This window comes from Sediminitomix flava (assembly GCF_003149185.1).
Taxonomy (GTDB): Bacteria; Bacteroidota; Bacteroidia; order Cytophagales; family Flammeovirgaceae; genus Sediminitomix; species Sediminitomix flava.
This window is the reverse complement of the sequence record NZ_QGDO01000003.1, coordinates 1-57,671: the sequence shown is the minus strand read 5'-3', so window position 1 is coordinate 57,671 and position 57,671 is coordinate 1. Positions and strand designations below refer to the sequence as shown.

The window sequence follows — 57,671 nt, the reverse complement described above, 5'->3', positions numbered from 1 at the left end:
CGCATTCGAAAAGCCTACATTAAGAAAAGCTGATAATACTCCCGAAGTAATCGCAATCATTACGCCTACTTTTATAGATTTAGAAGCCGAATCTTCTTTTGAATCAGTTTGTAAACGATCTCTTTTTACACCTGCCACTGCCGTAATCACCACTCCTACAAGGAGTAAAACGATACCTAATGCAATGTATTTGAAAGAAGGATCACTGAAAGCACCTTCAATTTGGAATAATGGAATAATAGAACCCATTGATGCGGCCAAGCCCATTACAATTCCATAAGTAATCGAGATTCCTGTGTATTCTACACTGACCCCAAAAAGAATTCCTCCGATACCCCACAAAAACCCGAAGAGCATTGCAAGCATAAGTGCTGAAAGGTCAGTTGCAAAAATAATGGTAAGAAAATCAGGTACCGCAAACATAGCCCAACCAACAGGAAAAACAACCATGGCAATAAAAGCATGAATAAGCCACCAAGCCTCCCATTTTACTGGAGATATATGCTTCATTCCAAGTCCAAATGAACCTTGGAAAAAACTGGCAAATAAGATAAGTGTTAATGCTAAAAACATAACGCTAAAAATTTAGAATGTGAAAGAATACGAGCCGAAAAAGACTGACTCAAAAAGAAGCATAACCACCCGATAAAAGAAGTCAAATTCTATCCACTATTCTCTCTTTTACGGGTGGTAGTTGCCAACAACCTATCGTTAGATAATTTCAACTAACGATGTACACACAACACTAATTTTCTTTCTTATAATTTCTTCTCTCCTAACTGTCCCCAAACAATTGGCATAAAAACAGTCATTTCACTATCTCCTCTATTACTCCATGAGAAGTAAGGAACAAAAGTTGTCGTATAACTTTCAAAATCTGGCTTAGAAACTGTACTATACATTTTAGTGTCTTTAGAATCCTTACGCAAAAGGATATCACCAGAAATCGTAGTTACTCCACCCAAGAAGTCTGCTTTATATTCAGCATTCAACTCAGACTCTCCTGACAAATAAAGATTTACAATACTTGTATTTTCAGGTAGGTCTGGAGATTCAACACAATAAACTACAGGACCTCTTTTGATGGCTACTTGATTACGAACCTCTTCAATTCTTGAATGCCCTTCTACCAATGTGATATCCATTGGGAAATCAATGGTCACAACATCACCCTTTTTCCATTTACGCTCAATACGTGCAAAAGAACCACTTTCAATTGCTACTTCTGCATCTACACCATTCACTTTGATACTTGCCGTTTCTGCCCACTCTGGAATACGAAGAAGCAATTCGAATGGTGCTTTTTTACAGGCTTCCATCGTAATATTGATTGCACCATCCCAAGGATAAGCTGTTTCTTGTTTTAGTTTAATCTTTGAGCCATCCAATAATTTTGTTTCCAATTGGTTACCTCCGTACAAGTTTACAGATAGCCCATTTTCTGACAAGCTATACGCCCAAGCAGATACTTTTGCAATTGTTCTTACAAGGTTCGGAGGACAACAGAAACACTCTAAATATGGTGCTCTGTGCGGCAATTCTGTATTATGTTTTGAGTAATCTCTAGAACCATCAATCATTCTTAAAGGATTGGAATAGAAATAATCTTTCCCCTCCAAACTAATTCCTGAAAGTGCTGAATTATAAAGTACCAACTCCATCACATCTGCATATTTCGATTTTCCATGTAGCCCTAACATTCGGTAGTTGAACATAGAATTACAGATATTCGCACAAGTTTCATTATATGCCGTCATATTCGGCATCATATAAGCATCTATAAATCCTTCTTGTATCGCATCTTTATTGGTAGATGCCCCATAATGTGCTTGCCCTACCGCTCCTGTCACGTACATTTTCTTTTCTGCTACATCAGACCATAGTCTATCTAGCGCATCAATCAATGCTTTCTCTCCTGTTTCGGCATAAACATCGGCAGCACCTGCATAATAGTATAATGCTAAAACGGCATGACCTACTGCTTCTTCAGATTCTCTAAATGGCGTACGCTCTTGAACCATATCCCCAATAGGATAACCTTCAGTTGTAGAATTATGCTCTACTTTTGATTTTCCTCTATTATTGATAAAAATTTCCGCCAATTCTAGGTATCGCTTATCGCCTACTGTTCTGTAAAGTTCTACCAATCCCATAATTTGAGTTTGGTTAAAACCAAAACGAGAATAATACTTGGTTTGAGGGCTAAAAACAGAATAAAGGTAATCTGCGTGTTTTACTGCAACATCTAAGAAATTACGTTTTCCTGTTACTCGATAATGGATACAAGCCGAAGTCAGTAAATGCCCCGAATTGTACATCTCATGGAATTTACGATTCTCATAGCGATCTACATTCGATCTTAGTTGCGTTTGCGTCTGTAAATACCCATCTTTTTCTTGTGCTTGAGCGATAATAGAAATATACTCATCTACCTGCTCAACCAACTTCTCATCTCCGTTTTGTGCATAGACATACATACAAGCTTCCAACCATTTATAAAAATCGCCATCATGCCAGTGCATTCCTTTATGCGTCCCTTCTTTTAGGCCTGCTGCAATTTTGAAGTTATTTAAAGCATGACCTACATCTCCACAAAGCAATTCGCCCATATATGGAACCATCGACTTCTCAGCGACTTTAAATTTGTCTGCCCAAAAACCTTCTGTCCATTTACAATCTCCTATATTGATACTTTTCAGTTTTACATATTCACTATTGCTGTGATTGAGAATCCCCTTTTCTTGTCCCCAGGATAAGTGGGCAAGAAAAGATGCTAAAATTACCAGTATTACTTTTTTCATTGCCATCGATTTATCTATTAACTCTCTATCTGAACCAGCGCATAAGCTCACTTTTTCAGATCTATTGAACTCTAGAATTACATTGGCAAATTCAGAAAATAAGTATGAAAGGAATTCTTCATTATATTCTAATACATGCACTAGATTATCTTATGCATTATTTACGTACCAAAATTACCTTGATGAATCTCTTTACTTACAGATAAAAAAAGTCTTCAGCCTCGAAAACCTATTTGAATTCTCGAAGCTGAAGACTCTTGTATCTTATAATGAACCTTTAGCTATTCCATTTATTAACTATATCTAAAGACTTTTATCCGTAAATTTTAAATACCACTGAAAGCTCTCTTGAATGATATCGTACTTTTTGTTGTGGATAAAATTAAGGAAAGCCTCTGCCACAGGAGACAGTTTCTTATTTTTAAGCCAAATCAATCGCCAATTTGTAACCATCGGTAAGCCTTCTGTTGGGATAATCTCTAACTCTTTATTTGATAGTTCATTCTTAATCCCTATCAGAGGTAGAATAGACTGTCCTAAACCTGCAATAATTGCTTGTTTCACCGCTTCATTGGAGGTCAACATCATTTTTCTGCGTTTAGACTCTCCCTTAAAGTACTCGTCCATCGCTTTACGAGTCGCAGAACCATCTTCACGATAAATTAAACGTTGCCCTTGTTCATGATGTAAAGGACTTCCGACCAGATATAATTTATTTTCTAGTAAAATCTCTTCATTGATATCCATTTTGTTTGGCACAACAGATACAAGCGCAAAATCGATCTCATTTTTTTGAAGGCTCTGCACTACGGTTGACTTATTAGAAACATCCAAGACCAAATCTACGCCAGGGTAATCTTCTAAGAAACCACTCATGAAATAAGGAATCACATATTTTCCTGTTGACGCACAAGAAATACGTAACTTCCCCGCCAGAAGATCACTATATTCCTTACTTTTATATCTGATATCATCTGCCTGTTCAATAATTTTTTCGGCAATTTCAGCTATCGAGTTTCCAAAGTCTGTCACATAGAGCTTTTTCCCCATTACTTCAGTAAGAGGAATGTCAAACTGCATCTGAAAATTCTTCAGTTGGATAGATAAAGCAGGCTGAGTCATGTGCATTTTCTCTGCTGCTTTTGTAATACTTCGCTCTTTTACGACTTCTAAAAAGATTTGAAGCTGATGAAAGGTAAAATTCATAAAAACATTTTATGTACCATATTTAAATCATAAATGTAAATAAATAGTCCAATCATCGGAAATTTTTTCACTTGTTAAAACAAACGTGAATTTTACACACTTCTAGCATTGTACATTCCACAAATCACCTATTAAGAATATCCAATCTTAAAATAATTATTGTTACTCCTTGATTAAAGGTAATTTACAAACATTTACAATCGAGGATACTCTCACAAAATCCTCTAATTTTTATACACTTCTATCTCCTTTTTATTCCTTTAATAATTTGTATTTCGGTATACTATTTAGTTAAGATTTTGTTTAAACTTTTTTCTGTAAGCGTAATCAAGCGCCAAAATTCATTTAAATATTATTATACAATACATCAAAAACATAAATATTTATAAATGAAATAATTCAACCATATTTGCAGTGTCATCAACAGAATGATAATTAACTAAAATCAAACTATGTTGATCTCATTTACTCAGACTCAATTAAAAAGAATGAAAGGCATTATTCACATCCTTTCAAAACTAAAACAGCTCATCTTCGGATGGTTTTTATTGGGGATTTTCTGCTTCATAAGTCTGTATTATGATTCGCCATATTACAGAGAGGTTTTAACTGCAAATGGGATTTTTTTGATGCTTCTTTTTATGAAAAGTATCAAAGACATTGATCATAAATCATCTCATAAAATATGAGGTATCAGAATTATTCAACTTTTAATCTTTAATCAAACTATGAAAATGCAAATTGAAATTGCTGACAAACAACTTATTCAAGATAACCTACAAGCAGAAGATGCAAAAGAAGTCATACTTTCAATGATTGATGGTCCTATTAAGTATTACAACAGTCAATTTTTAAAACATTGGGAAAAAGACCACTCTATTAGCCGTGAAACTTATGACCAAAAGGTTGCTGTACTTAAAGAAAAGAAAAAAGAAATCTATGAAATGCTAGAACAAGCTTCAAAAGAGGGTTTTGAAGTTAGTGTTTCAGTTAATCTGGTTCAAAAAGAAGAGGTATATTAATAAACTATCGGACAATTTAAAGAAGGTGAAAATCAACAATCGTCGTTATCTGGGATACTTAAACATAATCTAACTCACGATACGTATTGTTGATTTTAGGTAGTCTAGTTATTGGATACTTAGAAGTGGTCATAAGAATGCCACTTTACTTCGCTATCATAAAACTTTTTTAATTGAATAATGATATTAAATGTCAGGCGACTGCAATATATTTGCTATAATTCCAAAATCTAACTATTCATGCATTAAACTTTAGGTGCTCAATATACTATGGATACCAGTCAATTTACACCAATTTGTGGTCGCTTGGCCTCATCAATATCCTTTGATTTTAATCGAAATAAACTCAAAGGATATTATATAAACGAAAGATTATATCATAATGAGGTAGGTACTTTCGTTGCCAACCTCACCGAACATGCCCAAAAAATCGGTTTAACACTCATCCGTCAGCATATCCCAAAACCTGCTTTCAATGAGTTTGTAAGAAATGCAAAATACCCTGTACTGAGTTTTTGTCAGTACAATGAAGATACTACACCCGTCATTTTCCATAAAGATAAGGGTGGACAGCTACAGGCATATATCTACAAAAACAATGAAGAAATTGAAGTAGATTATCCTGAAGAATTACTTTCGATGGTACAAACTAACGAGCAGAATGAAGTACAATATATCGTACCAGTTCCGCTTAATTCTTTGGTAAGTGATGAAGAAGGAGCTTCAGAGAAAAAGAATGGCCCAGTTCAAAGACTAATCAGTCTTCTAGTTTCTGAGAAGAAAACGATCGTTTACATTTACTTCTATGCCATTATTATTTCAATTATCAGTCTGATCCTTCCCGTAGGTGTTCAAGCCGTAATTGAGATGGTAGCTGGTGGAGTTGTTTTTGACTCTATTGCCCTACTTATTGCTATTATCATTATAGCCACACTGGTCACAGGTGGGCTTCAGATCATGCAGATTTCATTGGTGGAGATTATCCAACGGAGGTTATTTGTAAAAGCAGCTTTGGAATACACCTATCGTCTTCCAAAAATGCGATTGGAAGCCATTCTTGGAGAACACGCACCAGAACTCATGAACCGTTTCTTCGATATTCTCAATATTCAAAAGAGTTTACCGAAGATTTTAATTGATCTCTCTGCGGCTATCCTTCAAATATTATTCGGATTGGTACTCCTTTCTTTCTACCATCCGTTCTTTATCGTATTTGGTACAGTGCTTATTTCAGTTTTGGTTATGTTATTCTATTTGACAGGACCAAAAGGACTGAAAGCCAGTTTGATTGAATCGAAATACAAATACAAGGTAGTTCACTGGTTGGAAGAAATCGCAAGAACGCTTTATTCATTCAAAATGGCAGGTAGCTCAAATTTATCGATTGATAAAACGGACTACTACACCAACAACTACCTCAAATACAGAAAGAAACTTTTCAATGTATTGATTAACCAATACTCATACATTGTCATCTTTAAAACAGTGGTCACAGGTGGTTTGCTCACTATGGGTACTTGGTTGGTGATCAACAGAGAAATCAACTTAGGACAGTTTGTAGCCTCTGAAATTGTAATCGTATTGGTAATTGGAGCAGTAGAAAAATTGATTTTGAATATCGATGTAGTATTCCAATCACTTACTGCTGTTGAAAAAATTGGTTACGTAACTGACATTCCGCTAGAAAGAAAAGATGGAATTCAAATTCATAACAACCAAAAAGGACTTAACATTAAGCTTAAAGCACTTTCTTATGTATACCCAAATACAGGAAAGAAAGTCTTACATGATATCAACCTCGAATTGAAAGAAAAAGAAAGCATCTGTATTACAGGTTTTAATAATTCGGGTAAATCAACGCTTATCAATATCATCTCTGGTTTACTGGATGATTTTGAGGGAATGGTAGCTTTCAATGACATTTCTATCCGAGATATTAACCTCAATAGTCTAAGAGATAATATTGCTAGAAATGTATCTGAAAATGAGCTTTTCGATGGAAGTATTCTTGAAAATGTTACGATGGGACGTCCGCAAGTAAAATTGGAAGATGTACTCTGGGCATTGAAAAGTGTAGGTTTGATGGACTTCGTAAACATGCAAAAAGATGGACTTCAAACACAAATCACTTCGGGAGGAAAAAGCTATTCTAAAAGTACAGCTACAAAGCTAATTTTAGCTAGGTGTATCGCTGAAAGACCAGGTCTTTTGATTCTGAATAAATCGCTTACGCAAATCAATCGATCTGAGCGACTTAAACTCATTAGTTTCTTAACGGATAAAAATAATCCTTGGACACTGCTTTGTATGTCCAACGATCCGCTCATGCTCTCTGTCTGTGATCGTATCCTTTTGATGGATGACGGTCAAGTAATTAAAGATGATACTTACGAGAACTTGATTAATGATGTACAGTTCAAAGAGAGTATTCTATCATCTGAAATCAATAATGATAACTAAGAGCTGAAACACTAAGAAAATGCTAAAAATATCTTCACCCAAACATAAAACTGATTACTCTATCTATGAAGAACGTCTCAACACCGTTGAGGCGCTTCATAGTCCTGATAAAGCAAGAGCCCTTGCAAGATGGCTCTTAGGAATTTTCATTTGTTTCTTTGCATTATTGTTTTTCCCATGGCAACAAAACATCCGTGCTAAGGGAGAACTTACGGCTTTAAACCCTTCTGACCGCCCTCAAAAGATTCCATCGCCTATTGATGGTCAAATCAAAGAATGGTTAGTCGCTGAAGGACAATTGGTAGATTCTGGAGAAGTTTTGATTCGTATTTCTGAAATCAAAGAAAAGTATGTTGACCCTGACTTATTGGTCAGACTTCAAGAGCAAATAGATGCGAAAGAAGAAGTAATCAAAGCAAAACGTCTAAAGGTAAAAGCATACGAGAAACAACTCAAAGCATTGAGAAACGGCCTTGAGTTTAAAACTTCTCAAAACAATAATAAGATAGCCCAATATCAACTAAAAGTTAGCAGTGACAGTATCGAATGGCGTGCAGCACAAGTAGACCTTAAAAACTACGAACGCCAATACTTAGCGAATCAGGCGCTATATGATAGTGGTCTAATTCCTTTGGTCAAACTAGAGTCGGCACGTAGTAAATTCCAAGGTGGAAAAGCCAAAGAATTATCAAAGCTGAATAAGTACGAAATGACAAAGGCTGAACTTCAGAATACCTTGATTAGTACAAACAGTATTCAAGCCGATGCTTTTAGTAAATTGGCAAAGACCGAATCTGAACTAAATGCTACTTTAGGAGAAATTGCGGAATCAGTAGGAGAATTGGCAAGCTACCGCAACAAGTATTCGAATATTGAGATTCGTACAGGTATGCGTACCATCAGAGCACCACAAGAAGGCTATGTGGTCAAAGCACTTTCGAGTGGTATTGGTGAAAACGTCAAAACAGGACAAGGCCTACTCACCCTAATGCCTAAGAATCCTCAACTTGCCGTAGCGATCGATGTAAAAGCAATGGATGTTCCTTTACTTTCAAAAGGGAGACATGCCAGACTTCAATTTGACGGTTGGCCTGCTATTCAATTTTCGGGTTGGCCTAGCGTAGCAGTAGGTACTTTTGGCGGTAAAGTTGAAGTCATTGATTATGTCAGTAACAAGAAAGGAAAATACCGAGTATTGATTACTCCTGACTTTCAAATGCCTAAAGACGATCCATGGCCAGAACAACTTCGTATGGGCTCTGGAGTTTATGGCTGGGTACTTCTAGATCAAGTACCAATTTGGTACGAGCTTTGGCGTCAGATCAATGGTTTCCCTCCAAGTCTGAAAGACAAAGACGGAGGAGAAGAAGTAAAGGCTAAAATGAAGTCCTAAAAACTGAATTACTAAAAGTAAATGAGACGATATCCACTACTTTTTCTCGTGATTTGGCTCCTTATCGGGAGTCCTCATCCATCGGAGGCACAGGCTACTCAGGAGACAGTTTTCACATTGGAAAATATGTACCAGCTCGTTTTGCAAAATCATCCTATTGCAAAACAGGCTAATTTACTATCGGAAAATGCACAGATGAATATACGTATGGCTAGGGGTTATTTTGACCCCAAAGCCATTTCTAATTTCAATGGTAAAGAATTCAAAGACAAAAATTACTACCAACTTTGGGATAGTCATTTGAAAGTCCCTCTTTGGATTGGGCAATTGAAGGTAGGTTATGAAAGAAATACAGGAATTAACCTCAACCCACAGTCTGATACCAATTCAGGTAAAGGACTTGCCTATGTTGGCGTTGAAATCCCGATTTTGAAAGGCCTGCTGTTCGATGAAAGAAGAGCGGCTCTTCGTAAGGCACAAGCCATGCAATCTGAGGCTGAAGCTAAACAGGTAAGTTTGATCAACAAACTTATTCTTCAGATTGCGAAAGACTACTGGAATTGGTTCTTTACGTATCACCAATTTCAATTGGCTGATGAAGGTTATAAACTTGCTAACTTTAGGTATAAAGCTGTTGTAGACCAAATGCGATTGGGTGCTTTGGCTGCATTAGATACTGTAGAAGCAAAAATCACGATTCAGCAAAGAGAGATTAATCTCAAAAATGCAAAACTAGCTTTTGAGAATGCGGGACTTATACTATCTAACCATCTTTGGGATGAAAGTGGAAACGCAGTTGTATTGGGAGAAACTCTAATTCCAATTTCAGACATTAATCAAAACCTCCAAATCGAGCCATTTGAAGATATCATAAAGCTCGCCAATCAGCATCCTGATTTGAGGGTATTGAATGCCAAATACCAACAGCTAGATATTGAGCGAAAACTGAATGCTGAAATGCTCAAACCAGAGCTAACCTTCAATTATAACTTTCTCGACCAATCTGCCTTTTCAGATAATAGTTTGAGCGATCTGATGATTGACAACAGCTTTACACAGAACTACAAAGCAGGAGTTTCCTTCTCTGTACCTTTATTCTTGAGAAAAGAAAGAGGAAAACTAGGGATGACGAAAGTCAAACTAGAAAAGGTACGTTTGGAACAACAAAACCTCCAACAGCAAATTGTAACCAAAGTAGGTGCGATGTACAATACCATGAACAACTTCAAAGAAGTCTTAGTCATGCAAGAGTCTATGGTAAACAACTATGAGCAACTACTATCTGGAGAACTCCAAAAGTTTAATGCAGGGGAATCTTCGGTATTCTATGTCAATGTGCGTGAAGGTAAACTTCTTGAAGCCCAAAGCAAACTGTTTAAAATAAGAGCTGAACTCGCTAAGTCAGTAGCAGAACTTAAATGGGCAGCAGGACTTGGCATCACTTTATAATGAAAAGGAACTTCTAAGTTATTTGTTTATATAGTCAACGTACCAAACGGCAATTGTTTGAGTCCACCTAACTAACGCCTTCAATGAGATTTTTCTCTTGAAGGCTTTTTTTATTTCTAAAGCAAAAACCTAAATCAATCAGCGCTTCAGCAAAAGCTTTCTTTTTTATACCGAAATGACTCCTTTTTATACAAATCAGCCTCCTCCAAAGCCCGTACTTTTGTAAGCGAATCATAACGAAATAAACTTACAATTATGAACTTCAAAAAAGTATACATCACTTTACTTCTTACATTATTTTCAATCTCACTGATTCATGCACAACAAAACGAACAGGATGAATTAGCTCAAAAATTACAAAATCCGCTTGCTAGCATTATTGCTTTGCCAATCCAACAAAACATTGGACTTAATAAACCCGGACATGAAGGTGCTTCATATACAATGTCCTTTCAGCCTATCATTGGTACCGAATTCGAGAAGTTTAATCTCGTACACAGAGCAGTTTGGGGAATGTCACATTTACCTTCTTCTACAGAAGGAAGAGGGTCACAATTCGGTGTCACAGACTTAAACTATTCCTTTTTCTTCTCGCCAAAGAAAAAACTAGGAAATTTAGCATGGGGTATAGGTCCATCTATTGATATTCCTACGGCTTCTCATTCAGCAATGGGGACAGAAAAATGGAGTGCAGGTGCTTCAGCTGTTTTCGTTTATCAGACAAAACGATGGACATTTGATATGATTTTTCGTCAGACAGCCTCTTTTGCTGGAAATAGCGATAGACATGACGTAAATGCTTTTGTGGGGCAAACACTTATTGCTTATGGTCTTGGAAAAGGATGGGTTGTGAACACATTCCCGACAATTACGGCAAACTGGAATGCTGAAAGTGGAGAAAAATGGACTGTACCAGTTGGTGGAGGAATCAATAAACTCGTGTTTTTAGGAGGAAAGTTACCCCTAAATTTAGGACTACAATACTACCATAATGTTGTAAAACCTAATCATGCTGCAAATGGAGAATTGAGATTCCAGACTACTTTTGTTTTTGCTAAATAAGCAGATTTTACACATTGTTACGTCCATTAATTAATCCAAACTTTTAGAATGTTCTCCTGATTTAGTAAGAATTCCCCAATTCTAAGATTACTAAATCTTGGAGAACTTTTTTCAACTGTCCTTTAAAATAGCTTCTTGCGTTTTCTCTCTTTCAGTGGAGCAATTCCATATTCTTTTCTGTACTGTTTTGCAAAATGAGAAGAGTCCGTAAACCCCAACATATCTGATATTTCAGTCATATTTAGATTAGTCAGGTTCACCATTCTTCTGGCTTCCTGTAAACGCTCTTTCATCACAAATTGATGAGGAGAACTCCCAAAGATACTGATAAATGAAGCTCGTAATTTCACATCATTGATACCGTATTTTCTACTTAAATCCTTGATTGTTGGAGGTACAGTAAGGTCGCGTAACAAATCATTTTTAATGGAAAACATAATCTCCTTATCTTCTTCAGAAATATTTGATACACTTAAACCTGTCTTCCGATTGTAGAATTTTACAAAAAAATGGCTTATCAATTCTATAATTTTAGCGAGTGTAAAACCATTTTTACCAGAAGCTGAAAGGTTTTGTAAAGCAAAAATATCTTTTAAGCATTGTTCCATTTCCAGATTCAATGATTCAAAAACAACCCAATGCCCTGAATCTGAAATGACAGACTGAAATAAATCCCAATTGCCTTTTGCTGTTTTTTTCATAAAATCACCTGAAATATAACAGGTCACTCCTTTTAAATTTTCTCCAGCATTAGCCCTTGTTTTTATAATCTGTCCCGAGTTAAATAAAGCAGCACCCATTGTATGCCCTGCGCCAACTATATTATCTCCATAATCGATTTCAGAATCTATAAAAAACTCAAGTATATAAAGGTTTTGCTCTTTCTGATGATCTTCAAATATATATTCTTGTTCTAATTTTATATCAAAAATCAATGTTTGTAGTAACTCCCCTAACTCTGAGTACAACCATAAATTGAATTCACCCAAATCCCCTTTTGCACAATAGTGATTCCAATCAACCTTTACATCTCCTATCTGATTGAGTAACCTCATTATCTGAAAATCAGAAATACGATCATCAAAACCATACCTTTTCATTCTATACTTTTTTACCGAAATCTTTCTTTTTTATACCGATACTTGTCGCCAAAACAGGCGTACTTTGTAGTCATATAATAAGAACAAAAAATACACAGAAGACCTTAATCACAGTACCTTAAAAGTAACTTAAGAACCTATTATTCCTTGCTATCAATCTTCAACATAGAGAAAATATATGTTTAACCTAAATGATATATATGATCAGAAAATAAAGATTTACTTGAAAACAAAATAGGGCTAGATTATAGTGAAGTGTGTAAAATATATCCTTAGCCCACTTTGTTTTCTTTTGTGATATTGTCTTGAATCAAGTATTCAAGCTTTAGTAAAAAGAGCTCAAATTACCTTTGAGCTCTTTTTAGTTTTATTCTTTGACAACTATTTTTTGTAAAAATTTCTTGATCGGAATTTTCACACAACTTTTACTGACTCATTCTTCGAATCTAAAACACTGCATCCATTACTTAATTTTATTTCTTAGCCCTTAAATCACTTCGCAAGTTCTAGGGTAGCTTAGTAAAAAAGGCAGTAAGCCTTAGATTGTCTTACTACCTTTTTACATGCTTTAATGGTTTAAATCTGTTTCGACTTCTTCACCACTTTATCAATGCTAAAAGCTTTGACATTTCCGGGAGGGATAATTTTAATGGATTGATGTTCTACATTTCCTTTTAAAGTTTTGATTCTAAAACGAACAGCTTTATCATATTCTGGTGGAATCGGAATCTTGATTGGAATGGTTAAGTTTTGAGGCACTTCATAAGAATTGATTTTTGCCCCTGCCATTGAAGTTTCAATAACAGAACCTTTCGCTGCGGATTTAAAACTCAATTCGGCATCCCAAGTATTTACATAGAAACCTGGATCAGAAAATACGATTTCATACTCAACCCATTCAGAATTATCTTCTTCTTTGATTGAGCTTACAATTATGCCATTATTATCATCGTATAAATGATCCCACTTTTTAATTCGATTCTCATCTTTGGCATCAAAGTAAGCACTCTTCTTCTCCCCTAATCTACTTACAGGAATATCCCCACCTGTTACAAATACTTTTTTAGATGCAGTAATATTTGTACTTGAATTACCTACTAAGATCTCAAATTTTCCTTCTTCTACTCTGTACTTGTTTTGTAGGGTATCGTAGAAAGCAAACGCTTCATAAGGCACCCTTATTTGTACCGACTTACTTTCTCCTGCCGGTATATGAACACGCTCAAAACCTTTAAGTACTTTTAGAGGTACTCTTTCAGTTGCCTTTGTGTCTCTGATGTAGACTTGTACTACTTCATCTCCATCTTTACTTCCAATATTACTTACTTTAGTTGTTACTTGGAGGTCATCCATAACATCTAGCTTCTTTTTAGTCAGTTCTAATTCATCAAACTGAAAGTCAGTATAGCTTAAGCCATAACCAAAAGGATATAATGGTTCTCCTTCAAAATACATATACGTGCGTCCACTTTGAATGGAATAATTATGAAAATCTGGAAGATCATCATCCGACTGATACCAAGTTGCATTGAGTTTTCCACCTGGATTCACATCTCCAAATAATACATTTGCCAATGCTGTTCCTTGCTCTTGTCCGTTTGGCCAAGCACATACAATTCCAGAAACATGTTCTTGTTCCCAAGAAATAGCCGTAGGGCCGCTTGGTACCAAAACCAAAATCACATTGTCATTTACAGCTTGTACTTCTTTGATCAATTGATGCTGATTACCCGGCAATTTCAATGATTTCCTATCGACATTTTCTGTAGATGTAGTTTCATCATTTCCGACTAAAAGCACTACATAATCCGATTTTTTAGCTAAAGCTACCGCTTCTGCAATTTTTGTTTTATCGTTCTCATCGGCATTTACAGCACAGCCTTCGGCATAACTCACCTTTGCATTTACATGATTCTTGATTCCGTCTAAAGGCGTGATTTTACTTTTAGGAAAGCCCGAATAAATTCCCATCCAACAACGGTCAGCAAAAGGACCAATTACGGCCAAGTTTTCGACATCCTTCGATAAAGGTAAAATATCATCATTTTTCAGTAATACAATACTCTGCTCTGCGGCCTTAAGAGCCAGTTTTTTATGCGCATCACATTCGAGTACTGAATTAGGAATTTGTGAATAAGGATTTAGGGAAGGATCATCAAAATCACCTGTCATAAAACGTAGTCTTAGCAATCTTTTTACAGATACATCTAATTCCTCTTCAGTCAGATGATTTTCTTCAATAGCCGTTTTCAAAGCAACGACCATAGGTGCAAACCTTTTTTTATTTCTAAAACATTCTTGATCGACACCTGCCTGAATAGCTAAAGCAGCAGCTTTGGCCTGTGTATCGGTATATTTCATATTTTTCTCTATACCTCCCACAGCAGCCCAGTCGGCTATCACATAACCCTCAAAGCCCCACTCCTCTCTCAACACACCATTCACCAACCAATCATGTGCCGAACAAGGTATACCATTCAAACCATTTAAGGCTGTCATAATTCCTGTCGCTTCCTCATCTACGATACATGTCTTGTAAGCTGGAAAATAATATTCGTACAGGTCTTTCTTATTGATATTAGAATGAATGAATTCACGTCCTTTATCGACATTATTAGCAATGTAATGTTTTACCGTCGTAACTGTCTTCATATACTTCGGGTCATTCCCTTGCATTCCTCTGATATACATTCTAGCCATTTCAGACATCAAGAATGGGTCTTCACTGTAGCATTCGCCATTTCGTCCCCAACGAGGGTCACGTGCCATATTTACCGTAGGTGAAAACATCATCACTTCTTTTTTCCCTTGATTTTTTAATGCTCTCGCTTCATTTGAAATTGCAGTAGCTACATCAAACATCAGATCAGGATTCCAAGTGCTACCCATGGCTATATTCTGAGGAAACTGTGTACAATTCCATCCTATGATACCGTGCAAGGCCTCTCCATACCACTCAAACCTAGGGATGCCTAAACGTTCGATAGCAGGAATAACCGACCCACAATAACTAATTTTCTCTTCTAAAGTCATCTCTGACAAGAGGTCATCTACTCTTTTCTCAAGAGGCATTTCCGGATTTCTCCAATCTTGAGCATATACCGTTGAACTACTCAAGAGTAGTATTAAAAAGTATATCAAATTTTTCTGTACCATGTTTCAAAAAATTATGTGTTGATTAAAACTTTTTGGAATGTACAGTTCAAGAAAAAGAATCAGAAAAATAAGCCATGGACAAAATAAGGACAACCCCACAACCCACTGAAAACAAATATGATAAACCACAAGTATGTAACTTCACTTGACCAGTGTCTTTAAATTGACAGAAAAAACGCCCCTCCTATTCCTTCAAAAAATTTCTTATCAAGAATCTAACATACTGACTTTCGAACAGCATTTTTTTACCGAAATCGCACTCTTTTTTCCCAAAGTCTTAGAGCAAAACCCACTTACTTTGTAATCAAATAAGGAGTACAATGTATGAGTCGTTTCAGCTACACTGTACCGAAGTCGTTTTATTAATTTAGTTTGTTAAGCCTAACCATAATACAACACTATTAAACACTAAACTTGATAGGTGGTAAGAAAGGGTACTTCTTTGGTCTTTCATTAGACTAAAGAAGCCCTTTATGCTCTTCAAGTACTAAGACTCGATAAGATTGAATTTAAAATATTTGTTTGTTGAAAATCCAGAGTAGATGTTGAGACTTTAGTTGATTTCCTTCTCAGGATGCTTATGACAGCTGAATGTGAAGCGCGATTAGAATTAAACTTGCTTTGATTTGATGTTTTGAGTTGGGTAAATGAGACCTGATCAGTTTCATTTTACCCTCTCAATATTTTAAACCAACAGATGTGAAAAAACTTTGGATTTATATTCTATTCTTAAAAATGACTATTGGCACTGCTACTTTAAATGCACAAGACAAACTCAAACTAGAACTAGGTGTAGAGTTTGTGAGTCGGTATGTATGGAGAGGCATTGATTATGGAAACAGCCCTGCAATACAACCTGACCTCTTAATTTCATATCATGGATTCTTTATCGGAGGATGGGGAAGTTATGCTTTATTTAAAAAGAATAACACAACTGAATTTGAATATAGACTAGGTTATACTTTTGAGCGATTAGGAATGACTATTCTACTAACAGACTATTATTATTCGACTGCTCTTATTGATACGGTAAAAAAAGGTTTTTCAAGAGAAGAAAATATATCCTTTTATGGGCACTCTATTGAGTTAGGCCTTATTCAAAACTTTAAAAATTTCTACTTCGGATGCTTTATGAACCTCAATGAAGACCATCATCTATATTTGGAAAGTGGATATAATTACAAAGGTTTTGAATTCGTTATTGGAGCTGGAAATAGAGATTATACTTCTGAAGGTGAGTTTTATATTGTCAACCTAAGTTTAGTGAAAAACATAGAGATAAAATACACTGAGTCCAGATCATTGTCACTGTTTTGGGGCGGACTTTACAATCCTGATACAAATGTGTTTCACTTCGTATTCGGAGCTACATTTTAAAGTTTACAAAGACTAAAACAATAGTCTATCTACCTTCATCAAGGTACTATGAACTGTTCTTCAAATTCGACCTTTACAGAAAATTATATCATAGTATGAATACAAGGAAAGAGAAATCAAAAGCAACAGAGATCATTATAATCAGCTGTTTTATTTCTATAGCATACGCCATTATTAGATATCATATACTAGGAGAAATATTATGGAAAGATCTACCTATCTATATACTGAATAAAGGAATTGCACTCAGTGCATTTATACTTCTTTGTATCAATTTTTCAATTGGGCCAATACAAAACTTAGGTATAAATGTTCCTCAGAAATTCATGAATGCAAGAAAAGGCATTGGTACTATAGTCTTTCTACTTACACTAGTCCATGTATGCATGAGCGTTCTATTATTCACCCCCACAGTGTATAAACAGTTCTTCTTAGAAAATGGTACTTTAACTCTTAGTGGCGGAATTAGTCTACTTGGAGGTATTATTGGTTTTATCCTGCTATGGGTATATGATTCTGTTTTCAAGACATCATTAAAAGAAGAACGCCAATTCATAGCATTCTTCCGTTCCCGAAAGTTTATCCTTACAGCCACGATCACAGGAGGAATACACCTTTTCTTTATGGGCCTAAACGGATGGATGACACCAGAAAAATGGTATGGAGGTCTACCACCTATTAGCCTTATCGGCATTATTTGTTTCAGCTTCAGCTACTTCATAAATATTGTAGGAAGAAAAACTTGAGTATTCACCTCTATAAACAGATGAAATAATAGCAACTATATCCTATTTCTTAAACTTTAAAATAAATGAACTTACGAACTCTAATTTTATCATTGTTCTGCTTCACGATGTGGACAACATCTATGGCACAAGAAAAACAATCACCTTTTACATTTGGCCTTAAAGGAGGTATGAATACATCTGCTATTTTAGTCGCTAACCCTGACGATGGAGGCTTTCTATTTGGCGGATTCGGAGGTCTTTATAGCAATTATAAGATCAATGATAGATGGGCAATTCAAGCCGAAATACAATATGGGCAACACGGCGTATTTGGTTTATTAGATATGTACGAATCGATGTATGCTTCTGACCTAGATCCAGACCTAGACGATGATAAGTTTTCTGTTGAATTGGATGGTCGTTTAAATATTAGAACTGAATACTTATCTATTCCATTAGTCGTACAGTATGCTATGGGTAAAAATAAAAACTGGGCACTAGAAGGTGGTGTGATCGTTGGCTTTCTAAGCCGTACAAAAATAAATTATAACGGCTCTGCTATTTATCGAGAATATTTAGATAATGGATCTATAGATACAGAAATAGATATCACAGATGACATCAACGCTTTAGTAAATCAGACAAAATTCAAAACCATAGACATGAGTTTTGCATTGGGTTTACAATACGCTATTCCTAATTCTAATTTCCATATTGGTGGACGCACTATTTTTGGGCTAAACAACATAAATACTTCTACAGTTGAGAATAGCTGGATGAGAAACCTAAATCTTCAACTGGGGGTAGGTTATTCTTTCTAAAAACCTATATATCCAAATGTCTATTCCACTCCGAAGAAAAGCAGAATCTATCTTTTCTTCGGTTTTTTTCATGTCTTTTTGGGATATCGCTTAGACTGATAGGGAGAGCATTCAAATAGGTTACATGCTACTTTTATAGTGTAATAAAAACTATCAATCTTATGCTTCTTGAGTATTTACTAACCATATGTTTAACCATTCTAGTATCCGTTTTACCCAAAACAATACTTCAATTAGAGGTGTGATCAAAAATACAGAAGGGAATCCACTTCCTTTTAGTCACATCGTAATTAAGGGGACGAACAATGGCGTCTATACAAAAGATGATGGAAGTTTCACAATACAAAATGTTCAATCTGGAGTAATTGAGTTGATTGTAAATCATGTAGGTCATAAAACAGTGCATAAAACTTTAAAGCTATCTCCCAATAGCGTTTCAAACCTTCTGATCAAACTTGAAGAGGAAGATCAAAAACTAGATGTTGTAACCATTTATGGCGAAGCTGAATCTACAAAGATGGAAAAAGAAGGCTTCTCATCTACCTCAATTAATACCGAAAAATTGAAGATACAGTCTGTAGAATTAAATGATATCCTAGACCAAACTTCAGGTATAAATGTGAGAAACGAGGGTGGTTTAGGCTCAAGAAGTAGGTATAGTATAAATGGTTTAGGAGGAAATTCTGTGCGCTTTTTCATTGATGGAATCCCAATGGAATATTATGGAGCTTCTTATTCATTAAACTCTATACCAGTATCGTTGATAGAAGAAATGCAAGTATACAAAGGTGTCGTACCCGTAAATTTAGGCGCGGACGCTTTAGGTGGAGCGGTAAATATTAAGACGAAAAAAGTGGGATTTAATTCATTAGACGTCTCTTATTCTATCGGTTCCTTTAATACACATCAAATCGCATTGAATGGGAATTACAGAAATCAAAAAAATGGATTAACATTCAGGGGGGCTGTATTTTACAATTACTCAGACAATAATTATACAGTTTGGGGAGATGATGTTTATGTAGTAGATCCTAATACGGGAAGAATTGATAGATCAATAAAAGCTAAACGTTTTAATGACGCCTTTGAGTCCTTGGGAACAAAATTAGATTTTGGGTTCACAGATGTAAAATGGGCTGATCAATTGATGATCAGTTTTCTATACTCCGATATGTACAAAGAGGTTCAACATGGGGCTACAATGAGTGTCCCTTTCGGAGAAAGATACTATACACAAGGTAATATTGTTCCTAGTGTACATTATAAGAAAAGTGATTTCTTAACAGAAGGCTTTGAGCTTGATTTATTTACTTCTTATGCCATCAATTCAAGAACCTTAGTTGACTCAACAACGAATAAATACAATTGGCATGGGGATATTTGGGCTCAAAACCCGAATGGTGGTGAAGCAGGAACTCCTTTACATTCTACAACGGATGAAGGAAGCCTGATTAATCGTTTCAATGCTTCTTATAACATCAACGAACAGAATAAAATCAACTTCAACCTTATCCACACTGATTATAAGAGAACAGCATTCAATCGAAAGGCTCCTATCGGACAAGACACAAGTAATAATTACACCAAGATGTCGAAAAACTTAATGGGGCTCTCCTATTCTAATTCATCTTTTGACGATCGATTAAGAACCAATGTCTTTGGTAAATTTTACAAATATAGCGTCAATATGTTGGATCATGAGTTTATAAACGGAGAATATTATCCAGTATATCACTCCACTACGGATAACAATTATGGTTATGGTTTAGCTATTGGTTATGACATATCTAAAAACATAACTGTACAGCTATCATCAGAACAAGCAGTAAGATTACCAGAACCCGATGAGTTATTTGGTAACTTCTCTGAAAATATCCATTCTGCCATAGACTTAAAACCAGAACTAAGTAAAAATATCAACTTAGGACTTCGTTTCGGGAATTATCTTTGGAATGAACATTCGATGATGTTTTCAACGACTTTATTCTACCGATCTGTGTCAAATATGATTCAACAAAGTACGCAGGTAGTGGATGGAATCGATGTTTTTGTCAATGAGAACTTTGGAGAAATCATTTCAAAAGGTATTGATTTCCAAATTGAATATGACTATAAACGGCAACTTGAAGCCACATTAGCTGGTGCTTACAATGATACGAGATATATGTCTCTTTATGATATCTATGGAAGGAAAAATATGTACTACGGTTCAAGATTGAAAAACGAGCCTTTTTTACAGTTTAACTCCAGCATCCGATACAAATTTAGTAGAAAATGGATCAAAAAAGGAGAACTGTCCATGTCCTGGAATATGCGTTACGTCTATGATTACTTCAGACATTGGGAAAATATAGGTAGTGATAACAAAGATATTATTCCAAGTCAATGGGTAAATGATTTAGGCGTTTCTTACCGATTACCTAATAACAAATTTGCATTGAGTCTTGATCTAAAAAACATATTTAATGTACAGGTCTTTGACAACTTTGCGATTCAACAGCCAGGTATAGGCCTCTATTTTAAAGTGAATTACGCCATCTTTTAATAGACTAAACAAATAAATACAATCAAAAAAAACTTTCATGTTAGTTACAAATACAACAAAAAAGATTGCCTTAGGCATTCTAGCAATCGCAACATGCTTAACTTCTTGCTCAGAAGATAATAAAGGTTTTGAAGGAGATCGACCTATGGTAAAAGATGTCTTTCATGTGGCTACAGATGTAACAGATCCAGATGAAAATGTTTCTGTGTTTATGCAACCCACTACTAATGTTACAGACACTACCCTAACGTTTATCAATAATGGTTATGAGATGGATGGTGAGCGTTCTGCAAGAGTCTTAACAGCAGGAGGAAGAATTTATAATTTGAATTATGGAACAGGTCAAATTTATGAATTAGAACATAATGGAACCTCAAGTTATAATAAAGTAAGTGAGATCGATATCAGTCATTTAGTGGGTACTCACCCAAGGTATGCTGAAATAAGTGATAATATGCTTTTAGCACATAATGTGGTCGAAACTTTTAATGAAGAAAACACGGAAGTTACTGTTACACTACAAATTGTAAAAATCAGTATTCCAGGTTTGTATTTTAATGCCACTACGGATTTTGTAGAACATGATTTGGGGACTTATAAAATTGGTGAAGCTTATGTCAATAGAGTTGATGCTCCAGTGATTATGGGCAATAAACTTTTCTATGGCACACAATACCGATTATTAGGTCAGCCTAACAATGGTGAACCAAATACCGAACGTCCAGATGAAATGGCAACGCTAGTAGTAGATTACCCAAGTTTAGAGAATTATAAAATCGTAACATCCGATGCTTCAATCGGTGATACCTATGGCTACAGAGGTAAATCGATGTATGTGTATAACAATCATATTTATCAAGTTAACATGACGACTGAAGGCTCTGATGCAGTGATTTTAAGATTAAATAGAGAAGGTGAATATGATCAAAACTATGTCTTCAATATTGCAAATCAGTTAGGCCAATCAGTAGGAACGATCAACTGGCACCACGTAGGCAATGGTAGAGGATATATCGCTATAGATGATATCAGTATTGATCATAATAATTCCTATGATATGGCATATATCGATGTAGAAAAACAGGAGATAGAAATACTTCATGATGTACCCAAATCAGATATGTGGTTCTACCAATCGGGTGCAGTTCATGAAGGTAAATTTCACATAGCAATAAGCCCTATCGGAGCTGAAGCTTACATTTGGGAATTTGATGGATACAAAACTAGGAAAGGCGCAAAACTAGACGGCGGAAATATTTACGTCCAAGGAATTTATAAATAAAATATCAGTTTCAAATTAACTTTTCAAAATCAATCAGAATGAAAAAAATACTTCTTACAATCGCTACTATCACTGTTTTATTTTCTTGTACGGAACAAAAAAAGAAATCAAGAATGGATTTCGATTTATTAAAACAGCAATTAAATCTAACAGAAGATCAGAAAATACCATATGATGAAATTATCCTCGCTTTTGAAGGTGATAGAGATCTCATGTTAGCTGATTTAGAATTATATGGAAATAATTCTAAAGAAGAAATAAACAAGATGTTACAAGACTCCTACAAATACCAAGAACATGTTTTAGAAGGTATTTTAGATGATCAACAAAAAGTGATTGCTCATGAATTTATCAAAAGATATATGCCAGGTGTTGTAGATTATTCTGATGAATTAAAAGCAGAAGTAATTGAAAAACTAGCCCTAGATACGGATCAGACAGAGCAATATACTGCCATTAATTATGCCTTTCTGAATGCATTCCATGATGCTCATGATAGATTTCATGGCAACAGAGAAACTGCATCTATGTATTGGAATCAATTCAACGAATCAAGAAATTCTGCTCTTAAGAAGTTATTTTCTGAGGAACAATATAAGCAATACATTGAACTAACGAAGAAAGAGGGATATAGAGGTCAATTTAGTTCCAAGTAATGAAAGTCTCAAAATCTCTATTTCGCAAGAAGAGAAACAACGAAACAAGGTTAAAGTACATAATGTCCATGTCACATTTGTGGCTTGGACTACTTTCCAGTATTGTTTTGATCGTTGTCTGTTTTTCAGGTGCAATGTTTGCGTTCAAAAAACAAATCACTGAACTATTAAATTATAGTGTAGTCTTTAATAAAGACAGGGAGCTAAAAGAATGGGTAAAACCAGATGCTATTATTAATGATTTCACAAGGAACGGACTTGAAGTTATTTCAATTGACTACCCTGCTGATTTTAATCGAAATATATTCGTTTCCTATCAAAATAAGGGGTCAAACAAAAAAGAAAGCATTTACATTCATCCATCAAACGGAGAGGTAATTGGGAAAAAATATGTCTCTACCACTCACTTTTTTCAAACGGTAAAAACTTTACATAAAAACCTGTTCTTAGGTGAAGTAGGGAAACAGATTGTTGGTATTTCGGTATTCATTTTTGTATTTCTTTTGTTTTCTGGAATTGTACTTTGGTTTCCCAAGAATAAGAGGCAACTAAAAACAAATTTGAAAGTGAAATGGTCTGCAAAACTACCTAGAGTTATTTATGACCTCCACAAAGTCATTGGGTTTTATTTCTTATTTCCTTTAGTTTTTATTTCCATCACGGGCTTATACATTGCTTACCCTTGGGTAAAAAGTACTATTTTAGTTTCACTGGGTGGTCAGCCTGTTTTAAATATATCCAATAAGGAAGATGTACAACATAAACTTTCAGACACCTTTGCTTCTTTTTTAGAGGAATCAATGAATATTCAGCATAAAGAAAAAGGCTCACAATCTATTTCTATTGATCCTCTTCTGAAAGATGTCAATCAACGTTTAGCATACAATGGGAGTACATCTATAGCATTAGCTGTAAATGATAAAACAGAAATTGAGATTACAAAAATCAAGCAAGAGGGGTTGATGAATCTTATAGTTCCTGATCAAATCATCTACAATCAAAAAGGAGAATTTAAAAAGGCTATATTGTTCTCTGACCTTACAATTGCTGATCAATTTAAGACTGTTTCACTACCCTTACATACAGGTGAAATATTTGGGCTTTCAGGAGTCATTTTCTATTTCATTGTTACTATGGTTGGATGTTCATTGCCTATCACAGGGCTACTAATATGGCTAAGGAAACTATAAGTCAATGCGCATGAATGACAACTGATCGAGATTAAAAAGAGGTCCTAGAGAATTCAATACAGTCATTTAGTTTGATTGCTTTACCATAAAATTCAGATCATAATTAGTTATAACTTAATTCTACGACTAATAATGATCAATTATTTCTTAGGCAAAATCTCTTTCGGGTTCACCCCTTTGATTTTCTTAAACATCTGTGAAAATTTAGAAGGGGTTTCATATCCCAAATCCAAGCTGATCTCTAAAATTGAATACGCACCACTTTTTAATCTCCGCATTGCTTCATCCATTTTCACTTGGAGGTGATATTGATAGACAGAAGTATTGAATAGTGTTTTAAAATCTCTTTTAAGTTTTGATACGCTTACACCAAACTCTTTAGCCAAATCGCTCAGTACAATTTTCTGATCTAAACTCGAAACTAGTTTTTTTCTAATCTCTAAAAGCCTCTGATAATCATGAATATGTAAACCATTAAAATCGTCTTCTTTTCTTAGGTTAATTACTGAATCAAAAAGTTTGGCTAAAATTTCAATCCCCTTTGCTAAAATAAGTGGAGTAGGTTTTAAAGATTCATTTTTTAGATAAAACATTTCATCCAATAAATTTATCAGTTCTGCTGGTAAAGCTGTGTGATAGGCTATTCCCTCATTCTCAGGAAAAAGATCATTTAATTCCTTGATATATTCAGGCATTATTTCTTTAAACACCTTCTTTGAGAAACGAAACCCGACGGTTTGTACGTTTGTATTTGCGGGAACAAAATTATTGATTTCAAACAATCCATTATGAAGCAATACTCTCTTCCGGCTATCAGCTTTTAAGAACTCTTTTTTATCCTCAAAAAAATGATTGATCTCTCCATTTTTAATCAAGTTGACATGAATTAATTCAGGATCATCATCAGAAGTTCTGGACGTTGTGAAATTAATGTCAGAAATAAATTCAATCAATAATATCTCAAACTGCCCCAAGAAGGTATAAATATCAAATTCAATTTTCGATTTCCCTTTCTTATATCTGTATTGATAATTATCTATAAATTCCCCACCAAACTCTCGAAGTAGACCCTCTACTAAATTTATAGTCATACCTTCCTTAAAGTTAAGATTAAATGTATCCATGTACCTGTTTAGTTGAGCTCTGATTTTTAATAATACATCAAGCTAATTTTGTTGAAGAACAGATTTTTTATTGAAAGACAATCAAACTAGTATTTCTTCCTATACAACTGTCAAATAACATGAGCTTTTGGGGATTAGTTGTGGTCTTTTTGGAAGCGAATATGGTTTATCAGACCGCGACATTTGTACTATCAATAATAACTAAAGGAGATAATTATTCAAATATCTACCTAATGAACTATTGATCATCAATTCATAAAATCTCTAAATACAAATGAAAAACTTATTAACTCTAATACTAGCAGCAGGAACTTTCTTGTCTTGTACGGCACAAGACGCAAAGCAAGAGGAAGTAAGAGAATACTCTCCATATATCGGAGATTTTGATCCGGGGCCACTTCCAGAAAATTATGACAAGCCGCTATTTGGTGATACTCACTTCCATACTTCTTGGTCAACTGACGCAGGAATGTTAGGAATTAATGTAGGGCCTGATGTTGCTTACAGAGCAGCTAGAGGAGAAGAAGTTACTTCTCAATCAGGTTATAAATTTAAATTAATTCGTCCACTTGATTTCGTTTTACTTTCAGATCATTCAGAGAACCTAGGTCTTGCAGATTTTATCCGTAACGAAGATCCACTTCTTAAAAAGAGTGAGACTGGTAGACGTTGGATTGAAATGGTGAAAAACGGCCAAGGTTACGATGTTTATTTAGAGTGGGCACGTAATATCAATACAGACCAAATTAACGTTCCAGAAATGGTAGAAAATATTTGGGGTAAAGTAATTGATAATGCTGAAAAATACTATGAGCCAGGTAAATTTACTACATTCATTGGTTATGAATTTACGTCAGCACCAAACTCAAATAACTTACACAGAAACTTAATTTTTAGAGACGGTGCAGAGGAAGCTCTTCAATATTTCCCTTATTCTGCCTTTGATTCTGGAAATCCTGAAGATATGTGGAAATTCTTAGAGGAGTATGAGGAAACAACTGGAGGTCGTGTATTGGCTATTCCTCACAACCCGAACTTCTCAAACGGATTAATGTTTGATGACAAAACTTACGAAGGTCATGAGTTAACAAGAGAGTGGGTAGAAACAAGAAGCCGTTTTGAAACAATTGTTGAAGTTTCTCAAATGAAAGGTGACTCAGAAGCTCACCCAATGATTTCGCCAGACGATCAGTTTGCTGATTTCGTGACAATGTCGCGTGGTAACATGATGGGTTCTGTAGAAAAAACAGAAGAAATGCTATACAAGGAATACGCACGTTATGCTTACTTGGAAGGTCTTAAGATTGAGCATAAGTTAGGCATTAACCCTTACAAATTTGGTATGATAGGCTCGACTGATGCACACGGTGGTATCTCATCTCAAAGAAATGAAAACTATTTCGGTAAGGGAGCTTTCATGGAGCCAAGTCCAGGACGTGCTGACGGTATCATGGTAAAAGGAATCAAAGAAGAACTTTCTATTTTCCGTGGTGAAAACGGTGCAGGTGGTCTTTGTGCTGTTTGGGCTAAGGAGAACACTCGTGAGTCAATCTTTGACGCAATGGAGCGTAAAGAAGTGTATGCTACTTCAGGTACTCGTATGTCAGTTCGTGTATTTGGTGGATATGATTTCTCAGAAAGCGATCTCGATAATTTGGTAGATAACGGTTACGCTAAAGGTGTACCAATGGGTGGTGATTTGGAAGCTAATAATGGCCAAAAGCCAGGTTTCATGATCAGAGCTCAAAAAGACCCTGACGGTGCAAACTTAGACCGTGTTCAAGTGATTAAAGGTTGGATTGATGCTGATGGTAACACTTTTGAAAAAGTATTTGACGCAGCAGTTTCAGACAACCGTGTGATCAACAATACAGGTGTTTGTGAGACGAATGTTGGATCGACTATCGATTATGATAATGCAACTTACACAAACGATATTGGTGCTGAAGAATTGACAACTTACTGGGAAGATCCAGAGTTTGATGCATCACAAAATGCATTCTACTATGTAAGAGTTTTAGAAATTCCAACTCCACGTTGGACACTTTATGACAAAGTTCAATTTGGTGCTGAAGTAGGTGAAGGTATTAAGTTGGAAACACAAGAAAGAGCATATGCATCACCAATTTGGTACAACGCAAAGTAATTAACTTACACCTTTACACTCCAATATACAGTATTGAGAGACTGCTCCTGCTCAGAGTAGTCTCTTTATCTTAGGACTTCAAAAGCCCACGATTCTTTTAAAATTATAATACAAGTACATGTAAGACCTTACTTTATCTATTAAAATACTTTTTTCTCCTACTCAACCACTTCTTCCTATGAGGTGTGGAATTTCTTAAATTTCATTTCCTTTTCCGATGTACTAATGGTGCTACTCCAAACTCTCGTCTATATAATTTTCCCAAATGAGAGGTATCTGTAAACCCTGTAATATCAGCAATCTCAGTAATTGATTTATTTGTCATAATGATTTGACGCTTAGCTTCAAATAATCTTTCTTTCATCACAAACTGGAGCGGTGTACTTCCAAATACTTGAAAAAATAAATTTCTAAGTTTAGCGATATTAATTCCATAATCTCTGCTTAACTCCTGTAGCGAAAGTGACTTTGTTAGGTCGAACAATAATCGATCTTTTATCTCAAAAAGAATTTCTTTGTCCCTAGGAGAGATATAGGCGAAAGCTTTCAAGGATCTATTCGAGAAAAACTGTAAGAAAAAAAGAGTAACTAATTCAAATATTTTTCCAGTTGTAAATCCGTATCTCCCATTGACGTTTTGTTGAAGTTGAAGCATATCTAGTATACATTGCTCCATCTCTGGAGTAATTGATTCATAATAAATCCAAGGTTTATTCAAGCTAAGGAATCCTTCAATGTTCTTCCAATTTTCTTTAGACATACGTTTTAAAAATGCCTTTTCTACTCGGCATGTTACCCCTCTCAATCTCTGATTGGGTTGAATGTAATTCTTAATAGTCTGCCCCGAATTGTAAATTACAGCTCCAACAGGTGAGCCATGGCCAACCTGAGTATCGCTATAATCTACTTTTGCACCCAAGGCAAAACGAATTGTATAAATATCTTCATTGGTCTGAATATCTTCAAATTCAAATAGCTCATTCAAACTGATGTCAAAGACGAAGACCTGTAATAGCGTTTCTAATTCATCATAAAGCCAGATATCAAAAGACCCTATTTCCCCCTCTGCCCTATAGTGATTATTTGTTATTGTATGTTTCCCGACCTTCTTAAGGTTTTCGACTAACTCTTCTGCTTGTGCTCCATTTATAAATCTTAAAGACTTTTCCATTGTCTTTTCTTTTTATACCTAAATCCATCCTTTTTATAACGTATTCACACTATTAGAGTGCCTTACTTTGCAAAGAATTCATCATACGGTATAAAGTAATTTGATCCAAAAATAGAAAAATACAACAATGAGTAAATTTTTAACCACACTATTTATAGCCCTCTGTTTTGGAAGTATCGCTCAAACTTCAGATCACAGACTCAGTAATAATGAAATAAAGGAGCTAGCTAAAGATGCTTACTTATTCGGACTTCCTGCAGTATGGATAGAGCATCAATATTATGTAAACAGCTATGCTACAGAAGCGCAAAATGCCAAAGCACCTGTCAATCAATTTGCGCATGGTAGAGCATTTGCCAATGCTGAAAGTAGGGAGTTTGTCGGAGCGAACACAGACGTATTGATTTCATCTGCAAGTATCAATACAACAGACGAGCCTCTAGTAATTACGCTACCTGAAATGGGCGACCGCTTTTGGCTGATGCAGTTTATCAACACTTGGAACGGTGTTCCTGCAGTACCGACTTCAAGAACACATGGAGGACAAGCACGTACTTTCTTTGTCGTAAGCCCTGAGTGGTCTGGTGAGGTGCCATTTGGAATGGATCTAGTTCGTACAGATACTGAAATTACGCTGATCGTATTGAGAACCTATTGTAGTGGTGTTGAGGAATATGCAGAGGTTAATGCACTTCAGGATGAAGTTAAAATTATCCCTTATTCTCAATGGAATAAAGATTATCAAGTGCCAGCTCATGTTGCATTGAATGAAACGGTTGACGGTACAAAAGATGTGAATGCGCTTGTTTTTGGAAAGAGTAATGAAACATTCTTCAAAGACCTTTCTCGCCTATTGATCAAAAACCCTGCTTATACGGTAGATACACCCATGATGGAGCGCATTGCAAAATTGGGCATTACTCCCAGAGAAGACTTTTCATTTGAAGGTTTTAGCAAAGCACAAATCAAGGCGATTGATGAAGGTGTAGCAGAAGCTAAGCAAGCCATCTTTGCCAGAGCACGTGATTTGGGAGAGTTGAAAAACAACTGGATTTTAACTTATGACATGGGACGTTTTGGGACAGACTATACCTACCGTTCCGCATGGACAATGATTGGTGTAGGTGGAAACTTGCTCGAAGATGCCTTCTATCCAACAACCATCCTTGATGCGGATGGAGAAATCCTTGATGGAAGTAAACACAATTATACATTGACTTTCACGAAAGAAAATATGCCACCTGCACATACTTTCTGGTCATTGACCATGTATGACGACGAAAGTTATCTAGTGGCGAATGAAATTGATAGATATAGAAGGGGTGATCGTAGTGATATGACTTATAATGCAGACGGATCTGTAACCATTTATATGCAGGCAGAGCGTCCAAGCGAGGATAAAGTTTCAAACTGGTTGCCGGCCCCAAAAAGAGGCTTCCGTGTAGCGCTTAGAATTTATACGCCAATGGAATCTGTATTTAACAAATCATGGTTGCCTCCAGCAATTCAAAAAAACAACTAAACTAATAAAACACATATAGATATGAAAAAGAGAAATTCTATTCCATTTTTAATGGCAATGATGCTTTTGCTTTCTCAATTGAGTTTTGCATCTAAGCCGATTGCACAGATCAGTAAAGAAGAAGCAACAACGATTGCAGAAGACGCTTATATTTTTAGTTTACCACTATTGTTGTGGGAGAAGCAATTCCAACGCATCACTTATACTACGGAACCAAAAGGGCTGATGGCTCCTATGGGACAGTTCGGGCATGCTCGCCGATTTGTAGATGCTTCTAATAAAATGGTGGTAGGTTTCAATGTAGATGTCCTTTACTCTTTTGCGGGATTGGACTTGAGGGAAGAGCCTTTCGTGCTTTCCGTGCCTGCTATTGAAGACCGCTATTGGATCATGCAAATTATTAATGCATGGAATGATGTTCCGGAAGCTCCAGGCTCAAGAACACATGGAGAAAAAGCTTGTAACTTCTTGATCGCAGGTCCAAACTGGGAAGGTCAAGTTCCTGAAGGGATGGAGCTAATTCGTTCCAATACCAATATCACTTGTATTGGAGGGCGTATCTACTGTTCGGGTGAAGAAGCTGATTACGCAATTGTAAATGCACTACAAGATCAAGTGACACTGACACCGCTTTCAGCTTGGGGTACGGACTTCACACCTCCTGCAAATGTGCCCTTAGCCGATATTGAGTTTCCAGTGGATGTAAATCAAGCGGTACTTTCAATGGACGTTGAAACTTATTTCAACAATACCAACCGTATTTTGGCAGGAAGCGAAACTTACAAAGCAGATGCTCCGATTTTAGCTCAAATGAAAAAGATTGGTCTTGAAGCTGGAAAAGAATTCTCTCTTGACAATTTCGATGCTGAAGTAGCCGTAGGCATTAAAGCAGGTTTTGCACAAGGTCATAAACGACTAATGGAAATTGCAGAAAATCTTGGTGTGATTAAAAATGGCTGGACGGTGACTTACGAAATGGGTCGCTACGGTGCGGACTACGACTTGAGAGCAGGATGGAGTTATCTCGGTCTTGGCGGAAACTTGATTGAAGATGCCTTCTATCCATTAACACGTGTTGATCAAAATGATGATGAGCTTCATGGTGATCACAAATACGTATTAACTTTTGAGAACGGAAACATGCCTCCTGAAAATGCATTCTGGTCATTAACGATGTATGATGCGGATGCCTACTTGGTAGAGAACCCATTGGACAGATATGCATTGAGCAACAAAACGGATTTGAAGTATGAGGCTGATGGTTCATTGAAGATCTACTTCCAGCACGAGCGTCCGTCTGAAGATAAAGTGGCTAACTGGTTGCCAGCACCAGAAGGCACTTTCATGATGACACTAAGAGTGTATGCTCCTAAAGAAAATGCACAAAATGGGGAGTGGATTCCTCCGGTGGTAGAAAAGCAATAATTAAGTCCTCTCAGGATATATCCATTTGATTAAATCAATTAGTTTTAATCAAATGGATATAACTATTAACTACATAAAATAAGTCGTTTTGAAAAAATATCTTTTAGGCTGAAATCTTATAAATTCAAAAACTTAAGTACCCACAAACTAATGTAACCTAAAGAGACTGTAATTATTCTATACCCATTTCACATTAGTAAACTAATTAATTCCAATGCAAATCAAACCGAACTAAATACTTCGCCTCTAGGATAATTTTCTGAAATGATTTTTCTGGAGTATGATCTATACCATTTGGATATTGAGCCGAAATGAAAACATTTTTGGAAGACTCTGAGGATGAAGCTGATTCGATTTCTCTGATTTGAACAACTCTAAGTTTATGTGATCAATACCCTCCAATTCAAATACGATATCTTTATTTTTCTTCAAAGAATTGATCAATTTACCTACTCCAATGATCATTAGGACTTTAAAAGTTCACTATTCTTACAAAGAAGAAAAAAGAATATAATACCTCTATAGTCTTTATTTCATAAATCATTTCTCAATGAATTGGGACTATAGCCAAATTGTCCCTTAAATTTTCGACTTAGATGGGATGCACTATGAAAACCCAACTCATCACTTATTTCAATGATTGATTTGTTGGAGTATTTCAGCAACCGATTAGCCTCTTCAAGACGGTGCCTATTATAAAATTTGATAATAGGCAATTCAAATACGGCTTTAAAAGAACGTTGAAGCTTTGAACTACTCATATTGAATTGTGTACTTAATACATCAATATTCGGCAATTGAGATAAGTCACTCAACAATTGTTCTTTTATCTGATACATGAGGTCAAAGTCATCAGGATGTATTTTTTTACTTATTACTACTTTACTCGAATCTTCTTCTACTAATAACATAATTCGAGCGATAATTTCAAAAGCTCTCGCATAGAGCAAAGGACGTACTAACTTTGAATTATTTAAATACATAGACGCATCTCTCACCAAAGCTTCAATTTCGGGTGTCAAACGATAATAGAAAAACCAATTATCTTCTTCATGAAGACTATTTAAAAACTTAACATCTTGATTTTCTTTAGGCATCCAACTTTCTATAACAGATAACGGAAATTGGATAGACATCCATCGAATTAATTTATTGGCTGGAAACAGCACTTTAAAAGGTCTATTGGCATCGTAGACTAAAATACCTTCTGAATAGCCCATCTTTTGTGATTGCCCTATCATACTGCCATGAAAACCTATTCGAATAGAAACCATTCTTTCACCTTCTTGTGGTTGATTGACGACTTCTACAACTTGCTGAAGAGTATAATCAGCTAATGAAACCAGCATTTGATTTGGATATTCTAATAACACAGCATTCACTTCTCCAAAGTTTGTTTTACCTGAAAAGCGTGTACCATCCCATTTCCCTCCATATTTTTCACTTAAACCCTCATAAAACCGTTTTGGAGCATGTTCTATTGTTTCTATTCTTAAGCGATCACTTTCGTCCATAAAAATTGAAGCTTTTTAAAGTTGCCTTTTTTGTGAATGTAGATGGTATAAACATGAAACAAAGAATTGTCGACTCTTACCGAAATTTGCAATAAATATTTTCACATACAACTGATCAAACACTATAAATCAATAACCTAAAAAGCAGAGTACACTCCAAAGCATTCACATTTACCACTAATTTATCAATCATGAAATTTATAGAGCATATCACATTCAAGACGATTTTGGCTGTCCTACTTTTAATTTATGGTGCAAATAGTAGTGCATTGAGTCAAAATATGAGCTCAGAGGAATCTTCAGAAATCAATATAGAAAAGAAGCGTTTTGAGCGAAGAGCGTTCGAATCTGCCATTTGGGGCCAACCATTGGTAGCAGGTAATCAAATGATTGAAGGAGCGATTGAAGCAAGACAAAAACTCAATCAAGTAGCTTACTTCTCTCAGCCTCCTAACTGGAAATTCCAACAACCGACACCTAATAACTCCACGCTCTATCTACAGCTTATTTATGATGTAAAAGATTCGCCTGTAGTAATTGAAATCCCTGCCGAAACAGAGCAATTCAAAGTATTTGGTTCCTTACTTGATGTTTGGCAAAGACCTGTTGTCGATGTTGGTGGAGCCGGAGATGATAAAGGAAAAGGTGGAAAATATTTCTTATACCAAGCCGATGACGAGAGCATTACAGTACCTGAGGGATACTATCCGGTGCCATTGAGAACCTACCGAGGTTATGGAACAATTCGTATTATTCTCCCGAACAATGCCCCTGAGACATTAGCTGATGCAGAAGAATATATCAAGACCAAGTCAGCACAGTATTATTACAACGATAGTGAGAGATTGCCTCATATGGACATCTACGATATGGAATATGCATCCGTATTTCCTTTCGACCATACATTCTTCGAGAAGCTTCAAAAGGTTGTCAACTATGAAGAAATCAGAGTAGAAGATAAATACGCGATGGGCATGCTGAGCTCTATCGGAATTGAGAAAGGAGGGAATTTTTCTCCTTCTGAAGAACAAAAAGTAATTCTTGATAACATAATGAGCGAAGTGCATCTTGAACTTCAAGATCATATTTTAAATCTTCCGCCGATGCGTTGGGGAGATCATTCTCATTGGGCACTTCCTGTAGCACCTTCTATGATTGCGACTCAAATGACCTATGAGGATGAAAACAAGATCTATGTAGATGATAAGGCATTTACTTTCTATATGTACATCTCACCTCCAGTGAAATTAGGAAAAGCAACAGCTTACCTAAAATTGACACATGACAAAGAAGGTAATGTATTAGACGGAAAGAAAAACTATAAGCTGACAGTACCTCCCAATGTACCTGTATCTCAGTTCTGGTCTGTGCTTGCTTATGACCTTGCTACGGCTTCATATATCCGAAACTCAGATCGAATCGGACTTGCTTCCACAGAAGAACCACAAATGAATGCGGATGGTACTTGTGATATTTACTTCGGTCCAAATGAACTTAACAATGGTGTAAACTACATTCCTACAGAAGCCATTGAGCATTTCTTTTTGCTGTTCAGATTCTATGGTCCAGAGAAGGCTTACCAAGATAACTCATGGATGTTGAATGATATTGTTGAAATCAAGTAAAATGATTAGCATGAAAATAAAATATATTTCCCTGATGATAGCTTTAGCATTTGCTAGCTGTCAGGTACAATCCGATTCAAATAGTGAAGCCTCAACAGCGATCGAATATGAAAAATCGGGCTATCTAACCGATGCTTCTGTCTCGAAAATGTATGATGAGATGGCCTTTCATGGTGCTACCCAATCTTATCTTTGGGGAACATCAGTAATGGTAAATCAAATGTGGCGTCTTGCCAATCTAAAAGTTGGTGGCCCCCTTGATTTTGTTACTTACAACACCCCTGAGCAGAAGTATAATATTATTACCTCAAACTTGAATACACCCTACATGGTAGCTTTTCCAAACTTGGAGGAGTCCGGTCCATTAATCCTGGAGATTCCCGAAGGGAAAACAGGGGGTATAATCAATGATATTGAGAGTCGTTGGGTAGCTGATCTTGGTTTGGCTGGCAAAGATCTAGGAAAAGGAGCAAAATACTTAATCTTACATGAGAAGATGGAAGAGCCAGCTAATCATGACGCTGACTTTGTGATCAGAGTAAGAACCAATCTGTTCTGGATCGGGACGAGAATTCTTGTTGCTGGCGAGGAAGAAACAAAACGTCTTCAAGAAGGACATAAGCTTTACCCATTGGGTGCAGAACCAGATACCAAAGTATTGAATATTGGGAATACCTACTACGAAGGGTGGTGGCCAGAAGGTTATGCATTCTGGGAAGGACTGCATGAAGTTGTACAGATCGAAGATTTCCCTGAGGAAACAAGATATATTCTACAGTTCTTGAAGCGTGTAGGTATTGAAAAAGGAAAACCATTTAACCCTACTGCAAAGCAGAAAGAAATTTTAATCAAAGCGGCTGAATATGGCAAGGCGATGGCTGAAGCACTTTCTAACGGTCGTGATCATTTGATTGAGCCATTCTATGGTGAGGGCTCTAAATATACAGTCCACCTAGGCGGACTCACTAACCCAATCCATTACAATGAAGAGGGTAACTATAAGGAGTTGGATGGTCTAGCATCATACACCTATGAGGCTTTCTCAATGTCGGAAGGAATGATGAAAAACCTAATTGGCGTAGGATCTAAATACCTAGCTTCATACAAAGATGCTGATGGTGCATGGCTTGATGGTTCGAACACTTATCAGATCACGATTCCTGCCGATGTGCCCATGAAGCAATTCTGGTCATTTATTGTCTATTCGCAAGCTACACGTTGTTTTGTGCAGAATAAGGATCGTAGACCTGGAGTTACTTCTCGTGAAGAACTTGAAGTGAATAGCGATGGTTCGGTGACCATTACTATTGGTCCATCAAAACCAGAAGGTGTGTTGGATAATAACTTTATCTACTCCAACCCAGATGAAGGATGGTTTACCTATTTCAGAATCTATGCTCCAACAGAAAAGTATTTTGATAAGACTTGGGTACTACCTGCCATTGAGAGGGTAAAGTAGTTTTAAAAACTAATACAACTATACCGCCATCTTCATAGAAAAGGAGGTGGCGGTAATTAACTTCACTTTCATACAACTAACGATACGTCTTAAGACCATAAAAAGGAACATAAGTCTAATTCCAGTGCAAATCAAACCGAACTAAGTACTTCGCCTCTAGGATAATTTTCTGAAATGATTTTTCTGGAGTATGGTCTATACCATTTGGATATTGAGCCGAAATGAAAACATTTTTGGAAGGCTCTGAAGATGTAGCTGATTCGATTTCTCTGATTAGACTTGCCTTTCGAATACTTTGACCAATCGCCGATGTAAGTTCTTCTGCTTTCGCCTTAGCCTCCTTAATCGCCTCTTGCTGCACTTTCGATTTGAACGACTCCAAGTTTGTGTGGTCGATACGTTCCAATTCAAATACGATATCTTTATTTTTCTTCAAAGAATTGATCAATTGTTCTGCTTCTACGGCACTCCCCAACTGAACGATATAATTCTTTCTTAATTGCGTAAGCTCAACTTTAGCTGTGTTTTCACTACTCATCAACTTTGAATTTGCATTCAAATGATTTGGGTCATAACGTATTTCCAATTGTTTAGTGAGGTCTATCTTCAATTCATTCAATTGCTCAAAAAGTGCTTTTTCCAAAGACACATCTTTATTGACTTTTGCCATATAATTTTTGAATCGGATATTAATAAATATCTGATTAGGCTCTAACTCAATTTTAGACTCCCCCATCACTTCGATATAGTTTTGACTAGCCAACTGTAGCGTTGTTTCCTGAGCACTTAACTGTAATGAAATTAGAAAAAAAGAAATACAAGAGATTAAAAAGGAGAACTTCATACTTCAATGTTAATAATTGGTTTACGAATAACTTATTATCCAATAACATAAACAGTTGATAATCAAAATACTTTATTTTATTAGTAATATATGTTAAACACAAATCTATTTCTTTTCCTAATTTGCTATTCTACCTCCATTTACTTGGATATTAATACTTCATTCGGGTTCATGCCTTTTATCTTTTTAAACATGGCTGAGAACTTGGATGGGTTTTCATAGCCCATATCCATACTTACTTCAGTGATCGATTGGGTTCCACTTTTCAATCTTCTATAGGCTTCCTCCATTTTTTCATTAAGATGATATTGATAAATAGTTGAATTGAAGAGTATTTTAAAGTCTCTCTGCAACTTTGAAACACTTACACCAAATTCTTTTGCAAGGTCATCTATCACTATTTTCTGATCAAAATTACCACTCAATACAGTTCTTATTTTTAAGAGCCTTTGATAATCATCATAATGCAATCCATTCAGGTCATCCTTATCCAACATCCCAATAATAGATTGAAATAATAAAGCAAAGATCTCTAATGCTCGAGCTAGAATAAGAGGATTGGAACCTATCACTTTTTCCCTTAAATGAAATACATCGTCCAGTAAGGGGTTTAATTCGATAGGGAGGAAAGTATAGTAAGCCAAACCTTCAGTACCAGGGAATAACTTACGGAAAACCGATTGATGATCAGGCATCAATTCAAAGAAAGCTTCTTTAGAAACATAATAACCTAATGATTGGAAATGTGTATTCGCTTTAAAATACGTTTCTATTGGGTACATGCCGTTGTAAATCAATATTCTTTTCTGACTATCGGCGTCTAAATGTTTTTGACCTTCTTCATTTACTAATTCATGAGAAACATCTCCGATTCTAACAATATTAATAAAAATAAGATCGGGGTCATTATCAGGTAACCTCTGTGTGTGAATGTCCTCCTTGTATTTACAGTTTGATAAGAAGACATCAAACCCCTGAATAAGTTTATAAAAATAGAAGTGGATAAAGGAATCATCTTGAGTGTAAAGAAAGTGATTGCCATCTCTAGCATCTCTTTTCAATTCTTTTGTCAATACCTCAAATAATTGTTCAATATTCGCTTCCTGATAAATTAATTCAAGCATAAATGGAATTGTAGGTTAGATCTACAATATAAACAATCCATGAAGTTCAAATTGTTTATAAAGAAGGATCGATACTTTTTCTACAATAATTTACACCAATAAGTACTCTTGAACTTTTTGGATTATCACCTGAACCTATAAGAGTGGCTGACCGATCTCCCTTGCTGTACTTTTGTATTATCAAATTACAAATAGAACGAGAATATGAAATCAACAAGAAGAAATGTATTAGCAGCTACAGTGCTTTCAGCATTTGTGTTTATGAATAATGTAAACGCCCAAGATAAGGAAGGTAAATTTAAAGATCCTTCTTTAAATTATGCGATGGGAATAGATGTAGAATATGGTGTGGGAGCCAATGGCGGTAAAGCCCATAAGCAAGTATTCAGTGAATTAGATGAAGTTTTTTATCAAAAGAAAGAGACTATAGAAATTGCAAAAGACTTTTACGTTATTACTGGTGTAGGTCTTAATGCTTCATTTATCGTAGCTCCTGAGGGTGTTATTGTATACGATGCAGGAGAAAATAGCGAAGACGGTATCAGATATAAAGAGGAAATTCGTAAGGTTACTGACAAACCTATTAAAGCCGTAATTTATAGTCACTCTCACTATGTACACGGTGCAAAATATATTACTGAAGGTGAGGAAGATGTGATGATCATCGGTCACCCGAAAGTAAATTACAATATGGCGAATAGTGGAGGAACAGGTGGTAACTTCCCAGAACTTCAGCCATTACAATGGGGTAGATTAATCCAGCAAGTGCAAATGTATCTTCCAAAAGAAGGTGAAGATAGTGCAGTTGGATTCTCTCTGAACTACGAACCGGGTGGATTCCAACCTGTAACAAAAGAGGTGGAAAACGGTGAGATGATGAACATCGCAGGACTGGATCTTCAGTTCTTTACTAAAGGTGGAAGTGATACAGATGATTGTTTGACACTTTGGGTGCCATCGAGAAATATTGCGTTTACGAACAATTTTGCTCCAATGATGCCTAACCTTTATACGCCAAGAGGTGCGGACTACAGAGATCCAGCTTTCTGGGTAGAATCAATTGATGTTTTAGAGGAGTTATCTCCGGAAATCTTGATCAACGTAAATGCGAGAGCAGTTGTTGGTAAAGAAGAGATTGCAAAACGTTTGAGTGCATATGGTGACTTCTTGCGATTGGTGATGGACCAAACATTAAGAGGTATGCTTCAAGGTAAGGGTCCTGAGGAATTACGTGACTTCGTGAAATTACCTGAGCACATGTTGAATACTCCAGAATTGTCTCAAAACTACGGAACACTAACTTGGTATCCTCCTTATATCGCAAATATTGCAATGGGATGGTGGAACGGAGATGCTTCAACAATGTTGACACTTCCTCCAAAAGCAAGAGCTGAGCGTTTAATACCTGCGTTAGGAGGTTATGATAAAGTAGTAGAATTAGCGAAAGAAGCTCAAGAAAATAAAGAGTTGCTTTGGAGTATGGAATTGATCAACCACTTGTTAGTATTGGACGAAAACAACCAAGATCTTTTGAAGTGGAAAGGAGAATTAATGATCGAAACTGGTTATTCTCAAACTTCATCAATTGCTAGAGGTTTCTTATTATCTCAAGGTAGAGGCTTGACAGGTGTTGGTCCAATGCCTAAGAATATTGCTCCTCAACCATTTGAGATTGATAAAGATGCAAATAAGTTTATTGATGCTTTAAGAGTAAGAATCAATCCTGAAGCTACAGAGAACTGTGATCATGTTATTGCCATCGAAATTACAGATAGTAATCAGCAATTAGCAGGTTTCCACGTTAGAAAAGGGGTTTGTCAATATATAGATAATATCAATGAGTATAAGAATGCTGTTCAAACTACTCTAAAGATGGATAAGGAAACATTCCTAGCTTTCTTCACTAATCCTCAGTCAATTGAAGGTTTAATTGAAGGAAATAAAATCCAGATAGTAGGAGAGCAAACAGCAGTATCGTTATTCAATAACTTTGATGCGATCTAATAAATGATCTTCTCAAGTATGCGATGGTCGATCCAATGACTATCGCATACATCTACTCAAAAAATGTAAAGAGCAATCAAAGCTTTCTACATACAATATTCCTACAAAATCAAATTAAAGATATAACCAACAATAAAGTGAAATCTATTATAAAACCAATTAGCAAGTCTCTGTTGATATTAATATGTATCACGGGAGCTTTTATCAATCAATCTTATGCTCAAAACAAACAAAAGGATATAAGATACGATGCAGATACGCTACCACATTATCCTAATCTTGAGGGCTTAACACCAGAACAGCCTAGAGATATTAAAACAGATTTGAATCATAGCTTTCCAGAACCAGGAGCTATCGTCAATATGAATATTGGGCCTTATTTTAAATGGAAAGAAGGGTTGTATGAAAGAACGGGTATCCAAATTGGAGCCAGTTATCACAATGTTTTTTCTATTGTTCCTCAATCACATTTAAAATTCCCTCAGATGGGAAATACTGCTGGCGCTGGTGTATTTGCCATGGATTTTAAATGGACACCAATTAATAAAGGAAAAGATTGGGAAGGTAGTCTTAATGTCGTAATGGATGTTAGACATGGATATGGTGATATCTCGCCAATGTTTATTTTGGTATCCACAGGTATAGGTGGTGGTGTTGATATGACCAACGTTTGGAGTGGAGCTACTTTACCATTCGTATTCTGGGAGCAAAAGTTTAAAAAAGACCGTGCTTGGATTAGAGCAGGTTATATTTCTCCACTAGGCGTTTTAGACTTTAACCGATTCAAAGATAACCGAGTAGCCTTTTCGAATAGTGCTAACACAGTGCCTTGGCATGTTTTACCAATGGGTGCATCTTCAGTAGGTGTTGCCTTTAACTGGAAACCAATCGCAGATTCAGAACTTTATGTTTCAGGTATTGTACAAGATAACAACCAGATTGGTGGTATCATTGACTGGGGTGGATTAAGACACGGAACAGTGGTTGCTGGTTTAGAAGTAGGTAAGCACTGGGTGCGTGGAGCAAACGATTTTGACCACTTACATGCTACAGTAATGTGGACGGATAGAGCTGCAGAAACATTGTATTCAGATTTTTCTGAGCCAGGTTGGTCAGTGAAAGTACACGGTAGTAAGCAATGGGGAAATGTAGTAGGTTTTGCCAATGGTGCTTGGAGTAATATTACTGGTGGTGCAGCAGGTGCCGCAACTTTATCAGATATCGTAGCATCCGCAGGTGTTGCTCTATTACAACCTTTTAATATTCAAGGTGAATTAAACTTTGCAATAAACTATTCAAGAATCAACCCTGTAAATGCAGATAAACTGAATAACCCGACTACAGAGGATGAGAAATTCCTAAGTACTTTGTTGGGGCCACTACGTACAGAAGGTCAATGGCAAGCAGAAGTATATTGGAAAATGCTACTGTTCCCAGATATGTGGTTAACACCAGGTGCTCAGTTTGTAATGAACCCATCGTTCAACCCAGCAAACAACTTCGTATTTGCACCAACAATCAAAGCGAGATACTTCTTTTAACAGAAAACTTTTTTCAAACCAAAAATATATAATGATGAAATATCAAAAAAAATCAGAAATTATTAATGGCATTAATCTTAAGTATGTTTATGAAGGCGAAGGTCCAGCGGTATTATTATTACATGGATTTCCAGACTCAGCAGATTTATGGGAAAATCAAATAGGTCCATTAGTAGAAGCAGGTTTTTCAGTAATTGCTCCTGATCAACGTGGATTTGGTGATAGTGAGTTATTAGAAGGTGTTGAGCATTATACAATAGATAAAATTGCCGCTGATGCATTAGCATTGATGGATCATTTAGGGGTTCAAAAAGCAAGATTAGTGGGGCATGATTTCGGAGCATTTGTTGGTTGGTATTTGGCCACTGTTCATGCAGATCGTTTTGAGTGTTATATGCCATTATCTGTAGGTCATCCAAACTCTTACGCAAAGGCGGGAATCCGTCAAAAACAATTAGGTTGGTATGCATTATTCTATCAGTTTGAAGGAATTGCTGAAACCATGTTAGCGAAAGATGATTGGGCTTTATTCAGAGCATTTGTAGAAAATCACCCTGAAGTAGAAACGTGGATTACAGCGCTTTCTCGCCCAAGAAGAATGACAGCAGGTCTAAACTGGTATAGAGCTAATTTTATGGCGGCATTTTCGGGAGAATTACCATTACCAAATGCAACAATCCCTGTACAAGCTGTGTGGAGTACAGGAGATATGGCATTAGCTGAAGAACAAATGGCTGGAACAGCTGAATTTGTTGACGGCGACTTTAAGTATCATACATTTGAAGGAGTGAGCCACTGGATTACCATGGACGCTTCAGATAAGTTAAATCCAATTATTTTGGATTTTATCAAAGAGTATAAAGGGTAATAAGAGCCAATGTTTATTGAGATAGATTTGACCGTATTGGATCATTGAATGAACCAATAAGAAGTAAAGAAAGGGGTATAGGTATGTAAATTTGTAGTATCAATACAACGAAAAAATTACAAATAGAACATGAGAAAAATATTCAAATCACTAGAACAAATTAAAAGATCAGTTTTAACCTTATTTGCTATGGCCTCTGTTGCTACAATATCTTATGCACAAGAATCTATACCATCTGATGTTGATATAAGAAATTATGCTGCTTCAACCGTTTCTGAAAGTTGGGAAAATATCTTTAAAAATACACCTAACCCAGCTGCGGGACCAACTGCACCTGCTGCTGATAATATTGAAGGTTGGAAGCAATTGAATGCCATAATGTCTAAAGTAGCATTTGGAAGAGAAGCAGATGTGAAAGAAAAATATCAAATCACTGTTGAGGAACAAAAAATTGGAGGCATTCGAGTTTTAGAAATTACACCGAAAGGATGGAAGGAAGACGGAAAACGTTTGATTTATACTCATGGTGGTGGCTACACAATGTTTAGTGCTGATAACACAATCACAAGTGCGGCCCTTGCTGCTAATGCTACAGGAATGAGAGTGATCTCGATTGATTATACAGTTGCTCCAAATGCACAATGGAAAGATATTACAGGTGAAGTAGTGAATGTTTTCAAAGGTTTGAATGCACAAGGATTCACTATGGAAAACATCGGTATTTTCGGTGACTCTGCGGGCGGAGGTCTTGTAGGAGGATCTGTGTTGAGATTAAGAGATGAAGGTCTTGGTATGCCTGCTGTGGTTGTGCTATGGTCTCCTTGGGCAGATATCACTGAAACAGGAGATACATATATGACGCTCAAACATGCCGAATCAAACTACGTTTATAAAAAAGTATTAGGACCTTCGGCTGATGCTTATGCAGATCCAAAAGATCAAAAGCATCCTTATGTTTCTCCAGTCTATGGTGATTTTACAAAAGGTTTCCCACCTACATTAATCCAAGGAGGTACTAGAGAAATCTTCCTAAGTAACTTTATCCGTTTATACCAAGCAATTGATATGGCTGGTCAAAATGTAACTTTGGATATTTATGAAGGAATGCCTCACGTATTCCAAATTAAATCTACTGAATCAACTGAAACTAAAGTTGCTGTAGAAAAAATGGCAAAGTATATTCAGAAGTATATAAATTAATACAGCTCAGTTCTAAGGTCTTAACTTTACTACTTTTAGCTGTAACACATTTTGAGTTCAAAGTAGAGCATTAGTAATTAAAAACACTAGCTAATTTTTTATTCTTGGTATATAATTATACTATACCTAATCCCCCTTTACGTTACTGTTTTGGGGGATATTTATATTAGTTTTTTGAAAATCGATCCCACTAAAAACCATTCTTTATGAGTAGGCTAAATTTATTTGATTTTTTAATCCTCGTGAGCATTAATAACTTTGAAATTTGTCACTTACTTATCAAGCTCACTGAAATCCCTGTGCTTCATATTAAATCTATTTATGAATATAAAGTGAAACCTAATTTAGAAACCTCTTTAAATCTTGATTTAGGTGTTTTATGATTCTATTCACACGAATAGCATGATTTTTGCTATCAAACTATCTCTTCAGAAGAGTGTAAATTCCAATGTCTCAAAACCTCCGACATATCGAAAGAAAACTTCTAGCTCAAGGGCTAGAACTGAAACTAAGCATTAGCTTTATTGCAGAATGTTTGGAGGTGGCTGCGTCTAGCCTATATCGTGAATTGAAACGCAATAGGAAAAAAGATGGTAGCTATGACCCCGATTATGCACACTCGCTCTACCTTGCTCGAAAGAAAAGAGTCGGCAGTTTACCCAAACAAAAGTCGTATAGCCAAAAGAAAAAGCCGTATCAACTTTATGCAAAAAGAAGAGATATCCGATGGTTTTCAGATAGTAGTATTGGAAGGAAGCCAACATTCAGTATCCCATTTAGAGATAAGGTTTACTCATTTTTTACTTGGCGATCTTTCCCAAATGAGCTAAAGAAGTTTGATTACCGCAAAGATGCTTTTCTCTACTTGCTCCTTTTCCGTCACGAAGGCTGGAAATTTTCTACTATGGTTGATGTGCTTTATGGTCAAATCTTAGCTTTAAGCCCTAAAGTCATACTTGAAAAGATTTACAGAGAGCTTCAACAGTCGAAAAAGAAGTTGACTTACCTGGGAGAGGTCCGTCCACACGTGGCTTAAATCCACTTTTTCACGCCCTTTTCACATAAGATTAATCAGAAAACTAAAATTTTGCATTTCATTGTTCAACACACTCCTACTTTTTGAAGCTCAATGCGATCAAAACGATATAGAATTTCTAACCTAATAAGAAAAGTCTAGTGTTTTGCATTTGCTCACGATGAATATAAAAAAATAAAGGCAGCGCTTTGCTGCCTTTATCTCTCATGACTAACTATCGAGTAGATAGTACTATCTACTGATTATTGGATCAGGATTACCATCAGGGTCGTTATTCACAGTACCAGAAACTTTAGCAGCTCCTAATAAGTAAATTCCAGCAGCATGTGGCGCAGCCATTGATGTCCCATTATAAGAAACATAACGTCCACCTGGGAAGGTAGATAGAATATTAACACCTGGTGCACACCAATCTACTGGAGCTCCGTAATTAGAGAAAGAAGCAAAGTTATCATTTATATCTGAAGCAGAGATTGTAAAAACATTTGTACCTTCTGCACGAGCAGGTGAAACATTACTTGCATCTTGTGCTTCATTTCCTGCTGCTAAGATAAATTTCACGCCAGAAGATTGTGCAGCAAGTGTTACGGCATCGTCAAGAGGAGTATAACCACCTCCACCAAGGCTCATATTTGCTACATCGCCAACACTACCATTGGCTGCAACAAAGTCAATACCTGCAATAATACCAGAGTAAGAACCACTACCTCTAGAATTTAGCACTTTTATAGGAACAACTGTAGCACCTGCTGCCACACCTATTACACCAATATCATTATTGATAGCAGCTATCGTACCTGCTACATGAGTTCCATGACCATCTAAGTCATCCAACGAACGTCCGTCTCTACCTCTAGTGAAAGCGTTGAAACCCAAAGTTTCATCAACATTAAGATCAGGATGGTCTAAATCAATACCAGAGTCCATCACATAAGCAACATTACTACCTGTGTAGTTTACACCTCCATTTACTCTTGTAATTCCCCAAGGAATGGTTTGCGTAGAAGAAGCACTTACCTCATCATTGGTTGTTGGTTTATTAAGCGTTATTATTTCATCTTTTATTACTCTTAAAACTCTTGGATCATTCGTAATTTGCTCTAGAGTTGATTTGTCTTGAATTTTAACAGAGAAGCCGTTCAATACCCCTCCATAAACTTTGTTCACATTAAGCTTTGATAGCTTGAACTCTGAGGCAAAATTACCAGCATCCTCAGTCATAACCTCCTGTCTTTCGATATATGAAAGGCGAGATTGTCTTGCATTGGAAGTTGAACTTTCCTTTAAAAACACAACATAATTGTCCTCAACAATACTTGCTAAATCTGGATCAACCGTTTCGTTGAATTTGATTTCTTCAGTGGGCGAACATGAAAAAATAATCAAGCCTATAAGTACCGAGATGCCAAGTTTAATAATTGAATTTTTCATTTAATAGTCGTTTTAGCGTAATGGATAGTTAGTAATTGATTAGTTATAAAAATATGTATAGTTAGTGATGAGATCGATTTTAATGATGCTTAAGGAAAGCTAAACAGTTTTGAGATTTTCAAATGATCAGAACCTGTGTAAAAAGCTGTTCTTAAAACAAAAATGGTCTGTAAACCAGTCCGAATACTTAGAGTAAATTAAGCCCTCTAACAGACTGAAATAATGAACCTTAGACTAATATTTAAGATTTCCGTAATCAAATTATTTAAAATATTCTTAAGATCTCTTTACATGATTATATAACTACACACTTTAATTATATCTTTTAACAAAGCACATCTTTCGAAAGACATAAAACCATTTTAGTCATTAGTAAAACCACGCTAAACGATGACTCTAGCTGCAACAGACTTTCTTGAGTCAGTCTTTTATACTCAGCTAACATGGTCTTTATACTTCAATGAATTAACACCTGTAAGTTTGAAGCTAGAATCGTAAAATAATCTATGCTGAAGAGTACTACATTAGAACACGAATAACTCAGTTGTTTGTTATTTCACCTAATTAAATCTACATCAATTGATTAATTAGTTAATTTTAGGTGTATCCCTCCTCAGTTCCTGAAGGGGGATTTTTTTGTATCTCATAGCTTTAATTTAAACTCCTACTTACAATTCAACTTTTTAAATATTTAATGAATAAGTTGTTTTAAAGAAATTAGTCCGAACCTTTAAAGATGATATTCCCTTAATCTAGTTGAATTAAATATTCTGATCAGTTAAAAATATCACGCCCGTGAGTTTTTCAAGGAAATCAGAAGAAAAACCTAATCATTATCAAAACCTATAACTAAAAACAAACCATGTTTACTTCTACTCAAAGGCTACTAACCCTTAGCCTCTGTATGCTAAGTGTAATGTTCTTTACACAACAAACTTCCTACGCTCAAAATGTTCCAACTGACGACCTTCTTTCAGTCTGTGAAAAAATTGAAACAGATGGCATAGATGGAAACAACTTAAACTCAAATGCATGTTCTTTCTCCCAGAATGTAGGAGGAAATACCATCACAACAGATATTGATGTAGATTTAGAATTACCTAATGACTTTAGTTGTGAACTCGAAGTATGCTATACGATCAGTGCTGAAAATGCTCCTTCATTATCAAATATGAGTTTCAATTTCTTAGATGAACTTGGTAGCTCAATTCTTGGAAGTAACATTCAGATTTCTCAGATACAATTCTCCTATGATGGAGATGTTTATACATCTGTAACTGGTCAAGCAAGTGAAACCGCTTTGAGTTGTGATGGCGGTGGAGGAATCAAATTAGGAACAGAAAATAATGGTATTGTAAACCTTGGTATATGTGTCGATGACCTAACAGATGGATTTAAAATTGAAGGGAATGACTTTGCTGACGACGGTATTTGTGCTGAAGATTCTGACTATGATGAAGAGGAAGAATGTGATTTTGTAGACCTTGAAATCTGTGTAACACTAAGAAGAAGTTTAACTGCCACTACTCCAACAGACATCCAATTAGAAATTATTCCTAAAGCTGGCCCCAGTTCATCTTCTGCAATCTGTAAAATTATAGATGCATTTCCTTCTGAATCTTGTGACCGTATCACTCCTGTAAGCCTAACAAGTTTCAGTGTAAAAGATCTTGGTACTACTACTCTACTTGAGTGGGAAACGGCTTCTGAAATTGATAGTAAAGTATTTGAAATACAACACTCTATTGATGGTATCAACTTCGAAAAAATTGGAGAAGAATTGGCCTTTGGTACCACTGAAGTACTCCAACAGTATAAGTTTACACATCAAGAACCTCTACAAGGTTACAACTACTACAGGCTTCGTCAAGTTGACCTAGATGGTAGCTATGAGTACTCGAAAACCATTACATTAAATAAAGAGGCGGGTGCATATGAATTGATGCTCTATCCTGTCCCTGCAGCAGACATTGTACAGTTCAAAAACTTAAGACTCCAGACTTTAGAAAGAGTAAAAGTGACTGTCTACGATTTACTAGGAATGCCAGTACTTGAAACATATATCTTAGAAAAAAGTAATCAACTCGATGTTTCAAAATTACCACAAGGAGCCTACTCCGTTCATTTGAACTATGGCAATCAAACAGAAAGCTTCCGTCTGATAAAAAGAAATTAATAATAGGTTATAAGTTTGTAGAATAGAACCGCTTCTAGTTTAGAAGCGGTTCTTGTATTTCTTATTATAATTCTGACAAGTCAATAACACCTAAGTCATTTACCTCACCAATCGTCACTTCAACATTTTCTTCTTCAACAGTAGCATAACCACTATCTGTTGCAGGAACTACAGCTACTTTATAATTTGCTGCTTCAAGACCTCTCAAAAAGAAAATTCCTTCTTCACTAGTCGCAGCACTAGCAATCGTATCTGCATCTACAATTGCATATGCCATTGACTGAACCACAGGGTTCACTTGACCTAGCACAGCACCAGTTTGAGCCTCAGCCATTGCTCTGATCACAGGCTTTAAGCTATACCCTCCATTGCCTTTCTCAACGATTGATTTTGCGACATCAAAGTCTAGCAAGATTTTATATGTGATGCCATCAAGCAATTCTTGCTGTAAATTGATTTTCAGACCTGAAGATTGGGCTGAAGGAGTACTAAGAGCATACTCTGTACCGTCAACTACTAAATTGTTACCATCCCCAAGTACTAATCGGATTTGAGAAAGGTATCCAGCAGGTAATTCATTGTTCGCCAAGAGTGCATCTACACCACCTGTCAGCTCCAACAAATTGTACATTCCACTTTCAACACCTTCCATGTCTTTCCAACCTTCTTCACTTTCATCTGAAGATAGATTAAGGCGAACATTCTCCACATTGATGTTTACTTCTTCATAGTCTGCTGGCGCATCTGTTAGCCTAACTTCAACTCTTGCTGTTCCATTTTCATCATCACTACATGAAAAAAGTGAAAACAAGCCTAGTGTGATAATTGAGTACTTAAAAATTGATTTTAACATTGAATAAAAGTTTAATTCGAAAAAATACAATACTAATATATAACCGTAATACTACGTTCTTCTTTAAACTTCTCACCTGGATAGAATTCACTCTCATACTCCAGAATATACACATAAGCCCCTAATGGCACTTTTTCTCCTCGGTATGTTCCATCCCATCCATTTTTAGGATCTTTCAATTCAGTGTGGTCAGCATATTCTTTATAGAAGATATTTTCTCCCCATCGGTTATAGATACCTAGTTTAATATTTTGTAGATACTCCCCTTGTATGTAGAAGTAATCGTTCAAGCCATCATCGTTTGGTGTAAATGCAGTCGGAGGTGTAAAGTTTGGCGGACATACTTCTCGGACTGAAATTTCTTCCAATGTGGTACATTCTGTATCATGCGACATATCCGTAATGAGTACACTATACAAGCCTTCTTCACTAACTGTTATACTACGGCTTGTTTCTTCTGTATCTAACCACAAGTAGGTCAACTGCTCACCATCTACAGCCGAAAGTTCTAGTGTGGCATTATTTTCAAAACAGAACAAGACCTCATCTGTATAATTTTCAGCGGGTAAAGGATTAAGTGTCAAATCAATTTCATTTCTATACGTACACTCCACACCAGATTCTATATGGACTACCTTTGCATCATAGTAGTAAAGTCCAGCTTCTGTTACCTCAATGCTTGTTCCACGCTCTCCTGTACTCCAAGTAACCTCTTGTACCAAACCGTCATACTCAAGGCTTGCATCTAAGGTTACGAGCTCACCTTCACAAGCTTCTTGTGTAGAATATAATGTACCCGTAGGGATTACACTCACAAATACAGTATCTACTCTCGGGCAGTCATTAATATTATAAGTTGTAACCGTATATAAAGTATCTGACTCAGGTGAAACACTGATTTCATTTGTAGTTTCTCCTGTACTCCACTCATATCTAGCGCCACCTGTTACACTAAGTGTTGCAGACTCACCAAAACAGATAAATACATTATCGGATAAACTGATATCTGCAAGGTCTAAAACTTCAATATCTTGTGTTGTAGTCTCCAAACAACCCAATTCATTTTCTACCGTAAGCGATACAGTATAAACTCCTGCTGTAGTAAAGGTATACGATGGAGTTGCTACACTGTCTGTTCCGACCTCTACCCCATCCTCATCCAAATAAGACCACGAATAGCTCAAGCTTCCATTTGGTATTCCACTTGTTGAAGAGTTCGTGAAATTCACCATTTCATCTATACAAACTGAAAGTGGTGCTGTAAAGACCGCTTCAGGTGATGGATGTATTGTAAACGTCTCTTGATATATATCAGATGAAGTACACCCTAATGAAGTCGTTATTCTTAAAGCAACCGTGTATGTCCCTTCTCCACTAAATTCATGTGAGACGATAGAATCTGTTGTTGTTAAATCTGTATTGAAGGTTGTTCCATCGTAGTTGAAATCCCATTCATAGGTATTTGCTCCTAAAGGCACACCAGAAGAAGTGGCATCAAAAACGGTCTCTTGGTTGGCACAACCTACGGTAGATGTCATTGTGAAAGATGGATCTGGTGTTCTGTGGAAATAGACCCAAGTAGAATCTACCCCGATACATCCATCAGAGATCAGCGTGTTTTCAACTTCCAACTTAGCCCAAGCACTCAACTCATAACTCGTCGGATCAAAATAATCGGCTTGAAGATTCAGCGCAAAAGTATTCAAATCTGAACTGGTTAATCCACCACCTTGTACATCATTTAGTGTCCAAGAATACGCTAAGAATGACAATTCTGCATAATTTGATTGCAGTTGAATAGAACCATCTTCACATGATCCTTCTGTTTCCGTAAGCTCCACCAAAGGAGATCGCTTGATAGTAAAGCTATAAACGGCAGAACTACTTGGTGATTGACAGCTTTCTACCACTTTATTCGTTGCCTCTAGTTCTACATCAAAGTTTATTTCCGTTACACTCGCATCTAAGAAATAAGTATCCAGAATAAGGACTTCAAGGTTCTGCGCAGTCGAATTATTAATTAATGATCTGATCTCAGTAGTACCGACTGTACTTGTTCCTGTTAAAGAACTTTCAACCAATGACCAACTAAAATTATAGACATCGGTATAGTCATCCGCACCAAAAGGATAAAGAATATTTGGTGTTTCAGAACAGCCCTCTACACTACTAGACGGTAGTTCTACCTCAGGAATTCTCACAAACTGAATGGTATACGTTTCCGATGTTGTACACGAGGTATTCTGTTTGTTCGTACTTGTAATTGTGGCAACTACTTCTATAATTCCTTCTTCATCGAGGAAATCTTCATTATTCACAAAAAGATCTTGAAGAGTAGCCGTTGTTGTATTTTCAATGCTCGTACGTAAGCTTGTGGTTCTACTTGCATTTGCTCCTGAAATGGAATCAACTGCCCAAGTAAAATTGAATAAGTCTGTATCGTTTGAGACCGCCACTAGACTCCCGTTCTCCCCAGCACAGAAGTCATAGATAAGCGGTTGGTCAAAAGTTGCCGAACGTCGAATTTGAACACTCACAATGGTACTCACATCCTCACAGCTTCCTAGTACTGTAAGTTCGAGCTCAGCATTTATTTCATAACTATTTACATCAAAAGTAATATCATTTGCTTCCAAACCAGAGTTATTTGAACCTTGAGGGCTTAATGTGAAAGAACCACCATCTACTGAGCCCGTCACAAAACTCCAAGAATAACTAAAACCCGTAATCGTTTCTTCAAACACATCATAGAGCACAACATTTGTGCTACTATCTGTTTCACAAACGGATACATCTTCTAGTGTACTTAAGTCTTCTTTTCTCAGAATTTCTACTAAGATTTCCTTAGTTACCGTTTCACAACCTCCACTCACCTCTACGTCAACTTTAGCTGTAATTTGGTTGCTTCCCTCTGCAAAACTGATGGTATTTAAGCTTAAGCTAGAATTACTATTTCCTGAAGTTGATAAGGTAAAACTTCCCCCACTCAGACTTGCTGCATCTATCGTATATTTATAATTCCAAGCTGAGATTGCTTCTGAAATACCTTCCCAAGCAACCACTGATGTGGTGCCATCAACCTCACAAAGCGAAATATCAGGTATCTCATCAAGATTTGGTTTTCTCTGGATTTGAACTGGAATAGTTAAAGGACTAAAATCACAGGCTCCTTCTACCTCTGTCAGCAGTAATTCTCCTGTAATTTCTAGGCTTCCATCTGCAAACTCGATATCTTCAAAGTTCAAACCCGAACTCATATTTCCAAATGGAGTAACTGTCATTACACCCCCTTGTAAATTTTCCGACAGACTCCATTGGAAATTATAAGTTGAGATATTTTCTTCCATTTCATCATAGACCAAGACGGTATCTTCATTTCCGTCAAGACATAATACAACATCTGTATATGATGAAAATTCTAATTCTCTATTAATTGTGATACGAATTGTAGTGCTTACGTCTTCACAGCCTCCTTGAGAAATCACAATGATATCTGCTGTAATCTGACTGCTATCTGCTAAAAACTGAATGTTATTCAAGTTCAAGCCCGTTTGATTTGTTCCCATAGGAAGAAGTTCAAATGTTCCTCCGCTTAAGGTACTATTGTCAATGGCCCAAACATAACTTAAACCAGCTACTGACTCTGCTAATGTATCTATAGCCACTACATTTGTTGCTCCGTTTAATTCACAAAGTTCTAGATCAGCTAAATAACTAAGATCAGCTTTACGATTGATCTCTACAGGAATTATCGCACTGACCACTTCACAACCTCCTTGAACTTCTATTTCTATTTCAGCTAGGATTTGGTTACTGCCATCTGCAAAATTGATATTCTCGAAATTTATCCCCGAATTACTATCACCAAATTGTGCTAAGGAGAATGTTCCTCCATCTAGCGAATTGGCGACTAAAGTACTATTGTAACTGAACAAAGTGACCGCATCTGAGAGTTCATCCATAGCCAACACACTAGCTGCGCCATCGACCTCACATAAGACGATGTCAGCTATATCATCCAATCTTGGTTTTCGATTAATCGTCACTTCAACGTTATGAGGACTTGTATCACAACTTCCATCTACAGCTACTTCTATATTGACTACAATATTCGTTGCATCATCATCAAACTGAATATCTGTCAGTTGTAAACCAGAGTTATTATTACCAAACTCTACAAGACTCAATGTACCTCCACTTATTGAAGTAATCGTCCATCCATAGGTAAACCCTGAGATCAGTTCCGTACGCTCTGAAAACAGTGCTACATCCACTTCCCCATTTCTCACACATAAGTCTTGATCTGTAAAGCTTGAGTAGTCGGCACTACGCTCAATGACAATATCTACAACTTCGCTTACGGTTTCACAACCACCAGTTACCGTCACTTCTACCTCTGCAATAATCTGACTTACACCCTCGTCAAAATTCACATCATTCAAATTGACACCTGAAGAATCTGAACCTGTGGCTAACAGACTAAAACTTCCTCCATTTACCGAGCGTATTTGCCATGCATAAGCAAAACTAGAGACTGTTTCAGTTTGTGGTGCAAATAATTCAACATTACTAGCACCTTCCACTAAACACAATGATTGTGGGGTAAATTGAGTGAGATCAGCTTTTCGTCTTAGGGTAAAAGTTGTATCCTGTTCTGTTACACTACAATCTGTTGTTTGTGTTAGGGTAACTGTACCTGTAATCTCGTCAACACCATCCTCAAAATTGACATTGTTAAAACGCAATCCTGTATCACTTAAACCATAAGCCTCCGTCTCCAAGGTACCTCCTGAAAGATCAGACACCGCCCATGAATAAGTAATCCCGACCAATAATTCTGCCCTTGGCTCAGCAAATACCACTTCACTTTCGCCATCTACCACACAAGGTATGGTGTCGGGTAGCACTACTTCTTCTGCTTTTAAACTGATGGTCACAGGAATATCTTTTGAGGCCGATGCACAAACAGGGTTAAGACCATTGACCACCAAATTTAAGTTGGCTGTGATCACCTCACTTCCAGCATCAAAAAAGATATCTTTAAAATTCACACCTGAGTTATTGACACCAAAGTCTTCCATATTGAAAGTTCCTCCTGAAGGTGTTGATAATGTCCAAGCATAAACATAATCATCGATCTCTACCTCATTTTCTGCAACAGCCTCTACGACTACAGTTCCATCTACTTCACATAGAAAAATAAAGATTTCAGCTAAATCGAACTGATCAGGCAAACGATGCAGGGTTAATGGGATAGATACAGTTGTATTGGTACAACTGCCATCTAAACCTTCAAGCTCCAATTCAATGGTTGCAGTGATTTCATTACTTCCTCCATTGAACGTGACTTCATCTAGTTGGAAACCCGAATTGTTATTCCCAAAAGATGAATAGGATACATTTCCTCCACTTATCCCACTAATATTCCATGTGTAATTATAGCCGACTATGGTTTCTGCCTGTTCCTCATACAAGACCAAGTCTTCCGTTTCATTATACACACAGCTCTCAAATGCGATATAGGCACTAAGGTCGGGTTGTCTGTAGATTTCTACAGGTATACTAACAGTAGACTGTGTACACGAAGCATCTAAACCTGAAATACTAAGATTTAGATCAGCTGTGATTTTAGAACCTCCACCGAAGAAATCTATATCATTAAATTCTACACCCGAGTTATCCGCCCCTAGGGTTTGAATATTGATTGCCCCACCTGAAAGATTATCTAACGACCAAGTATAGGTATAATCAGTTAATGCAACCGTATTAGGATCAACAACTTGAATATTTCCTGCACCATCCATCTCACAGCTTATGATTGATGACAGTGTCAATTGATCAGGAATTCTATTGATTTCTACTGTAATGGTATGTGTTGAATTACAGGTACTACTTATGCCACCCACCTCAAGGCTCACATCTGCTGTAATCTGTGTACGGCCATCTGTAAATGCGATGTTGTCAAAGTTTAATCCAGAATTATTTGCTCCTGTTGGGCTAATATTGAAACTACCACCATCAATATTTGAAATCGACCACGTATAGGTATAACCATCTATCGGGTTAGCTACTTCATCAACTACTGATAAATTTGTAGTCCCATTGAGCACACATTCTTCTATTGAGTTCTGAGCGAACTGTTCAGGAATTCGGTGTATTGTAACTGGAATAGTGATTGTATTTGAAGTACATGAAGCACTGATACCTGCCACAATCAACTGCAAATCTGCTGTAATTTCATTACTAGTACCATTAAATGAAATAGATTCAAAATCAAGCCCTGAATTATTGTTTCCGTAAGCACTATAGGTAAAAGTACCTCCAGTAAAATTCGACAAACTCCATGAATAAGTATAGCCAGAAATATTCTCTGTGTTTGGACTTAACATACTTAAACTTGTCTCTCCATCGGCAGCACACTCTTCTAAAGAAGTGAGTGAAAGTTGATCGGGAATGCGGTAAAGTGTTACTGGAATATCTACGGTATTTGTCCCACAACTCGCATCCATTCCTGTGATTTCCAAACGTACATTGGCTGTAATTTCACTACTTCCTGTACCAAATGTAATCGCATCAAATTCAAGCCCCGAACCATCTGTGCCTGTAGCAGACATATTTACTGTTCCCCCACTGATGCTATTCATCGTCCAGCTATAACTATAACCTGAAAGGCTTGTTCCATTCTCTGCAGCTACCTGTAAATTGTCTGTGCCATTTAAGGTACAGAACTCTTGGGCTGTCAAGCTAAGTTGATCGGGCAAACGGTGAATATTTACAGATACAGTTACTGTATTTGTGCCACAACTCGCATCTATTCCAGAAACCGTCAAGCTCAAATCAGCTGTAATCTCTGTTGAACTGCCTGTAAAGCTGATATTGTCAAAGTATAAACCCGAGTCATCTGTTCCACTTGTTCTCAAGTCAATACTTCCTCCCGAAAGACCTGTGAGACTCCATGAATAAGTATAACTATCAACAGGATTCGTATTCTCTGTCGCAATTAATAAGCCTGTCGAACCATCTTGCAAACATTCTTCTATTGCAGTTAAAGTTAATTGATCGACTTGTCGATAAAGTGTTACAGGGATATCTATTGAACTTGTCGTACAACTCGCATTCAAACCGCCAACACTTAAGTTGATATTTGCCGTAATACTAGCACTGCCTGTCGCAAAGCTGATATTATCCAACTCCAAACCTGAACCGTCTGAACCTTGTGCATCTAAGCTGAATGTACCTCCACTCAAAGCACTCAAGGTATAGGTGTAAGTATAACCTGAAATCACTTCAGTATTTGCCGTGACCACTTCCAAGTCTGTTGTACCATCCAAGATACAATTCTCTATGGATGTCAAACTTAACTGATCGGGAATGCGGTAAAGTGTTACTGGAATATCTACGGTATTTGTGCCACAGCTCGCATCCATTCCTGTGATTTCCAAACGTACATTGGCTGTAATTTCACTACTTCCTGTTCCAAATGTAATCGCATCAAATTCAAGCCCCGAACCATCTGTGCCTGTAGCAGACATGCTGACTGTTCCCCCACTGATGCTATTCATTGTCCAGCTATAGCTATAACCTGAAAGGCTTGTCCCATTCTCTGCAACAACCTGTAAATTGTCTGCACCATTTAAGGTACAGAACTCTTGGGCTGTCAGACTGAGTTGATCGGGTAAGCGGTGAATATTTACAGATACAGTTACTGTATTTGTGCCACAGCTCGCATCCATTCCAGATACCGTCAAGCTCAAATCAGCTGTAATCTCTGTTGAACTGCCTGTAAAACTGATATTGTCAAAGTATAAACCCGAATCATCTGTTCCACTTGTTCTCAAGTCAATGCTTCCTCCCGAAAGACCTGTGAGACTCCATGAATAAGTATAACTATCAACAGGATTCGTATTCTCTGTCGCAATTAATAAACCTGTCGAACCATCTTGCAAACATTCTTCTATTGCAGTTAAAGTTAATTGATCGACTTGTCGATAAAGTGTTACAGGGATATCTATTGAACTTGTCGTACAACTCGCATTCAAACCGCCAACACTTAAGTTGATATTTGCCGTAATACTAGCACTGCCTGTCGCAAAGCTGATATTATCCAACTCCAAACCTGAACCGTCTGAACCTTGTGCATCTAAGCTGAATGTACCTCCACTTAAAGCGCTCAAAGTATAGGTATAAGTATAACCTGAAATCACTTCAGTATTTGCCGTAATCACTTCCAAGTCTGTTGTGCCATCCAAGATACAATTCTCTATAGAGGTCAAACTCAACTGATCTGGAATGCGGTAAAGTGTTACTGGAATATCTACGGTATTTGTCCCACAGCTCGCATCCATTCCTGTGATTTCCAA

At 36.5% G+C, this 57,671-nt stretch carries 36 protein-coding genes (1 of these 36 running past the window's edge); 23 read left to right on the top strand and 13 right to left on the bottom strand.

The features are described 5' to 3' along the window. The 3 genes from BC781_RS12375 to BC781_RS12365 all read right to left on the bottom strand — a co-directional run. Positions 1-573, bottom strand: partial view of an L-rhamnose/proton symporter RhaT gene (locus BC781_RS12375; protein WP_109618119.1) — the 5' portion only. Its footprint begins 432 nt before the window's first position; the window shows 573 of its 1,005 coding nt (coding positions 1-573); the start codon lies at positions 571-573; its stop codon lies off the left edge, out of view. A gap of 185 nt (positions 574-758) precedes the next feature. Continuing rightward, complete coding sequence (locus tag BC781_RS12370; protein WP_109619378.1) at positions 759-2,801, bottom strand: glycoside hydrolase family 127 protein; 2,043 nt, start codon at positions 2,799-2,801, stop codon at positions 759-761. A 303-nt stretch (positions 2,802-3,104) separates the two neighbouring features. Then, positions 3,105-4,007: a LysR substrate-binding domain-containing protein gene (locus tag BC781_RS12365; protein ID WP_109618117.1), complete on the bottom strand. Its 903-nt coding sequence runs from the start codon at positions 4,005-4,007 to the stop codon at positions 3,105-3,107. A 728-nt stretch (positions 4,008-4,735) separates the two neighbouring features. On the opposite strand from BC781_RS12365, the gene BC781_RS12355 reads away from it, so the two are divergent. From BC781_RS12355 to BC781_RS12335, 5 genes are all read left to right on the top strand, one after another. Beyond that, positions 4,736-5,029, top strand: coding sequence for a hypothetical protein (locus tag BC781_RS12355; protein WP_109618112.1), 294 nt, complete (start codon positions 4,736-4,738; stop codon positions 5,027-5,029). 270 nt (positions 5,030-5,299) lie between these two features. Beyond that, entirely contained in the window at positions 5,300-7,489 is a 2,190-nt protein-coding gene (locus BC781_RS12350; protein WP_109618110.1) for a peptidase domain-containing ABC transporter, read from the top strand. Positions 7,490-7,508: 19 nt separating this feature from the next. Then, the gene (locus BC781_RS12345) at positions 7,509-8,882 is read left to right on the top strand and encodes an HlyD family secretion protein (RefSeq protein WP_109618108.1); all 1,374 of its coding nucleotides are present in this window, start codon (positions 7,509-7,511) and stop codon (positions 8,880-8,882) included. Positions 8,883-8,903: 21 nt separating this feature from the next. Further along, complete coding sequence (locus BC781_RS12340; RefSeq protein WP_109618107.1) at positions 8,904-10,331, top strand: TolC family protein; 1,428 nt, start codon at positions 8,904-8,906, stop codon at positions 10,329-10,331. A gap of 255 nt (positions 10,332-10,586) precedes the next feature. Then, positions 10,587-11,393, top strand: a complete 807-nt coding sequence (locus tag BC781_RS12335) for a neuromedin U (protein WP_109618105.1) — start codon at positions 10,587-10,589, stop codon at positions 11,391-11,393. Positions 11,394-11,515: 122 nt separating this feature from the next. Here the strand turns inward: BC781_RS12335 and BC781_RS12330 are convergent, their stop codons facing one another. Both BC781_RS12330 and BC781_RS12325 read right to left on the bottom strand, forming a co-directional pair. After that, a complete protein-coding gene (locus tag BC781_RS12330) occupies positions 11,516-12,493 on the bottom strand; it encodes a helix-turn-helix domain-containing protein (protein ID WP_109618103.1) in 978 nt (325 codons plus the stop codon). Positions 12,494-13,069: 576 nt separating this feature from the next. Continuing rightward, positions 13,070-15,649 carry a glycoside hydrolase family 3 C-terminal domain-containing protein gene (locus BC781_RS12325; RefSeq protein ID WP_109618101.1) on the bottom strand — a complete coding sequence of 860 codons (2,580 nt, stop codon included), beginning with the start codon at positions 15,647-15,649 and terminating at the stop codon, positions 13,070-13,072. A gap of 699 nt (positions 15,650-16,348) precedes the next feature. Here BC781_RS12325 and BC781_RS12320 point away from each other — a divergent pair. The 7 genes from BC781_RS12320 (at position 16,349) to BC781_RS12290 (ending at position 24,248) form a co-directional block, all read left to right on the top strand. Continuing rightward, a complete protein-coding gene (locus BC781_RS12320; RefSeq protein WP_109618100.1) occupies positions 16,349-17,026 on the top strand; it encodes a TorF family putative porin in 678 nt (225 codons plus the stop codon). A 95-nt stretch (positions 17,027-17,121) separates the two neighbouring features. Beyond that, positions 17,122-17,772, top strand: coding sequence for a hypothetical protein (locus BC781_RS12315; protein ID WP_109618097.1), 651 nt, complete (start codon positions 17,122-17,124; stop codon positions 17,770-17,772). Positions 17,773-17,837: 65 nt separating this feature from the next. Further along, complete coding sequence (locus tag BC781_RS12310) at positions 17,838-18,575, top strand: outer membrane beta-barrel protein (RefSeq protein WP_109618095.1); 738 nt, start codon at positions 17,838-17,840, stop codon at positions 18,573-18,575. 187 nt (positions 18,576-18,762) lie between these two features. After that, positions 18,763-21,120, top strand: a complete 2,358-nt coding sequence (locus BC781_RS12305; protein ID WP_109618093.1) for a TonB-dependent receptor — start codon at positions 18,763-18,765, stop codon at positions 21,118-21,120. A gap of 37 nt (positions 21,121-21,157) precedes the next feature. After that, positions 21,158-22,402: a hypothetical protein gene (locus BC781_RS12300; RefSeq protein ID WP_109618091.1), complete on the top strand. Its 1,245-nt coding sequence runs from the start codon at positions 21,158-21,160 to the stop codon at positions 22,400-22,402. 38 nt (positions 22,403-22,440) lie between these two features. Then, positions 22,441-23,058 (top strand): hypothetical protein, encoded by a 618-nt coding sequence (locus BC781_RS12295; RefSeq protein ID WP_109618088.1) that lies wholly within the window; start codon positions 22,441-22,443, stop codon positions 23,056-23,058. A 68-nt stretch (positions 23,059-23,126) separates the two neighbouring features. Then, a complete protein-coding gene (locus BC781_RS12290; RefSeq protein WP_158281458.1) occupies positions 23,127-24,248 on the top strand; it encodes a PepSY-associated TM helix domain-containing protein in 1,122 nt (373 codons plus the stop codon). Positions 24,249-24,388: 140 nt separating this feature from the next. On the opposite strand, the gene BC781_RS12285 is transcribed toward BC781_RS12290, so the two are convergent. Continuing rightward, positions 24,389-25,372 (bottom strand): helix-turn-helix domain-containing protein, encoded by a 984-nt coding sequence (locus tag BC781_RS12285; protein ID WP_109618084.1) that lies wholly within the window; start codon positions 25,370-25,372, stop codon positions 24,389-24,391. A gap of 274 nt (positions 25,373-25,646) precedes the next feature. On the opposite strand from BC781_RS12285, the gene BC781_RS12280 reads away from it, so the two are divergent. Further along, on the top strand, positions 25,647-27,518 hold the full coding sequence (locus BC781_RS12280; protein WP_109618082.1) for a DUF3604 domain-containing protein: 1,872 nt from the start codon (positions 25,647-25,649) through the stop codon (positions 27,516-27,518). Between the two features lie 202 nt (positions 27,519-27,720). Here BC781_RS12280 and BC781_RS12275 read toward each other — a convergent pair whose 3' ends face one another. Beyond that, the gene (locus BC781_RS12275; RefSeq protein ID WP_109618081.1) at positions 27,721-28,689 is read right to left on the bottom strand and encodes a helix-turn-helix domain-containing protein; all 969 of its coding nucleotides are present in this window, start codon (positions 28,687-28,689) and stop codon (positions 27,721-27,723) included. 127 nt (positions 28,690-28,816) lie between these two features. On the opposite strand from BC781_RS12275, the gene BC781_RS12270 reads away from it, so the two are divergent. Beyond that, the gene (locus BC781_RS12270) at positions 28,817-30,211 is read left to right on the top strand and encodes a DUF1254 domain-containing protein (protein ID WP_109618079.1); all 1,395 of its coding nucleotides are present in this window, start codon (positions 28,817-28,819) and stop codon (positions 30,209-30,211) included. Positions 30,212-30,232: 21 nt separating this feature from the next. Then, on the top strand, positions 30,233-31,636 hold the full coding sequence (locus BC781_RS12265) for a DUF1254 domain-containing protein (RefSeq protein WP_109618077.1): 1,404 nt from the start codon (positions 30,233-30,235) through the stop codon (positions 31,634-31,636). Between the two features lie 533 nt (positions 31,637-32,169). On the opposite strand, the gene BC781_RS12255 is transcribed toward BC781_RS12265, so the two are convergent. Continuing rightward, the gene (locus tag BC781_RS12255) at positions 32,170-33,150 is read right to left on the bottom strand and encodes a helix-turn-helix domain-containing protein (RefSeq protein WP_109618072.1); all 981 of its coding nucleotides are present in this window, start codon (positions 33,148-33,150) and stop codon (positions 32,170-32,172) included. Positions 33,151-33,341: 191 nt separating this feature from the next. Between BC781_RS12255 and BC781_RS12250 the strand changes: the two genes are divergently transcribed. Together BC781_RS12250 and BC781_RS12245 are read left to right on the top strand one after the other, a co-directional pair. Beyond that, the gene (locus tag BC781_RS12250; RefSeq protein WP_109618070.1) at positions 33,342-34,775 is read left to right on the top strand and encodes a DUF1214 domain-containing protein; all 1,434 of its coding nucleotides are present in this window, start codon (positions 33,342-33,344) and stop codon (positions 34,773-34,775) included. A gap of 34 nt (positions 34,776-34,809) precedes the next feature. Continuing rightward, a complete protein-coding gene (locus tag BC781_RS12245; RefSeq protein ID WP_158281457.1) occupies positions 34,810-36,234 on the top strand; it encodes a DUF1214 domain-containing protein in 1,425 nt (474 codons plus the stop codon). 115 nt (positions 36,235-36,349) lie between these two features. On the opposite strand, the gene BC781_RS12240 is transcribed toward BC781_RS12245, so the two are convergent. Beyond that, positions 36,350-37,078 carry an SIMPL domain-containing protein gene (locus BC781_RS12240; RefSeq protein ID WP_109618066.1) on the bottom strand — a complete coding sequence of 243 codons (729 nt, stop codon included), beginning with the start codon at positions 37,076-37,078 and terminating at the stop codon, positions 36,350-36,352. 140 nt (positions 37,079-37,218) lie between these two features. Next, the gene (locus tag BC781_RS12235) at positions 37,219-38,202 is read right to left on the bottom strand and encodes a helix-turn-helix domain-containing protein (RefSeq protein ID WP_109618064.1); all 984 of its coding nucleotides are present in this window, start codon (positions 38,200-38,202) and stop codon (positions 37,219-37,221) included. 204 nt (positions 38,203-38,406) lie between these two features. On the opposite strand from BC781_RS12235, the gene BC781_RS12230 reads away from it, so the two are divergent. The 5 genes from BC781_RS12230 to BC781_RS12210 all read left to right on the top strand — a co-directional run bounded on the left by BC781_RS12230 (position 38,407) and on the right by BC781_RS12210 (position 44,851). Further along, positions 38,407-40,206 (top strand): alkyl sulfatase dimerization domain-containing protein, encoded by a 1,800-nt coding sequence (locus BC781_RS12230; protein WP_109618062.1) that lies wholly within the window; start codon positions 38,407-38,409, stop codon positions 40,204-40,206. 137 nt (positions 40,207-40,343) lie between these two features. Then, a complete protein-coding gene (locus BC781_RS12225; protein ID WP_158281456.1) occupies positions 40,344-41,747 on the top strand; it encodes a carbohydrate porin in 1,404 nt (467 codons plus the stop codon). 31 nt (positions 41,748-41,778) lie between these two features. Beyond that, positions 41,779-42,615, top strand: coding sequence for an alpha/beta fold hydrolase (locus BC781_RS12220; RefSeq protein WP_109618058.1), 837 nt, complete (start codon positions 41,779-41,781; stop codon positions 42,613-42,615). Between the two features lie 129 nt (positions 42,616-42,744). Further along, positions 42,745-43,815 carry an alpha/beta hydrolase fold domain-containing protein gene (locus BC781_RS12215; protein ID WP_109618056.1) on the top strand — a complete coding sequence of 357 codons (1,071 nt, stop codon included), beginning with the start codon at positions 42,745-42,747 and terminating at the stop codon, positions 43,813-43,815. A gap of 448 nt (positions 43,816-44,263) precedes the next feature. Beyond that, entirely contained in the window at positions 44,264-44,851 is a 588-nt protein-coding gene (locus BC781_RS12210; RefSeq protein ID WP_109618054.1) for a hypothetical protein, read from the top strand. A 231-nt stretch (positions 44,852-45,082) separates the two neighbouring features. Here BC781_RS12210 and BC781_RS12205 read toward each other — a convergent pair whose 3' ends face one another. Continuing rightward, positions 45,083-46,282 (bottom strand): S8 family peptidase, encoded by a 1,200-nt coding sequence (locus BC781_RS12205; RefSeq protein WP_109618052.1) that lies wholly within the window; start codon positions 46,280-46,282, stop codon positions 45,083-45,085. Positions 46,283-47,144: 862 nt separating this feature from the next. On the opposite strand from BC781_RS12205, the gene BC781_RS12200 reads away from it, so the two are divergent. After that, complete coding sequence (locus tag BC781_RS12200) at positions 47,145-48,458, top strand: T9SS type A sorting domain-containing protein (protein ID WP_109618050.1); 1,314 nt, start codon at positions 47,145-47,147, stop codon at positions 48,456-48,458. A gap of 64 nt (positions 48,459-48,522) precedes the next feature. Here the strand turns inward: BC781_RS12200 and BC781_RS12195 are convergent, their stop codons facing one another. Then, a complete protein-coding gene (locus tag BC781_RS12195) occupies positions 48,523-49,311 on the bottom strand; it encodes a DUF4382 domain-containing protein (RefSeq protein ID WP_109618049.1) in 789 nt (262 codons plus the stop codon). A gap of 32 nt (positions 49,312-49,343) precedes the next feature. Beyond that, positions 49,344-57,656, bottom strand: coding sequence for a PKD domain-containing protein (locus BC781_RS12190; protein ID WP_211323790.1), 8,313 nt, complete (start codon positions 57,654-57,656; stop codon positions 49,344-49,346). Between the last annotated feature and the right edge of the window lie 15 nt (positions 57,657-57,671).

Excerpts from the sequence above, each read along its gene's own strand:
- BC781_RS12370 (WP_109619378.1), bottom strand. The coding sequence starts at position 2,801 with ATGAAAAAAGTAATACTGGTAATTTTAGCATCTTTTCTTGCCCACTTA.
- BC781_RS12365 (WP_109618117.1), bottom strand. The coding sequence starts at position 4,007 with ATGAATTTTACCTTTCATCAGCTTCAAATCTTTTTAGAAGTCGTAAAA.
- BC781_RS12355 (WP_109618112.1), top strand. The coding sequence starts at position 4,736 with ATGAAAATGCAAATTGAAATTGCTGACAAACAACTTATTCAAGATAAC.
- BC781_RS12350 (WP_109618110.1), top strand. The coding sequence starts at position 5,300 with ATGGATACCAGTCAATTTACACCAATTTGTGGTCGCTTGGCCTCATCA.
- BC781_RS12345 (WP_109618108.1), top strand. The coding sequence starts at position 7,509 with ATGCTAAAAATATCTTCACCCAAACATAAAACTGATTACTCTATCTAT.
- BC781_RS12340 (WP_109618107.1), top strand. The coding sequence starts at position 8,904 with ATGAGACGATATCCACTACTTTTTCTCGTGATTTGGCTCCTTATCGGG.
- BC781_RS12335 (WP_109618105.1), top strand. The coding sequence starts at position 10,587 with ATGAACTTCAAAAAAGTATACATCACTTTACTTCTTACATTATTTTCA.
- BC781_RS12330 (WP_109618103.1), bottom strand. The coding sequence starts at position 12,493 with ATGAAAAGGTATGGTTTTGATGATCGTATTTCTGATTTTCAGATAATG.
- BC781_RS12325 (WP_109618101.1), bottom strand. The coding sequence starts at position 15,649 with ATGGTACAGAAAAATTTGATATACTTTTTAATACTACTCTTGAGTAGT.
- BC781_RS12315 (WP_109618097.1), top strand. The coding sequence starts at position 17,122 with ATGAATACAAGGAAAGAGAAATCAAAAGCAACAGAGATCATTATAATC.
- BC781_RS12310 (WP_109618095.1), top strand. The coding sequence starts at position 17,838 with ATGAACTTACGAACTCTAATTTTATCATTGTTCTGCTTCACGATGTGG.
- BC781_RS12305 (WP_109618093.1), top strand. The coding sequence starts at position 18,763 with ATGTTTAACCATTCTAGTATCCGTTTTACCCAAAACAATACTTCAATT.
- BC781_RS12300 (WP_109618091.1), top strand. The coding sequence starts at position 21,158 with ATGTTAGTTACAAATACAACAAAAAAGATTGCCTTAGGCATTCTAGCA.
- BC781_RS12295 (WP_109618088.1), top strand. The coding sequence starts at position 22,441 with ATGAAAAAAATACTTCTTACAATCGCTACTATCACTGTTTTATTTTCT.
- BC781_RS12290 (WP_158281458.1), top strand. The coding sequence starts at position 23,127 with ATGTCACATTTGTGGCTTGGACTACTTTCCAGTATTGTTTTGATCGTT.
- BC781_RS12285 (WP_109618084.1), bottom strand. The coding sequence starts at position 25,372 with ATGGATACATTTAATCTTAACTTTAAGGAAGGTATGACTATAAATTTA.
- BC781_RS12280 (WP_109618082.1), top strand. The coding sequence starts at position 25,647 with ATGAAAAACTTATTAACTCTAATACTAGCAGCAGGAACTTTCTTGTCT.
- BC781_RS12275 (WP_109618081.1), bottom strand. The coding sequence starts at position 28,689 with ATGGAAAAGTCTTTAAGATTTATAAATGGAGCACAAGCAGAAGAGTTA.
- BC781_RS12270 (WP_109618079.1), top strand. The coding sequence starts at position 28,817 with ATGAGTAAATTTTTAACCACACTATTTATAGCCCTCTGTTTTGGAAGT.
- BC781_RS12265 (WP_109618077.1), top strand. The coding sequence starts at position 30,233 with ATGAAAAAGAGAAATTCTATTCCATTTTTAATGGCAATGATGCTTTTG.
- BC781_RS12255 (WP_109618072.1), bottom strand. The coding sequence starts at position 33,150 with ATGGACGAAAGTGATCGCTTAAGAATAGAAACAATAGAACATGCTCCA.
- BC781_RS12250 (WP_109618070.1), top strand. The coding sequence starts at position 33,342 with ATGAAATTTATAGAGCATATCACATTCAAGACGATTTTGGCTGTCCTA.
- BC781_RS12245 (WP_158281457.1), top strand. The coding sequence starts at position 34,810 with ATGATAGCTTTAGCATTTGCTAGCTGTCAGGTACAATCCGATTCAAAT.
- BC781_RS12240 (WP_109618066.1), bottom strand. The coding sequence starts at position 37,078 with ATGAAGTTCTCCTTTTTAATCTCTTGTATTTCTTTTTTTCTAATTTCA.
- BC781_RS12235 (WP_109618064.1), bottom strand. The coding sequence starts at position 38,202 with ATGCTTGAATTAATTTATCAGGAAGCGAATATTGAACAATTATTTGAG.
- BC781_RS12230 (WP_109618062.1), top strand. The coding sequence starts at position 38,407 with ATGAAATCAACAAGAAGAAATGTATTAGCAGCTACAGTGCTTTCAGCA.
- BC781_RS12220 (WP_109618058.1), top strand. The coding sequence starts at position 41,779 with ATGATGAAATATCAAAAAAAATCAGAAATTATTAATGGCATTAATCTT.
- BC781_RS12215 (WP_109618056.1), top strand. The coding sequence starts at position 42,745 with ATGAGAAAAATATTCAAATCACTAGAACAAATTAAAAGATCAGTTTTA.
- BC781_RS12210 (WP_109618054.1), top strand. The coding sequence starts at position 44,264 with ATGTCTCAAAACCTCCGACATATCGAAAGAAAACTTCTAGCTCAAGGG.
- BC781_RS12205 (WP_109618052.1), bottom strand. The coding sequence starts at position 46,282 with ATGAAAAATTCAATTATTAAACTTGGCATCTCGGTACTTATAGGCTTG.
- BC781_RS12200 (WP_109618050.1), top strand. The coding sequence starts at position 47,145 with ATGTTTACTTCTACTCAAAGGCTACTAACCCTTAGCCTCTGTATGCTA.
- BC781_RS12195 (WP_109618049.1), bottom strand. The coding sequence starts at position 49,311 with ATGTTAAAATCAATTTTTAAGTACTCAATTATCACACTAGGCTTGTTT.
- BC781_RS12190 (WP_211323790.1), bottom strand. The coding sequence starts at position 57,656 with ATGGATGCGAGCTGTGGGACAAATACCGTAGATATTCCAGTAACACTT.